At 55.5% G+C, this 49,240-nt stretch carries 44 protein-coding genes (1 of these 44 running past the window's edge); 25 read left to right on the plus strand and 19 right to left on the minus strand.

The window, feature by feature from the left end:
* Both GOV85_RS17765 and GOV85_RS17770 read right to left on the minus strand, forming a co-directional pair.
* Nucleotides 1-156, minus strand: the beginning of a protein-coding gene (locus tag GOV85_RS17765) for a LysR family transcriptional regulator (RefSeq protein WP_171180603.1). 819 nt of this gene lie to the left of the window's left edge; 156 of the gene's 975 nt are visible here — the first part of the coding sequence; its start codon is at nucleotides 154-156; its stop codon lies beyond the left edge, outside the window.
* Nucleotides 157-437: 281 nt separating this feature from the next.
* Nucleotides 438-1,346: a LysR family transcriptional regulator gene (locus GOV85_RS17770; protein ID WP_171180605.1), complete on the minus strand. Its 909-nt coding sequence runs from the start codon at nucleotides 1,344-1,346 to the stop codon at nucleotides 438-440.
* A gap of 230 nt (nucleotides 1,347-1,576) precedes the next feature.
* On the opposite strand from GOV85_RS17770, the gene GOV85_RS17775 reads away from it, so the two are divergent.
* The 4 genes from GOV85_RS17775 to GOV85_RS17790 are packed head-to-tail and all read left to right on the plus strand — an operon-like array spanning nucleotide 1,577 to nucleotide 7,889.
* Entirely contained in the window at nucleotides 1,577-4,030 is a 2,454-nt protein-coding gene (locus GOV85_RS17775) for an FAD-dependent oxidoreductase (protein WP_171180607.1), read from the plus strand.
* Nucleotides 4,031-4,044: 14 nt separating this feature from the next.
* Nucleotides 4,045-5,565 carry a trimethylamine methyltransferase family protein gene (locus tag GOV85_RS17780; RefSeq protein ID WP_171180609.1) on the plus strand — a complete coding sequence of 507 codons (1,521 nt, stop codon included), beginning with the start codon at nucleotides 4,045-4,047 and terminating at the stop codon, nucleotides 5,563-5,565.
* A gap of 56 nt (nucleotides 5,566-5,621) precedes the next feature.
* Nucleotides 5,622-6,647 carry an Ldh family oxidoreductase gene (locus GOV85_RS17785; protein ID WP_171180612.1) on the plus strand — a complete coding sequence of 342 codons (1,026 nt, stop codon included), beginning with the start codon at nucleotides 5,622-5,624 and terminating at the stop codon, nucleotides 6,645-6,647.
* Nucleotides 6,648-7,889: an FAD-binding oxidoreductase gene (locus GOV85_RS17790; protein ID WP_171180614.1), complete on the plus strand. Its 1,242-nt coding sequence runs from the start codon at nucleotides 6,648-6,650 to the stop codon at nucleotides 7,887-7,889. It abuts the gene before it with no gap.
* A 52-nt stretch (nucleotides 7,890-7,941) separates the two neighbouring features.
* Here the strand turns inward: GOV85_RS17790 and GOV85_RS17795 are convergent, their stop codons facing one another.
* From GOV85_RS17795 to GOV85_RS17820, 6 genes are all read right to left on the minus strand, one after another.
* Nucleotides 7,942-8,937, minus strand: a complete 996-nt coding sequence (locus GOV85_RS17795) for an ABC transporter ATP-binding protein (RefSeq protein ID WP_171180617.1) — start codon at nucleotides 8,935-8,937, stop codon at nucleotides 7,942-7,944.
* On the minus strand, nucleotides 8,934-9,968 hold the full coding sequence (locus GOV85_RS17800) for a Gfo/Idh/MocA family protein (RefSeq protein ID WP_171180619.1): 1,035 nt from the start codon (nucleotides 9,966-9,968) through the stop codon (nucleotides 8,934-8,936). Before GOV85_RS17800 ends, GOV85_RS17795 begins: the two co-directional genes overlap by 4 nt.
* The gene (locus tag GOV85_RS17805) at nucleotides 9,965-10,804 is read right to left on the minus strand and encodes a carbohydrate ABC transporter permease (protein WP_171180621.1); all 840 of its coding nucleotides are present in this window, start codon (nucleotides 10,802-10,804) and stop codon (nucleotides 9,965-9,967) included. The genes GOV85_RS17800 and GOV85_RS17805 overlap by 4 nt, the downstream gene beginning before the upstream one ends.
* 10 nt (nucleotides 10,805-10,814) lie before the next feature.
* Nucleotides 10,815-11,729 (minus strand): carbohydrate ABC transporter permease, encoded by a 915-nt coding sequence (locus tag GOV85_RS17810; protein WP_171180623.1) that lies wholly within the window; start codon nucleotides 11,727-11,729, stop codon nucleotides 10,815-10,817.
* A gap of 64 nt (nucleotides 11,730-11,793) precedes the next feature.
* A complete protein-coding gene (locus GOV85_RS17815) occupies nucleotides 11,794-13,044 on the minus strand; it encodes an ABC transporter substrate-binding protein (RefSeq protein ID WP_171180625.1) in 1,251 nt (416 codons plus the stop codon).
* On the minus strand, nucleotides 13,041-13,964 hold the full coding sequence (locus GOV85_RS17820) for an N-acetylmuramic acid 6-phosphate etherase (protein ID WP_245223248.1): 924 nt from the start codon (nucleotides 13,962-13,964) through the stop codon (nucleotides 13,041-13,043). The genes GOV85_RS17815 and GOV85_RS17820 overlap by 4 nt, the downstream gene beginning before the upstream one ends.
* Nucleotides 13,965-14,111: 147 nt before the next feature.
* Between GOV85_RS17820 and GOV85_RS17825 the strand changes: the two genes are divergently transcribed.
* Genes GOV85_RS17825 through nagA form a run of 4 tightly spaced genes read left to right on the plus strand, consistent with a single transcriptional unit; the run spans nucleotide 14,112 to nucleotide 17,940 of the window.
* Nucleotides 14,112-14,999, plus strand: coding sequence for a BadF/BadG/BcrA/BcrD ATPase family protein (locus GOV85_RS17825; RefSeq protein WP_171180629.1), 888 nt, complete (start codon nucleotides 14,112-14,114; stop codon nucleotides 14,997-14,999).
* Nucleotides 14,986-15,741, plus strand: a complete 756-nt coding sequence (locus GOV85_RS17830; RefSeq protein WP_171180631.1) for a GntR family transcriptional regulator — start codon at nucleotides 14,986-14,988, stop codon at nucleotides 15,739-15,741. The genes GOV85_RS17825 and GOV85_RS17830 overlap by 14 nt, the downstream gene beginning before the upstream one ends.
* A 13-nt stretch (nucleotides 15,742-15,754) precedes the next feature.
* On the plus strand, nucleotides 15,755-16,783 hold the full coding sequence (locus GOV85_RS17835; protein WP_171180633.1) for an SIS domain-containing protein: 1,029 nt from the start codon (nucleotides 15,755-15,757) through the stop codon (nucleotides 16,781-16,783).
* Nucleotides 16,780-17,940, plus strand: coding sequence for an N-acetylglucosamine-6-phosphate deacetylase (gene nagA / locus GOV85_RS17840; RefSeq protein ID WP_171180635.1), 1,161 nt, complete (start codon nucleotides 16,780-16,782; stop codon nucleotides 17,938-17,940). Before GOV85_RS17835 ends, nagA begins: the two co-directional genes overlap by 4 nt.
* Before the next feature lie 101 nt (nucleotides 17,941-18,041).
* Here the strand turns inward: nagA and GOV85_RS17845 are convergent, their stop codons facing one another.
* Nucleotides 18,042-18,938 carry a LysR family transcriptional regulator gene (locus tag GOV85_RS17845; protein WP_171180637.1) on the minus strand — a complete coding sequence of 299 codons (897 nt, stop codon included), beginning with the start codon at nucleotides 18,936-18,938 and terminating at the stop codon, nucleotides 18,042-18,044.
* A gap of 161 nt (nucleotides 18,939-19,099) precedes the next feature.
* On the opposite strand from GOV85_RS17845, the gene GOV85_RS17850 reads away from it, so the two are divergent.
* From GOV85_RS17850 to GOV85_RS21805, 4 genes are all read left to right on the plus strand, one after another.
* Nucleotides 19,100-19,594: a nuclear transport factor 2 family protein gene (locus GOV85_RS17850; protein WP_209940242.1), complete on the plus strand. Its 495-nt coding sequence runs from the start codon at nucleotides 19,100-19,102 to the stop codon at nucleotides 19,592-19,594.
* A 20-nt stretch (nucleotides 19,595-19,614) separates the two neighbouring features.
* Nucleotides 19,615-20,007, plus strand: coding sequence for a nuclear transport factor 2 family protein (locus GOV85_RS17855; RefSeq protein ID WP_171180639.1), 393 nt, complete (start codon nucleotides 19,615-19,617; stop codon nucleotides 20,005-20,007).
* Nucleotides 20,004-20,606: an NAD(P)H-dependent oxidoreductase gene (locus tag GOV85_RS17860; RefSeq protein ID WP_171180641.1), complete on the plus strand. Its 603-nt coding sequence runs from the start codon at nucleotides 20,004-20,006 to the stop codon at nucleotides 20,604-20,606. Before GOV85_RS17855 ends, GOV85_RS17860 begins: the two co-directional genes overlap by 4 nt.
* Before the next feature lie 137 nt (nucleotides 20,607-20,743).
* Nucleotides 20,744-21,910 carry an adenylate/guanylate cyclase domain-containing protein gene (locus tag GOV85_RS21805; RefSeq protein ID WP_171180643.1) on the plus strand — a complete coding sequence of 389 codons (1,167 nt, stop codon included), beginning with the start codon at nucleotides 20,744-20,746 and terminating at the stop codon, nucleotides 21,908-21,910.
* A gap of 34 nt (nucleotides 21,911-21,944) precedes the next feature.
* On the opposite strand, the gene GOV85_RS17870 is transcribed toward GOV85_RS21805, so the two are convergent.
* The 3 genes from GOV85_RS17870 to GOV85_RS17880 are packed head-to-tail and all read right to left on the minus strand — an operon-like array spanning nucleotide 21,945 to nucleotide 26,764.
* The gene (locus GOV85_RS17870; RefSeq protein ID WP_171180645.1) at nucleotides 21,945-23,273 is read right to left on the minus strand and encodes an HlyD family type I secretion periplasmic adaptor subunit; all 1,329 of its coding nucleotides are present in this window, start codon (nucleotides 23,271-23,273) and stop codon (nucleotides 21,945-21,947) included.
* A gap of 3 nt (nucleotides 23,274-23,276) precedes the next feature.
* Nucleotides 23,277-25,364, minus strand: a complete 2,088-nt coding sequence (locus GOV85_RS17875) for a peptidase domain-containing ABC transporter (RefSeq protein ID WP_171180654.1) — start codon at nucleotides 25,362-25,364, stop codon at nucleotides 23,277-23,279.
* Entirely contained in the window at nucleotides 25,361-26,764 is a 1,404-nt protein-coding gene (locus GOV85_RS17880) for an ABC transporter transmembrane domain-containing protein (protein ID WP_171180657.1), read from the minus strand. The genes GOV85_RS17875 and GOV85_RS17880 overlap by 4 nt, the downstream gene beginning before the upstream one ends.
* Before the next feature lie 826 nt (nucleotides 26,765-27,590).
* Between GOV85_RS17880 and GOV85_RS17885 the strand changes: the two genes are divergently transcribed.
* The 3 genes from GOV85_RS17885 to GOV85_RS17895 all read left to right on the plus strand — a co-directional run bounded on the left by GOV85_RS17885 (nucleotide 27,591) and on the right by GOV85_RS17895 (nucleotide 30,550).
* Nucleotides 27,591-28,481, plus strand: a complete 891-nt coding sequence (locus GOV85_RS17885) for a dihydrodipicolinate synthase family protein (RefSeq protein WP_171180659.1) — start codon at nucleotides 27,591-27,593, stop codon at nucleotides 28,479-28,481.
* A gap of 33 nt (nucleotides 28,482-28,514) precedes the next feature.
* Nucleotides 28,515-29,477 carry an isopenicillin N synthase family oxygenase gene (locus tag GOV85_RS17890; RefSeq protein WP_171180661.1) on the plus strand — a complete coding sequence of 321 codons (963 nt, stop codon included), beginning with the start codon at nucleotides 28,515-28,517 and terminating at the stop codon, nucleotides 29,475-29,477.
* 62 nt (nucleotides 29,478-29,539) lie between these two features.
* Nucleotides 29,540-30,550, plus strand: coding sequence for an Hsp70 family protein (locus GOV85_RS17895; RefSeq protein ID WP_171180663.1), 1,011 nt, complete (start codon nucleotides 29,540-29,542; stop codon nucleotides 30,548-30,550).
* On the opposite strand, the gene GOV85_RS17900 is transcribed toward GOV85_RS17895, so the two are convergent.
* The gene (locus GOV85_RS17900; protein ID WP_171180665.1) at nucleotides 30,512-31,390 is read right to left on the minus strand and encodes a LysR family transcriptional regulator; all 879 of its coding nucleotides are present in this window, start codon (nucleotides 31,388-31,390) and stop codon (nucleotides 30,512-30,514) included. The two genes, GOV85_RS17895 and GOV85_RS17900, sit on opposite strands and share 39 nt — an antisense overlap.
* Nucleotides 31,391-31,553: 163 nt before the next feature.
* Here GOV85_RS17900 and GOV85_RS17905 point away from each other — a divergent pair, with 163 nt between their 5' ends.
* On the plus strand, nucleotides 31,554-31,817 hold the full coding sequence (locus GOV85_RS17905; protein ID WP_171180667.1) for a DUF4242 domain-containing protein: 264 nt from the start codon (nucleotides 31,554-31,556) through the stop codon (nucleotides 31,815-31,817).
* 346 nt (nucleotides 31,818-32,163) lie between these two features.
* On the opposite strand, the gene GOV85_RS17910 is transcribed toward GOV85_RS17905, so the two are convergent.
* Nucleotides 32,164-33,507 carry a lipopolysaccharide assembly protein LapB gene (locus GOV85_RS17910; protein WP_171180670.1) on the minus strand — a complete coding sequence of 448 codons (1,344 nt, stop codon included), beginning with the start codon at nucleotides 33,505-33,507 and terminating at the stop codon, nucleotides 32,164-32,166.
* Between the two features lie 440 nt (nucleotides 33,508-33,947).
* Here GOV85_RS17910 and GOV85_RS17915 point away from each other — a divergent pair, with 440 nt between their 5' ends.
* The 3 genes from GOV85_RS17915 to GOV85_RS17925 all read left to right on the plus strand — a co-directional run bounded on the left by GOV85_RS17915 (nucleotide 33,948) and on the right by GOV85_RS17925 (nucleotide 37,777).
* Nucleotides 33,948-35,201, plus strand: coding sequence for a DUF3179 domain-containing (seleno)protein (locus GOV85_RS17915; RefSeq protein WP_171180672.1), 1,254 nt, complete (start codon nucleotides 33,948-33,950; stop codon nucleotides 35,199-35,201).
* A gap of 20 nt (nucleotides 35,202-35,221) precedes the next feature.
* Complete coding sequence (locus GOV85_RS17920; protein ID WP_171180674.1) at nucleotides 35,222-36,889, plus strand: sulfatase-like hydrolase/transferase; 1,668 nt, start codon at nucleotides 35,222-35,224, stop codon at nucleotides 36,887-36,889.
* Between the two features lie 69 nt (nucleotides 36,890-36,958).
* The gene (locus GOV85_RS17925) at nucleotides 36,959-37,777 is read left to right on the plus strand and encodes a hypothetical protein (protein ID WP_171180676.1); all 819 of its coding nucleotides are present in this window, start codon (nucleotides 36,959-36,961) and stop codon (nucleotides 37,775-37,777) included.
* A gap of 87 nt (nucleotides 37,778-37,864) precedes the next feature.
* Here GOV85_RS17925 and GOV85_RS17930 read toward each other — a convergent pair whose 3' ends face one another.
* From GOV85_RS17930 to comD, 3 genes are read right to left on the minus strand one after another with little or no spacing between them, the layout of a single operon-like run.
* Nucleotides 37,865-39,010 carry an alpha-hydroxy acid oxidase gene (locus tag GOV85_RS17930; RefSeq protein WP_371809128.1) on the minus strand — a complete coding sequence of 382 codons (1,146 nt, stop codon included), beginning with the start codon at nucleotides 39,008-39,010 and terminating at the stop codon, nucleotides 37,865-37,867.
* A gap of 10 nt (nucleotides 39,011-39,020) precedes the next feature.
* The gene (gene comE / locus GOV85_RS17935) at nucleotides 39,021-39,575 is read right to left on the minus strand and encodes a sulfopyruvate decarboxylase subunit beta (RefSeq protein WP_171180678.1); all 555 of its coding nucleotides are present in this window, start codon (nucleotides 39,573-39,575) and stop codon (nucleotides 39,021-39,023) included.
* Nucleotides 39,572-40,078, minus strand: a complete 507-nt coding sequence (gene comD, locus GOV85_RS17940) for a sulfopyruvate decarboxylase subunit alpha (RefSeq protein WP_171095649.1) — start codon at nucleotides 40,076-40,078, stop codon at nucleotides 39,572-39,574. Before comD ends, comE begins: the two co-directional genes overlap by 4 nt.
* A 124-nt stretch (nucleotides 40,079-40,202) precedes the next feature.
* On the opposite strand from comD, the gene GOV85_RS17945 reads away from it, so the two are divergent.
* Nucleotides 40,203-41,096 carry a LysR family transcriptional regulator gene (locus tag GOV85_RS17945; RefSeq protein WP_171180680.1) on the plus strand — a complete coding sequence of 298 codons (894 nt, stop codon included), beginning with the start codon at nucleotides 40,203-40,205 and terminating at the stop codon, nucleotides 41,094-41,096.
* 18 nt (nucleotides 41,097-41,114) lie between these two features.
* On the opposite strand, the gene GOV85_RS17950 is transcribed toward GOV85_RS17945, so the two are convergent.
* Nucleotides 41,115-42,383 (minus strand): MFS transporter, encoded by a 1,269-nt coding sequence (locus tag GOV85_RS17950; protein WP_171180682.1) that lies wholly within the window; start codon nucleotides 42,381-42,383, stop codon nucleotides 41,115-41,117.
* A gap of 475 nt (nucleotides 42,384-42,858) precedes the next feature.
* The gene (locus tag GOV85_RS17955; RefSeq protein ID WP_171180684.1) at nucleotides 42,859-43,461 is read right to left on the minus strand and encodes a helix-turn-helix domain-containing protein; all 603 of its coding nucleotides are present in this window, start codon (nucleotides 43,459-43,461) and stop codon (nucleotides 42,859-42,861) included.
* A gap of 147 nt (nucleotides 43,462-43,608) precedes the next feature.
* On the opposite strand from GOV85_RS17955, the gene glyA reads away from it, so the two are divergent.
* The 5 genes from glyA to GOV85_RS17980 all read left to right on the plus strand — a co-directional run bounded on the left by glyA (nucleotide 43,609) and on the right by GOV85_RS17980 (nucleotide 49,157).
* Nucleotides 43,609-44,862: a serine hydroxymethyltransferase gene (gene glyA / locus GOV85_RS17960; RefSeq protein ID WP_171180686.1), complete on the plus strand. Its 1,254-nt coding sequence runs from the start codon at nucleotides 43,609-43,611 to the stop codon at nucleotides 44,860-44,862.
* A gap of 11 nt (nucleotides 44,863-44,873) precedes the next feature.
* Nucleotides 44,874-46,253 (plus strand): dihydrolipoyl dehydrogenase, encoded by a 1,380-nt coding sequence (gene lpdA, locus GOV85_RS17965; protein WP_171180688.1) that lies wholly within the window; start codon nucleotides 44,874-44,876, stop codon nucleotides 46,251-46,253.
* Nucleotides 46,254-46,267: 14 nt separating this feature from the next.
* The gene (gene lipA / locus GOV85_RS17970; protein ID WP_171180691.1) at nucleotides 46,268-47,212 is read left to right on the plus strand and encodes a lipoyl synthase; all 945 of its coding nucleotides are present in this window, start codon (nucleotides 46,268-46,270) and stop codon (nucleotides 47,210-47,212) included.
* Between the two features lie 24 nt (nucleotides 47,213-47,236).
* Nucleotides 47,237-48,655, plus strand: a complete 1,419-nt coding sequence (locus GOV85_RS17975) for a sodium:alanine symporter family protein (RefSeq protein ID WP_171180693.1) — start codon at nucleotides 47,237-47,239, stop codon at nucleotides 48,653-48,655.
* Between the two features lie 79 nt (nucleotides 48,656-48,734).
* Nucleotides 48,735-49,157: a universal stress protein gene (locus GOV85_RS17980; protein ID WP_171180695.1), complete on the plus strand. Its 423-nt coding sequence runs from the start codon at nucleotides 48,735-48,737 to the stop codon at nucleotides 49,155-49,157.
* The last annotated feature ends 83 nt before the right edge of the window (nucleotides 49,158-49,240 follow it).

Consider the following 49,240-nt stretch of genomic DNA (forward strand, 5'->3'; position numbering starts at 1 on the left):
CAGATGATCTTCGAGATTGCGCAGGTGATGCGAGACCGTGCTGATGGTCAATCCCGTTTGTTTTGCGGTTGCCTGAAGCGATCCCTGGTGTGCGCAAATCTGGAAAAGTTCCAACCATTTGAGACTGAGATCTTTGGCGGCTGATTGGCGGGGCATATCGGTCTTTCCGGCATGTTTGAAAAAAGTGGCCTATTGTTTCGAAAGTATACAAGTTTTGTTACCATTTTTCGCAGCAATTCGATGATCTTTGGCCAACGGAAAACTCAGCAACCCATTTCACGACAGCCGACTTGGTTTTTCTCATGGCCGTGTGCAAAAACAAGAAGTTGGATCGCCTTGCGGTTTCGCCTCTGGTGCCCCTGACTTGGTCTATTGCTGATTGCGGTTCGCAGATCCGGCGGTAACCGCCCTCTGGCGGGCCTGGTGGGGCCAAAGCATCAACATTCGTTGAAATTTGATCTACTAACGGAGTCCTCGACCAACCAGTTGAAAACCAAGGCGGCGCGATCCGATGAGGTGTTGTGTAGCACCACGTAGAAATCAAGCGGGGCTGACAGTGTCTGCGGTAAAAGCTTGGTCAACTTGCCGGATGTGATCAAGCCTGCGGTCAGGCCTTCCCACCCCAGCACGGCACCCATGTCATCCTGTGCAGCTTGCAGGGCAATGGTGTAGTTGTTCACCCTGTGCCCCGATTTAAGCGACCCTGAATACCCAAGGCCGGCAGCCCATTCCTGCCAACCTGTCCAATCGGTGCCAGGTGCGTCCAGATGTATAAGCGGGACTTTGGACAGGTCCTGCAACTGGTCGATTTTGTGCTGCCGGACGAACTGAGGGCTCGCCAAAGCCATGATCCGGTCCCGAAACAGCACCTGACTTGTACCGCGTTCCCGAGAGGCATCGCCGTAACGGATACTGATGTCGCACTTTTGTGTGTCATACCCCAGATCGGTGACAACCTGAGTAACCGAGATATGCCCGTAGCTTTTCCAGAATTGCGCCAGTCGCGGTGTCAGCCATAGCGAACTGACGGCCGTGCTGGATCGGATCGTGACACCGGAGCGATCGTATTGTGAGCGCAGCTGCTTGAGCGCCTCGCTGATGCCTTCGAAACCGCGTTGCAGCGCTACCAGCAGATAGGCTCCGCTTTCGGTCAACTCGACCCCTCGATGGTGGCGGTGAAACAAAGCGCAATTGAGTTCGACCTCCAGCGCTTTGACCTGATGGCTGATGGCGGCGGGCGTTACGTTCAACTCAGTCGCGGCCTGTTTAAAGCTGACATGGCGTGCCGCGGCCTCAAAACTGATCAGTGAGCTGAGCGGCGGCAGTTCGTATGGGCCAATGGGCAAGGTGATCTGACCTGTATCTTGCAGTTTTAAGTTATTTTCCTCGTCATAGGATTATTCGCATTAGCTGAATTTGCCCAGAGTGAAAATTTTTACAATTGCCATCCTCGCCCATGAACGCGATGATTTGGCCAAAGAAGCACGTGTTGCACAGTGTCCCGGTCAAACCGAGTACCCGCCCGGCGGGACAACGTTGGCCGGGATTTGGCGCGTAACGGAAGAGGAGAATTCAAATGCAGTCACATGCAGAAGTGGTTGTTGTCGGGGGCGGGTGTGTCGGAGCCTCGATCCTGTACGGCCTGACCGAACATGGGTGCACCGATGCCGTAATGCTGGAACGGACGACATTGACCTCGGGCTCGACCTGGCACGCGGCCGGTCTGCTAGTGACTTTCGTGCGCTCGCACAATGTGTCGAAGATGACGATGGAAACCATCCGCATCTATACCGAGGTCGAGGAAAAGATGGGCAGCTCGGTCGGGTTGCGGAAAGTCGGTCAGCTGCGCGTTGCAAACACCGAAAAGCGCTGGGACGAGTTCCAGTCTTATATCTCGATCGCCGAGGCCGCTGGTGTGCCGTGTAAGCTGTTGACTCCGGAAGAGGTGGCCGAGGTTCATCCGTTGCTGAATCAGTCTGAACACATCCGGGGCGGTATCCTGCATACCGAAGACGGCTATGTGAACCCCGCTGACATCACCATGGCGATGGCAAAACTGGCGCGTGATGCAGGGGCGAAAGTTTATCAGAACACCGAAGCGCAGTCTTACGAAAAGTTGGAGAACGGGCTTTGGAAAGTGACCACCGACAAGGGTGAGATCACCTGTAAGCATCTGATCTTTGCCACTGGCAACTACGCGCGCGAAAACGCGCGGCGGGTGGGGCTGGATCTGCCATGTATTCCAATCGTACACCAATACTGGACCACCGAGACCGTGCCGCTGCTGAAGGAGCGTCGTGCACAGGGGCTGCCGGAATTCCCGATCCTGCGCGACGAGGATTATGGTGCATATCTGCGCGAGGATGTGGGGGGCATTCAGTTTGGACCCTACGAATTCACCAAAGACCTCAAGCTGTTTGCCGAAGACCGTGTGCCGCCCGACTTCGGCGCCGATCTGCTGCCTGAGGATTTCGACGCGGTGGAAACCCAATGGGAGCGTGCCATCGAGCGTGTGCCGACTTTGGGCGAGGTTGGTATCAAGGCCAACACACGCGGCCCGTTCCAGATGACACCGGACGAATTGCCTTTGGCGGGCCCTGCCCCCGGGCATGAAAACCTGTGGCTGGCCGAAGGGATGCCGGGAGGTATTTTGTGGGGCGGGACAGTCGGCAGTCGCCTGGCGCAATGGATTGTAAATGGCGATCCGGGTATGGACATGTCCGAACTCGACCCACGCCGTTTTTCCGACTACGCTTCGAAACGCTGGACCATGGACAAGGTGCGCGAGACCTGGGGCACCCATATGGACGCGCATGTTCCAGGAGAGGACTTCCCGGACGCGCGCCCGATGAAAACCATGGGGTCTTATGATCTGCTAACCGCGCACGGCGCGGTGTGGACCAGCTTCAACGGATACGAGTTCCCCCGGTGGTTTGCCAAATCCCCCGAGGAGGCGATCCCCGAGCACTCTTTCCGGCGCACCAACCATATGGAACTGGTACAGGCCGAGGTGCGTACGACCCGCGAAGAGGCCGGGTTCATCGAAATGTCGCCGATGACCAAGTTCACCGTGCGCGGCCCCGGTGCCGCAAAATGGCTGGACAGTCTGATGGCCAACAAATTGCCGAAGATTGGCCGCATGACCCTGTCGCTGATGTTGAACGACAAGGGCGGTATGGATGCGGAATACACCATCGTTCGATATGCCGAGGATGATTTCTATCTGATCTCGACCCCTAACTGGCGAGCGTACAACTGGGATCAGTTGCAGCGCCTGCTGCCCAAGGATGGCTCGGTCATGATGGAGGATATCTCGGAACAGCTGGGCGTTATTGCTTTGGCCGGTCCGAAAGCTCGTGAGATCCTGCAACCGCTGACGGACAACGACCTGTCGAACGAAGCTTTCCCGTGGCTGTCTGCGCAGATGGGTGAGGTGGGCTATGCCAAAGGTGTTAATCTGCTGCGCGTCTCGTATACCGGCGAGCTGGGATGGGAGCTGCACCACCCGGTCGGATATAACCGCCATTTGGTCGATCTGCTTCTCAAGGCTGGGGTGAAGCCCTTTGGCCTGGAAGCCTTGGAGTCGATGCGGCTTGAGAAATCCTATCGGGCGATCAACCGCGAGATTTGCAAGGATATGACACCCTACGAAGCTGATCTGGGCCGCTTTGTCGCCATGACCGAGAAAGTCAATGGCGAGGTGGTCGAGCGGGAATTCATCGGCAAGGCTGCGTTGCAAAAGCAAAAGGCAGAGGGTGGTTACAACACGCTGGTGACTCTGAAACTGCCGTTCTGCGATACCTCAGTCATGTTTGACGAAGGCGTCTATGCCGATGGCAAGCTGATCGGGCGCGTCAAGTCGGGTGGATTTTCCTACTACTGCAACCACGACATCGCGATGGCCCTGGTGCCACAGGGCATGACCGCACCGGGTACGACAATGCAGGTGCTGATCCACAATGAAATGCGTGATGCCGAGGTGATCGACATCTGCGCTGTTGACCCGACCAGCGCACGCGCCCGGGCCTGAGAAGGAGAGCTGAAATGGCACAAGCAAGAGGACGGTCCAGCCGTGGCGGTGGGCGCGCGGCACGCGTTCAGGCCCGCACCAACCCACCCCCGGTCTATTTACCGACCCTGAACCGCAAGATTGGGCCGATCGATCTGCTTGGCCCCGAGGGGGTCGAGCGTATTCACAATGCCGCAATGACCATTCTGGAAACCACCGGCATTGAATTTCGCGATCCGGTGGCTTTGGCGGACTGGAAAAAATACGGCGCAGATGTGCAGGGCGAGCGCGTCCGGATCGGGCGCGACATGCTGATGGACCTGATCTCGTCAGTACCTTCAGAATGGGCTTATGCGGCACGCAACCCAGAGCGGTCTTTGCGTGTGGGTAACGAACACTCGGTCTTCGCGAACGCCTATGGCGCACCTTTTGTCTATGATCTTGACGGCGTGCGCCGCCCCTCGCAGTTGGAGGATGCGCAAAACTTCTTCAAGTTGAGCCAGATGAGCCAGTCGATGATGGTTCCGGGTATTCTGCCGGTGGAACCGCAGGATGTTCCGGTTCCGCAGCGCCATCTTGAGCTTGTGCATGCGGCGTTGACGCTGACGGACAAGCCGATCAAAGGTTCGGTATTGTCAGAGCAGGCAGCACGTGACTCGGTGGACATGACCCGGATCGTGTTTGGCGCAGAGTTTGTAGACAATAACGTAGTGATGGCTGCGCTGCTGAACTGCAACACGCCGCTGGTCTGGGATGAGACCATGCTGGAAAGCTTGCGCGTTTATGCTGCGGCCAACCAGCCTTGCCTGCTGTCGCCTTTCGTTTTGGCGGGGGCTTCAACGCCGGCCAGCCCGCAGGGTGGTGTGGCATTGCTGATTGCGGAATCCTTGGCGGGCATGGCCTATAGCCAGATCATCCGACGCGGCGCGCCGATGGTTCTGGGCGTGGCAATCATGGGTGTGTCGATGAAAACCGGCGCGCCGATGATGGGGTCGCCGGAGCCGGGTCTGATGAACCTGTTGGTGGGTCAGATGGCGCGGTTCTATCAGGTGCCCTGGCGGACTTGCACCATGTGGACCGGGTCAAAGTCACCCGACATGCAGGCCGGCTTTGACACGGCCAACACGATGTGGCCCGTGCTGCTTGGCGGGGCGAATTACATTGTGCACTCTGCCGGTTTTCTGGAAGGGGCGTTGGGGGTCAGCTACTCGAAATGGGTGCAGGACACCATGCAGCTTGAGAATTTCCATCGCTTTTTCAGTGGGCTTCAAGAGGAAAACCTGGATCTGTTGCTAGACGACATCGCCCGGATCGGCCCCGGAGGGCATTTCCTGGGTACGGACCACACGCGTGAAAACCCGATGCATATGAATCACTTGCAAAACAACGACAGTTTTGAACAGTGGGAAGCCGAAGGTTCGAAGACGGCAGAGGTTGTTGGCAATGAAGCCGCGCGGCGTATGCTGGACAACTATGTGCAGCCTCCGATGCCTGACGATCAACGCGGTGCGCTGGACGAGTTTGTTGCCAAAAAGCGCCGGGAATACAGCAGTTAACCCTGACGTGGGCGCTGACGCGCCCCGTTGAACCACACAAGGACAGGATCACCCCAATGACGGAAATCTCGACGAAGACGCTCTCACTCGAAGAGGTCAGGGAATTGGCAAGATCGATCCTTGTGGCAGCGGGTATGGATGCGCAAGGCAGCACCGTTCTGGCGGATATCGTCACCCGATCCGAACGGGACGGTCCCCGCAGTCATGGGTTGCGCATGCTACCGGTTTATGTTCAAAGTTTTACTTCTGGCTATGCCAATCCGGCGGCGTCGCCCAAGGTTGAGCGTATTGCGCCCGGTGTTTTGCGCGGGGATGGCGACAACGGGTACTATCAACTCGCAGCGGGGATGGCGCGGGACGAGTTGATTGCCATGGCCCGAGAAAACGGCATTGCCGCTTTCACTTGTGCCAATTGCCATCACCTGGCTGCGCTGCGTTTTGACACCGAACCTCTGGCCGAAGCGGGTCTGGTGGCGCTGGGCGTTGTGAACTCATTGTCAACGGTGGTGCCACAAGGCGGAGTGCGCCCGGTTTTCGGGACCAATCCGATGTCATTTGCGTGCCCGCGTGAAGGGGCTGAGCCGATTGTTTGGGATCAGGCGTCTTCGATGGTTGCGCTTATGGATATTCGCATGGCGGCGGCCGAAGGGCACGATCTGCCCCGCCCGGCGGGTTTGGCGCCGGATGGCCAACCTACGGCCGATCCGAATGCCATTCTCGAGACCCGCAGCCTGTTGCCCTTTGGCGAGCATAAAGGGGCCGCGATTGCCTTTCTGATCGAAGTTTTAGGCGCGGCGCTGGCCGGTGGCACCCTGTCAGTAGACAATGCCAAACGTGTGGAGCACGGCGCTTTGAACATCAAAGGCGGCTCCACTCTGATCGCGATTGATCCCACGCGCTTTGGGAACCCGGGTTTTGACGACTACGTCAAACGCATATGTGCCGAAATCGACGGCAACGGCACGGCTCGCGTTCCAGGTGACGGACGGTTGAAAAATCGCGCCGCTGCGCAGGAAAAAGGCGTGGTTGTCAGCGTAGAGTTGCTGTCACAGCTGCATGAAATTCAGCAGGAAAGCCTTTAAATGTCAGAAGTTGCGGTTGTCGGCGGCGGTATCGTCGGCATTTCCTGTGCTCTGGCGCTTCAGTCAGAGGGGCACCAGGTCACGGTTATGGAACCCAACACCGTTGGTGAGGGGGCCAGTTGGGCGTCGTGCGGCTGTATTGCGGTGGGGGAAATTGTTCCTCTATCGCAACCCGGAATGATGCTGAAAGTACCTGGGTGGTTGCTGGACAGCGAAGCGCCCTTGTCGTTGCGTCCAAGTTCAGCGTTGAAGTTATTGCCGTGGTTCTCACGGTTCACCGCCAACGCCCGCCCATCAAAAATGCGTGCCATTGCCTCTGATCTCGCGCGGCTGACATTCTCGGCCACCGCGGATTTCAAGGCGCAATTGCAGGACATCGGCGAACCTGAAATGCTGATAGAGCGACCCGTCATCAAGCTGTTCGACGATGATGCCGACAAGGCGACCATGGGGGCGGCTTTTGATCTGGCGCGCGAACTTGGCTGCACCATTGATGAAATCTCGGGCCATGATGCACACGAGCTTGACCCAGCGATAGCGCCCGATTTCAAATATGCGGCGGTGTTGCGGGACTGGAGTTATGTGACGGACCCTAAACGCCTGGTCGAAGCCTTGCACCAGACATTTTTGAAACGAGGCGGAACTGTAAAACGGGTAGGGGCCGTAGGGTTCGACCGCGAAGGCCGAAAGGTGCAATCGGTTAAACTGACCGACGGAACTGAGTTTTTTGCAGATCAATTTGTCTTGGCTGCGGGTGCACGATCCAAAGGCTTGGCGAAAGATCTTGGCGTACCAATTCGACTGGAGGGTGTGGCAGGGTATTCAACGGCATTGTCAGATCCGGGTGTGGAGCTGAAACACACGATTTTCTACCCTAAAGGCGGGTTCGGCGTTACGCCGTATGACGGAGCTCTGGCTGTCGCGGGTACAATCGAGTTCGCCAGTTTGGACGCAGCACCAAACTGGAACCGGGCGGATGTGCTTGTGCGACGGGCGCATCGGGTCTTGCCCGGCCTGAAGACGGACGTTGCCGAGCGTCGCGTCGGCTATCGCCCCTTCACTCCGGACACGCGACCGATCATCGGGCGCAGTCATCGTCTGGACAACGTCCAATTCGCCACCGGGCATGGTCAGCTTGGGCTGACTTTGGCTGCCACCACCGCCCGGTTGGTGGCAGATAACACGGCTGGGCGGAGACTTCATGTCGATGTAAAGGCTTTTTCACCTGATCGTTTTTCCTGAACCAGGCGCGAAGCTTGATAAGCTGTTGCGGTGAGCGGAATTCAGTAGCGGCTCAGGCCAGCCGCGCGCCATGTGTGTCGAAGCGATAGCTGCGATCTGGCGTATAGCCAATCTGTATCTCTTGGCCCGTGTCCACGTGATGCTGGCCAAAAAGGCGGGCTGTGACCTGATGGCCTTGCATCATCGCGATCACATTCGTGTCTCCGCCCAGATGCTCGACATGGGTCACTTTTGCGGCAAGCGGACCGTCATCGGCCAGAAAGAGATCCTCGGGGCGGACGCCCATTGTGATGTCCGCGCTGTCGCCAACCACGCTGGCGGGGAAGAAATTCATTGACGGTGCGCCAAGGAAACCGGCGACAAACTGATTGGCAGGATTGTTGTACAGCTCCATCGGGCTGCCGACCTGCTCAACGCGCCCATCGCGTAGCACGACGATCTTGTCTGCCAAAGTCATCGCTTCGGTCTGGTCATGGGTTACATAAATCATCGAAGCGTCCAGCTGCTGGTGCAAATTCGCGATCTCAAGCCGCGTGTTCATACGCAAAGCCGCGTCCAGATTTGATAGAGGTTCGTCAAACAGGAACAGTTTGGGTTCGCGAACAATCGCGCGACCGATGGCAACACGCTGACGCTGACCGCCGGACAGCTCGGACGGGTAGCGGTCGATGTAAGGTTCAAGGTTCAACATCTTGCTCGCCTTGGCGACACGTTCATCAATGACCTGCTTAGTTTGGCCTTCCTGTTTCAGCGCCAGTGACATGTTCTTTCGCACATTCAGATGCGGGTAGAGCGCATAGCTCTGGAACACCATCGCGATACCGCGCTTGGAGGGCGGTGTGAGGTTCATCAGCTCGCCGCCAATGCGCACTTCGCCCGATGTAACATCTTCCAGACCTGCGATCACGCGCAATAGGGTGGACTTGCCGCAGCCCGAGGGGCCGACGAAGACGACGAACTCGCCGTCTTCCACTTCGATATTGATGTCCTTGAGAACCTCGACATTGCCAAAGGACTTGTTCACGTTCGTAAGCGTCAGGGCGGTCATTGGTGTGCCTCTTTCAGCGAAATGGGTTGGCCAGTACGGATGCTTTCGTCTGCTGCCAGACAGATGGCCAGCGATTGCACGGCGTCGTTCATGTGGCGGGTCAGATCGATATCCTCGACAATGGCGCGCAGCATATAGGCCTGCTCTGCGTCGCAAAGCTCCTGATGGCCGGGTTCATCGGGCATGTCGATCTGACTGTCCCCCTCGGGGCGGTGGACCAGAATGCCGCCGACCTTGGTGTGGCCGTCGATATCTGAGGATGCGCCCTCGTTGCCATCGGTGATCGAAACCGACCCGTTGGGCGAGACGATGTCTTTCACGAAAAACGCGGTCTCAGACATCATCGGGCCCCAACCGGCCTCGTACCAACCGACCGAGCCGTCCTCAAAGACCACCTGAAACTGTCCGTAATTGTACATGTCTTTAGCGATCTCATCGCTCAGGCGCAGCCCCATGCCATGTACGCGCACCGGGTCTGAGTCCGTGATCTGGCACATCACGTCGACGTAGTGCACGCCGCAATCGACGATAGGAGAGGTGGTCTGCATCAGCGCCTTATGCGTTTCCCACTCGGCCCCGCTGCTTTGCTGGTTGAGGTTCAGGCGAAACACATATGGCCCGCCAAGGTCACGCGCCTCGGAAATCAGGCGCATCCACGACGGGTGATGGCGCAGAATGTAGCCGATCACCAGTTTGCGGTTGGTTTGGGTGGCCTTTTCGACAACGCGTTTGGCATCGGCCACTGTGGTGGCCAGTGGTTTTTCAACGAAGACATGCGCGCCGGCTTCCATTGCGGCGCAGGCATAATAGGCATGGCTGTCGGAATAGGTGGCGACAACCACCAAATCCGGATTTGTTTCGGTCAACGCAGAGTGGAAATCCGAATAGGCGGGATAATGACCCAACTCGGGATGCTCCACATGACCGGACCTGTTCACCAGCCCCACGATTTGCGCGTCCGGATGCTGGTGATGGGCCAGCGCGTGGCTTAGGCCCATATTGCCAAGGCCTGCAATCAGAACTCGGGTCATTTGACAGCTCCTGAAGTGATGCCGCGGATCAGTTGGCGTGAGAAGATGACGTAGAGCACCAGCACCGGCAGGATCGCCATCGACAGGGCAGAAAGAACCGCATTCCAATCGGTGACGAATTGACCGATGAAGACCTGACTGCCCAGCGTCAGGGTCTTGGTCTCTTCAGCGGGGGCGAGGATCAGCGGGAACCACAGATCATTCCAGATCGGTATCATGTTGAACACAGCCACTGTCGCCATTGCCGGGCGCACTAGCGGAAGGACAAGACGGAAAAAGATTGTGTATTCAGACAATCCGTCGACACGGCCCGCATCTTTCAGGTCGTCCGAGACCTGTCGCATGAACTCGGACAGGATAAACACCGCCAACGGCAATCCTTGTGCCGTGTAGACAAGGATCAAGGCCCAAAGCGTGTTGACAAGCCCGGTGGCCACCATCATCTCGAGGATCGCGACGGTACCGATACGGATCGGAATCATGATCCCAAGCGCCAGATAGAGACCCATTAGCAGGTTGCCCTTGAACCGGTATTCACTGAGGGCAAAGGCCGCCATGGCACCAAAAAGCAGGATGAATGTCAGCGATACCACCGTAACGATCATCGAATTCTGGAAATAGAGGAAGAAATCCCCTTGTTTCATCACCGTCTGGTACCCGATCAGCGAAAAGCTTTCGGAATCGGGTAGGGCAAGCGGTTCACGGAAGATGGCGCGGCGGGTTTTAAAGCTGTTGATGATGATGACGAAGACCGGGAACAGGGCGATCAGCGTGTAAAGGATCAGCGCCCCATGCATGGCGGCTGTGTTCAGCGGGTTTTGGCGTGCTTTGTTCATGGCCATGCCCTCACAACTGGTACCTGCGCATCCGGGTCTGGATGCCGAATAGGTAGATGCAGACCCCCACGAGGATGATCGCGAACATGGCCCCTGCGATAGCGGATCCCATATGCGGATCACCCAGTTGCAATTGGAAGCCAAAGAAAGTGCGGTACATGAATGTACCAAGGATGTCGGTTGAGAAATCCGGCCCTGCCAGTGCCCCCTGAGAGACATAAATCAGGTCGAACGCGTTGAAGTTACCTACAAATGTCAGGATTGAAATGATTCCGATAGACGGCAGGATCAGCGGCAGTTTGATTTTCCAGAACGCGGAAGCTCCGGTAATCCCGTCAATCTCTCCGGCCTCTAGGATTTCTTCCGGGATCGACAGCAAGGCGGCATAGATCAACATCATCGGGATGCCGACGAACTGCCAGACCGACACCAGCGCCAGCGTTGTCAGTGCGTATTCTTCTTTACCCAGCCACGGTGCAAACAGTGATTTCAAACCAATGGCGTCCAGCATCGACGGAGCAATGCCCCAGAGTGGTGACAAGATCAGTTTCCAGGCAAACCCAACGATCACAAAGCTTAGGATCGTGGGGATGAAAATGGCCGAACGGTAAAGCGCGGCGAACCTCAGACGCGGATGTGACAAGATTGCTGCCAAGGCGATGCCGATGGGGTTCTGCACGAGCATGTGGATCAGGAAAAACCAGAAGTTATTTCCCAACGCGTTCCAAAACTGTTCGGACCAGATAGGGTCGAAAAACAGCGTGCGGAAATTCTGTATGCCCACATAAACGCGCGTCTGATCGACCTCGGTGAACAGTGCGAGGCGGAGCGTGTTGAACAAAGGGAAGATCATCACCCCCGTGTAGACCAGAACCGCAGGGGCAAGGAAAACGACGATATGCCAGCGTATGCGGCGGGTCTGCATGTTGGTCTCCGGGAAAAGGACCGGACGCGAAATCCCGCGTCCGGTGATGGTTAGCTGTCAGGTTTTACTGATGCGGCGCGTACCAACTGGCCAGACCGTCCTGCAGTTGCTGGCCCAGAGCCTCGGGGGTTTCGGTGCCTTTTATAGCAGCAACAGATGCGCCCCAGGTTTCATTTTCTAGATTCGGTGTGCCGCGCGACAGGATCTGGTAGGTCGAACGGATCGTGCTTTCGCACTCATCTCGCCAGCCCACGATTTCTTTTGCCAACGGGTCTTCCAGTTCGACCGCAGTGTTGGATAAGGGGAAGAACCCAGGAACCGCGTTGCCAAAGATGCTGGCGAATTCCGGGCTGGCGACCCAGGACAGGAATGTCCGCGCGGCCTCTTGGTTTTCACTGGCGGCATTCAGGCCGATGCCAATATCGGTGTGGTCCGAGATATAGCAGGTGTCACCTGCATTCTGGACCGGAGGCTTGAAGGCACCCATTTCGAAATCGGCCTGCGTGTTAAAGCCAGCGATTTCCCAACTGCCTGCCGGATAAATCGCGGCGCGACCGAGGGTGAACAGGTTCTGACTGTCAGGATAGGTCTGTGCCTCATAACCGTCCCCCAGATAGTCCGCCCATTTAGCAAGTGTTGCATAGGGTGCAACCCATTGCGGGTCGGTCAGTTTCTGCTCGCCTTTGATCAGCGCCTGACGGCCTTCCTCACCTTTCCAATAGTTCGGGCCGATGTTGTTGTAGCCCATCGTCGCGGCTTCCCACTGGTCGTTGGTGCCCATCGCCATCGGGATATAGGTGCCGTCTTCCTTGATCTTGTCCAAAGCAGCAAAGAACTCGGCCTCTGTGGTGGGGACTTCAAGGCCCAACTCGTTGAAGGCGTCTTTGTTGTAAATGAAGCCGTGGATCACCGACGCCATCGGCACGCAGAAGCTGGCGGATGCGTCATCGGTCTGCCATGCGGATTTCGCAACATCTGAGAAATTGCCCATGGCCTCGAGGTCGGACAGGTCGGTGAGATGCCCGCTTTCGTACAGCGCCAGCGAAGCATCAAACGGGCGGCAGGTGATCAGGTCGCCGGCCGATCCGGCCTCAAGTTTCGAGTTCAGAACCGCGTTGTACTCGGCAGGCGCGGAGGGTGAGAAGATAACCTTGATCCCCGGGTGCTCTGCTTCGAACGCTGGAATGATCTTTTCCTGCCAAAGGGCCAGGTCGTCGTTGCGCCAGCTTTCGATTGTCAGCGTAGCCTCTTGCGCATAGGCGCTTGTGACCAGCGCTGTGGTCATTAGTGCCAAGCTTAAAACTTTGCGTTTCATTTGGTTTCTCCCAGGTTGATGTTATCGTTTTTGTGTTTCAGTCGATTCATTGCGCGACGCAGATGGCCGTTTTCTTCATTCAGCAACGCGTGTGCAGCCTCGGCAGACCTGGCTCCAGCTGCAACAAGCGCGCCGATTTTGAGGTTGCCGTCAGCGGCGGTCAGCGCCGATGCGGCTTGTTCCGAGGTAACACCTGTCAGCTGACGCACGATTCCATTGGCGCGGGCGCGCAGTTTGTCATTGTCGGCACGCAGGTTGATCATCATGCCGTCCTGAATATGCCCCAACTCCATGGCCATCAGAGTCGATAACATGTTCAACGCTATTTTTTGCGCCGTTCCCGCGCCCATTCGGGTTGAGCCGGAAACCAGTTCGGGTGGTGTAGGCAGAAGGATCGCGTGATGTGCCAATTGCAACAGCTCGGTGCCTGCGTTGTTGGCGATACCTATAACTTTGGCGCCCTTATCGCGTGCGATACGCGCTGCCGCGACCGTGTATGGTGTTGTTCCGCTTGCCGATACAGCGATCAGAGTATCCCGGACGGTCAGGTCGGCAAGTTCATCTGTGAGAGTGGTCGAGATATCTTCGACGTCGCCAGGCATTTCCGCGTTGGAAGGTAAGCCACCCGCCATGTGGATGCGAACCTGATGTGCCGGGATTGAAAAAGTGCCCCCAAGTTCAAGCGCGTCTGCCGCAGCCATCAACCCGGAAGAGCCAGCAGCTAGATAACGCAGAACGCCTTCTGCCCGGATCGTTGCGGCCATGGTCACAGCCCCTTCGCAGATCGGGTCAACTGTGTCCAGCGGCGCCGATGCAGCCTTTGCTTGCGACTGTGCAAGAAGGGCGGCGACATCCGACAGCGGTCGCGCGTCCAGCCCGATCGCGTTTGGGTGCAACTGCTCTGTCACAGGCGTGTTCAAGTGATTCTCCCCCGGTCTATCGGCATCATACCTTTTAGATACCATTAGTCTACCACTTTGTTTACGGCATTAGAAAATACCAATTTTTCGATATCAGGTCACGTTTTGGCCTTCTAAATTTAAAAAAGGTATTATAAAGGTCTCTTCATGACTAGCGGCTCTGACAATCTGATTCTGGCAATAGATGGTGGTGGCACGCGGTGCCGCCTGGCCCTGTTCGATGGCGTTCAAACTTGGCGGGTTGAGGTTGGATCGGCAAACGTATCGACCGATTTCGAAACGTCCTGTGCGGAGCTTGTGAGTGGACTGGCTGTCCTTTGCAAACAGGCTGGTATTGAACTTGCAGAGATTGCACGAGCGCCAGCATACGTGGGCTTGGCGGGCGTCACCGGACAAGCCATTGCTGACCGTTTGGCCGCAGCCCTGCCATTTGCGCGCGTGCGCATAGAAGATGATCGCCCATCTGCTCTGCGTGGCGCGCTGGGGCCGCGTGACGGGTTTGTCGCGCATTGTGGCACCGGATCTTTTATAGCTGCGCAGCGAAGTGGAGCGACCGCCTTTGTCGGAGGATGGGGGCCGGTCTTGGGTGACCAAGCCTCGGCCCAGTGGGTCGGCAAGCGCGTTTTGTCGGAGGTGTTGGAGTGCGCTGATGGCATGCGTGCGGCGTCTGAAATGTCCGAACACTTGCTGCGCCAATTCAATGGGACCTCTGGTGTCGTAAAAGCCGCATCTATGATGACACCCACTGAGTTTGGCGCTTTGGCACCTGTCGTCACGCAGTTTGCAGGGCAGGGGGATACAGGTGCACAATCGATTATGCAGGCGGGCGCCGACTATCTGGCGGATAGGCTTGTGAAGATGGGTTGGAGCCCTGGTGCTGCAATTTGCCTGACGGGCGGAATTGGCCCGTACTATTCCACGTTTCTGCCTGAGGACATGCAGCAAGCCTTGGTGCAGCCATCAGGTGATCCACTGTCAGGCGCGATCGCTTTGGCGCAGGCTTTCAAAGAGGAGATCGAACATGAGCGTTGTTGATTTCCTAAGGCCCGAGGGATGGCTGGGGCAGACCGCCGGGCCACGTTATGTGCAGCTGCGCCAGCGGCTTGAGCAAGGCATCGAAGAAGGTATCCTGCCGCCCAACAGCTCTCTGCCGCCCGAACGTGAGATTGCAGAGTTGACCGACCTGTCGCGTGTCACTGTGCGCAAGGCCATTCAGGAACTGGTGCGCAAAGGGACGATAGAACAGCGGCAGGGTTCAGGCTCATTCGTGCGTGAACCAGTCGCCCGGGTCGAGCAGTCTTTGTCACACCTGACTTCATTTACCGAGGACATGGAGCGGCGTGGTTTTGAGACGACCTCAACCTGGCTGGAACGCGGAATTTTCCTGCCAGCACCGGACGAGATGCTGGCACTGGGTCTATCGGCCAATGATCAAGTTGCGCGAATTCACCGTCTTCGAGCCGCCGGAGGACGCCCGATGGCTCTGGAGCGCGCGGCGCTTCCTTTGGATATCCTGCCCAATCCGACCGAGGTGACCGGGTCGCTTTATGCCGTTCTGGAACGATCGGGCCATCGCCCGGTGCGTGCGATCCAAAAGATCTCGGCCATCAATCTTGAAGCAGCCGAAGCGCGTTTGCTGGACGTTGCCGAAGGAACCGCCGGGCTACGCATCCAGCGCACGTCATATCTGGAAAGCGGGCGTGTCGCAGAACTTACCCGATCCATTTATCGCGGCGATGCCTACGACTTCGTGGCCGAACTGCGCTTGTCAAACTGAAAGGCCGGACCTGATGTCCAACCAACTCACACTCATGCGACAGGAAATCAACGAAATTCCCACCGCCGTTGACCGTCTGCTGACTGACGGTTCCGAGGCGATCAAAGCAGCCGCACTTGAAGTGCGGTCGCGCGATCCGCGCTTTTTGATTTCCGTCGCGCGCGGTTCGTCCGATCATGCCTGCAGTTTTCTGAAATACACTTCTGAACTGCTGCTGGGCCTACCTATGGCCTCGGTGGGTCCAAGCGTCAAATCGATCTACGGTGTGGATATGCGCTGTCCCGATGCGCTGTGTGTCTCGGTTTCCCAATCCGGTCAGAGCCCCGACATCGTACGCCTTACACAATCACTGACCCAGGGCGGTGCCTATTCGGTTGCAATCACCAACGACACCGGCTCGGCCTTGGCGAATGTTGCTTCAGCCGCGTTGCACATTCATGCAGGGCCGGAACTGAGCGTTGCCGCGACCAAAACATTTGTGACTTCAATGGTTGCCGGGCTTTGGTTGCTGGCTGAGATTAAGGACGACGCCGCATTGTTGTCCGCGATCCGAAATCTGCCAAAAGACCTGGAACGAGCCATAACCTGTGATTGGGGAACGGTGATCGACGCGATCAATGGTCAATCGCTGTTCACTTTGGGGCGCGGAACGACTTGGGCGATCTCGAACGAAGCTGCGTTGAAATTCAAGGAAACCTGCCAGATCCATGCCGAAAGCTACTCCTCTGCAGAGGTGCTTCACGGCCCGGTTTCCATTGTGGATCAAGGCTTTCCGGTGCTTGCCTTTTCATCCGGCGACGCAGCTGAGGACAATTTAGCCGAAGTTGCCGATGCTTTGGCAGCCAAGGGCGCAAAGGTATTTGCAACAACGGATCGCGTGAAGGATGCGGTGTCGCTGCCACATGTTCGGACCGCGCATTGGATGACCGATCCTGTCGCCTCTATCGCATCTTTTTATAGTATGGTTGAAATCGTTGCCACCCGCCGTGGTATCAATCCCGACACACCTCGCCATCTTCGGAAAGTGACTGAAACGGTATGAGTGGCTCGATCATCACCTTTGTGGGCGGACCGATCTTTGACGGAAGGACGCTGTTTTCAAACCACGCCGCCCGGTTTGTAGATGGAACGCTTGACGCGATCGTACCTACAGATGATCTGCCATCGGAAACCCGGACCGAGGATCTGGCCGGTGACATTCTTAGCCCCGGTTATGTGGATCTACAGGTGAATGGCGGCGGCGGCGTGATGTTCAACGACGACCCATCGGTCGAGACGTTGCGGCGGATCGCTCGGGCGCATCGCGGGTTGGGTACGGTTTCTATTCTGCCGACCCTGATCACAGGCACGCCGGAAAAAACCACAGCTGCCATTCGAGCCGCGATACAAGCTGTACGCAGCCGGGTTCCGGGCATCGCTGGGCTGCACTTGGAAGGCCCGCATTTGTCAATACGCCGCAAGGGTGCCCATGATGGCGCACTAATCCGCCCGATGGAGAGTGCCGATCTGGACCAATTGTTGACAGCTGCCCGCGACTTACCTGCGCTGATGGTCACATTGGCTCCTGAAAATGTCGCGATTGATCAGGTCGAAGCTTTGACCAAGGCAGGGGTTATCGTCTCGCTGGGTCACACCGACGCCCCGTACGACACATGTGTGGCTTACGCGAAAGCCGGCGCAAGTTGCGCAACGCATCTGTTCAACGCAATGAGCCAGTTTGGCAGCCGCGAACCCGGTTTGGTGGGCGCAGTGCTTTCGACTGGGAACCTGTCTGCCGGGTTGATTGCGGATGCTGTACATGTGCATCCGGAAACGATGCGAGCCGCTTTTAAGGCCAAACGCGGGCCAGGAGAGATTTTTCTGGTGAGCGATGCGATGGCAGTGGCCGGAACGGATCTGAAAGAGTTTTACCTGGAAGGGCGGCTTATCCGGCGCGAAAAGGGCAAGCTGACATTGCAAGACGGCACTTTGGCTGGAGCCGATCTGGACCTGACCACGGCCATTCGAAACCTTACAACAAAGCTGGGTATGCCTTTGTCACAAGCGTTGACGGCAGCAACCCGTGTGCCGTCCAAATTGATTCATAAGGGATCATATGGGCAAAAGCCCTCGCTTTCCGAATTGATACGGATCGCGCCGGACCTCTCGAAAGCTATGCCGGTTCAGCCCCACTCTGCTGTTGCTCCAGCGGGTTCTTAGTTGTTGGCCGAGGCTTTAAGCCGAAGCATCGACGGACAACTGCTTCGTGGACAACAGCCTTGGTCATAAAGGCCGTGCTGAAACTAAGCCTCAACCGAAGTCTAAAGCGTTTCTTGCTGTTTTATATGTTCGATGAACAGTTTCAAAGGCATCATTGATCTGTACTCCCGAGGAAAATACAAGAAAATCCCGGGTGTTAGGCCAAGATGGTCTTCCAGAACAGGTTTCAAGAGGCCAGCATCGATTTCGGCCGCCACATAGGCCCTGAATGTGTACACCAGCCCCAACCCTAGCTTTGCCATATCGACCGAGGCAGGTAAGGTGTTTGTAATCAGATTTCCTTGTACTTGGACGGAATACGAGCCGTCTTTCGAGTTAAAACTCCAAGGCGCAATCTGGCCGGAGGAGTGAAACCTGTATCGGACACAGTTGTGTTCAAGAAGATCGCGCGGTTCTTTGGGCGTGCCGTGGGCGGTGAGGTACGCAGGGCTGGCTGTAACGGCAACGGGCAATGGTCGAGTAAGCCGAACCGCAACCATGTCTGGTGCAACACGGTCCCCTAGACGGAAACCGGCATGCAGTTCTTCGCCCAGAATGTCCGAAAGCGCATCCGTCAAAGACAGTTCCAACTCGATCTCGGGGAACTTGGCGCAAAAGCTGTTCAAGATCGGGCTCACGTACAGATGGTAGGCAAATTCTGGCATTGCCAGCTTAAGGGTGCCACGCGCGGCATGACCCGTGCTGCGCGCGCTTTCAACGGCCTCGGACAATTGGTCAAAGGCCGGGCCTGCGCCGCGTATAAGCGCACGTCCGGCTTCGGTCAGGCTGATCGAGCGTGTCGTTCGGATGAATAGTGCGGTGCCGAGCTGATCCTCCAGTGACTTCAACTGATGGCTCACTGTCGACGGTTTGACGCCAAGCGCTTCGGCTGCAGCTCGCAGCGACCCCTGTTGGGCTATGGCAGTGAAGACTTCGAGCGTCGCGAGCGGTAAGCGCATGGGATCTCCGTTCCAGAATATTATTCGAAATAATACATGAAAGAAGTGAAAGTTGAGGGAATTATCTTTCAAGAACGGAATAGTTAAATTCTCGTCATCACGGCATGGACCCGTAGAAAGCAGTGCTGTCGCCAAACGCCCGAGCGCCAGAGAGGACGAAAATGAAAACCCTGACCAAAACAGTAGCACTCACCATCGCAATCATAGCTGGAGGTAACGCCATGGCCGCCTCGCCGGAAGAGAACATCAAAGTGGTGCAAGATTTCTTTGCCGCCTATGGGGCAAATGATCTGGATGGCATCGCCGCCGTAATGGATGAAGAGGTCAAATGGCACATTCCCGGCCGTCATCCGTTGTCCGGCACTAAATCTGGGCGTGATGAGGTGCTTGCTTTCTTCGCGCAGTTGGGCGCAGCCGGGTTTCAGGCCGAGCCCATTTATTTCGGAGCGGATGAAACACATGTGGTCGATATTCACCGGGGTTGGTCAAATGCAGACGGCAAGCCAAATGTCGATACGACCTGGGCGCTGGTCTACCGTATCGAGGATGGCAAGATCGTCGAAGCGACCAACCTTTCCGCCGATCAGGATTCAGCCAACACGTTCTTCTGGTCGCAGTATAATCTAGCACCGTTGCCGGATCGGTTGGCTAAGTAACCCATGAAATGGCGACGCTCATGAACGACTATCCTGAAATTCGATCGTTTATAACAGATTGGTTCGCGGGGTTTGACCGGCTTGATCCGATTGATGCGTTTTTGCAAGACCTGCATCCTGACGTGGATTGGGACATGCCGGATATTGACGCTGCCCTTATAGGCCATGAACGGGTTCGCGCTTGGTACGCAAAAGTGCTTGCAACCCTGCAAAGCCCGACCGAACACCACGTGAGCAATATTGAGATCACGCCAGACGCGGCACAGTTCGAAGTTTTGTTTCGTGCCCAAACCATTGCAGGTGAGGCCATCGAAGCACGCGTTCAGGAAAACTGGCGGTTTGATGTGCGGCCAAACGGTCGCCCGTTTATCACATCTTATTCAGCGAAACTTCTGCAAGAGACAATCACATGAAAATCCTTGTCCTCACAGCACATCCGGACCTGAACACATCCCGCATAAACCGCGCCTGGTTCGACGCACTTTCGGACGCGAGCGACGTAACCGCACGTGATTTGACAGCCATCGGTGGTGCAGAGATGCGTTTTGACATTGAAACGGAACAAGCTTTGCTACTTTCGCATGACCGGATCGTGTTTCAGTTCCCGTTCTACTGGTATTCTGCACCTCCTGTCTTGAAAGCATGGATGGATCAGGTTCTGAGCTATGGCTTCGCCTACGGACCCGGCGGTAATCGATTGAAAGGGCGTGAGATTCTGATCCTGGTTTCTACGGGTGGCCCCGAGCACAGCTATCACGCAGGCGGTTACAACAACTATTCGATGGCCGAGTTTCTTAAACCTTACCAGCAGACTGCGAACCTTGCGGGTATGACGTATCTGCGCCCGTTTGTTGCCCATGGAATGGCTTTGGCCACCCAGGACCAGATTGAAGCGACCGTACCGGATATGTTGGCCCATCTGACTGACTCGGACCTGGACCCAAAAGTCAAACAGGCACACCTGTTGGAACAGCTTGAGGATGATCCGATCAAAGCTGCGGCCGTCAGTTGATCATGTACCCAGCAATCCCATTCGGGTCCTGCAACCCGCGTTGAATTTGCTGATCGTCTTTATGAGCGTCAGTGCGGGTTCTTTCCCGACGAAAGACATGTAAACTGCCTGCACGTCCATACTTGCCAGAGGGGACCGTGTCCGAGATTGACCCACTGAATCATTGGCTGATTTCCGAAGGGCGGCTGTTGGGGGATGAAACCGCAATCGTCAAAGGATATTGCGAAGGGCTTGTCCGGCTTGGTGTGCCGCTGGCAAGGGCGCGTATTGCGCAGAACTACTCGAACCCATTGCTCAGCGCTTGGGGTATAATCTGGACACCGGACAAAACCCGCCGTTACACGGTACCCACCACCGTGCTGTCGACAAGCGCATGGCATGGCAGCCCTTTTGAATACATCGTCACCCATCGTTGTCCGTTGCGTAAACGGTTATCGGATCTCAACCTTGCGACTGAGCACCCGATCTACTCCGAGCTTGCCGAGGCGGGTGCCACCGATTTTTTGGCCATTCCACTGGAACACGGAAATGGTTCGGTTCAAGGCACTAGTTTTACCTCGAATGCAGAAACAGGGTTTTCTGATGCGCATATCCGATACATTGAAGACTCTCGGTATGCCTTGGCGGCGGCCTTGGAACCCATCGCAATGCGTCAGTCACAAAAAAGCCTGCTGCAAACCTATCTGGGCCATGGTCCCGCTGAAGAGATCGGACAAGGGCACATAAAGCGCGGGGAACACAGAACCGTTTTTGCAGCGATCCTGTTTGCGGATCTCAGAGGGTTTACAGAAAAAGCCCAAGCCTGGCCCGAAGATCAATTGCTGGACATGATGGGCAACTATTTTGAAATGGTGGTTGCACCAATTCAGGATGAAGGGGGCGATGTGCTTAAGTTCATGGGCGACGGTATTCTTGCAGTTTTTGAGGCTGATAACGGCGACGAGGCGGCATGCCAATCCGTCGTCGCAGCCGCAAGTCAGGCATTGGTCAATCTTGATGCCTTTAACAAAACCGCAGGTGGCAGCGGCCGTAAGGAAATTGAATTTGTCATAGGTATCGATTTCGGGCAGGTCACATTTGGCAATATCGGCAGCCCTGACCGGTTGGATTTCACGGTCGTGGGGCAGACCGTCAACGTGGCCAGTCGCGTTCAGGACTTATGCAAGCAACTGGGCGAAAGGACGTTGCTGACCACACGTGTCACAAAGCACCTGAAAAACAGGGGTCAATCCGTCGGTTACCACGCTATCCGGGGATTGAGCGAAGACATTGAAGTTTTCAGAGTTCCCGCTCAGGTGTCCTGATGTCAAAGGCTTTAGACGTGAGTAGGCTATTCTATTAACGCTCGGAAAAGGCGTTGCGCATCGTCTGATGAATGGGTTTCAACATGTATGCGAGCAGAGTGTTTTCACCAGTATTCATTTCCGCCACCACCGTCATTCCAGCCAAAATTGGGCGCTTGTAAGCACCGGTTCCAACAAATTGATCGTTGAGTTGGATTGAAGCGCGAAAATAGGTGTCGCCGGTTTGATCATCTATCAGCGGAACCGGAGACACGGCGGTCACGCGACCCTTAGCTTTCCCGAAACGCCGCGCATCATAGGTATCCACCGTTACGCTCACCGGTTGGTCCAAGGTAACATGTCCAATCTCTCTGTTTGGGATACGTGCTTCAACCATCAGGTCCAGTTGGGACGGCAGCAGTTCGAAAACAGTTTCCCCAGGCGCTATGACTTCGCCTGCATTGGGGAAAGCGACCGATTGCACAATCCCCGCTTTGGGGGCGACAATGCGCAAGCCGTCGAGCTTTTGGTTCACAATCCGCAGTGAAACGTCCAATTCACTGCGCAAGTCGCGGAACTCTTCGACTTTGTTGAGGGTTTCCTCACGCAAGGTCAGGGTCTGTTCTGCAAGATCAGCCTTAGCTATCGTGAGAGCATTGCGCGCCTGTGCCAGGCGGACTTCGCCCTCAGAGGCCGCAGTCCGCAGCGCGTCCAACTGATCAGCGTCCCGAGCCAGGTCGCGGGCCGTCGTCAGCCCTTGATTGTGCAAACGGTGTGCACGGTCCAGTTCGGCTTTTTTTCGCGCGACTCGTTCCAAGGTAAACCTGTGCGACGCTTTGAGGATTTCTAGAGTCTCCTGCTGCTGCAAAATCGATACGCGTTTCATGCGCTGGCTTTCAGCGTAGATTTCCAAGGTCGCAGCCGCGCGGTGATGGTTCTGACGTCGCAGCGCGGCCAATTCTGCTACAGTGAGCGCATCATCATTCCCGAGCGTTTCTAGAATTGTGCGCCCATACGTCAGTTTGCGGTCCAGGGTCGCGATCTGTTCCTTTAGTCTTTGTTGCTCTTTGCTTAGATCCGGGTGCCTCAATTCAACCAGCACATGGCCGGCATGGACTTGGTCCCCGTCCTGTACGTGAACACGATCAACGATGCCGCCGTCCATAACTTCGATCTGGGTGTAGTCGCCCGTTGGGACGATGGCACCGGGTGCGCGCGTGACCTGGGGAACAGTTGCCCACCCAGCCAGTCCAATCAACGCGGCGACCATACCAGAGAAAACCACTGCAGTCAGCGCAGCAAACCGCGCAGGCCGCTGCTGAGACTTCTGCTTTGATTTGGCGAGCGGTCCTTCTGCCCGGTTCTTGTTCAACGTTATACGCATTGTTCAGCTTTCCATTGCTTTCATGACCGCCTGTACCTTTTTACGAGCCGCTTGACCGGTGTCGTTCACAACAACGCGGTCCCCATTTAGATAAATCAGCCGGTCAGCCATCTGCATCAAAGAGCGATCGGCGGTGGCGACCCAAACGGTTTTGTCAGCTTTTTGATCCTTGAGCCAAGTTTTGAACCTGTCACGACACGGTTGCGACAGTCCGTTGGTAGGTTCAGAGAATAGATAAACAGAGGATGACCGCGCCATGCTGCGGGCTAAAGCCAGAGATTTGAGCAACTCGCCGGACATGCCAGACATTTGCTGAACATTCAGTCGCGTGCGGTACCCGTCCGGCAAAGCCTTGATCTCATCACGAATACCCAAGGTGTCGAGCGCTTGCGCAATGTCACTTTCGCTGAGGGTCGGGGCAGCAAGGCAAAAATTTTGTGTTACGGTGCCGTGAAACAGGCATGTGTCATAGGTCGCATAGGTTACGGACTTGCGGAGCTCGTCGCGCGCGATTTGACGGATATCGATGCCATCATGCTCGATTACGCCTGCCACAGGCGTTGCCAAACCGCAGATTAGGTCAAGTACAGCGGTCCGGTTTGCTACACCCCGGCTCATGACGACAACAAGTTCACCTGGTTCGCAGTGGAAGCCAGCCGCCGTCAACAGCGCCGGGTTCAAAGGGTCGGGGCGATGGCTTACGCCCTGAAAACTGATTGCTCCGGTCATTGTTTTCTGATGAGACCGGCCCAGACCAAGTTCGAGTTCTTCTGGTAAGGCCAAAACCTGGTCCGCCTGTTTTTGGCTTTTCAAATGTCCGCTCAATTGTCCAAGCGAGGATTGAAACGCTTGCACTGGAGCCAGCACTTTCGACACCAGCGCAATCGAAGCGATCAAGGCGCCGAAACTCATGCTGCCCTCAACAGCGCCGTGGGCGCTGAGGATCGCACCGGCAGAACCAAGCGTGACAGTTGATTGTGAAAGGGCCTGTATAAAATTGCGCAATTGACGCGCACGAGCTGTCGCGTCTTCGGCTTTTTCGGCCAGCGGCATGCACCTCTCCAACCATTGGTCCTGCATCCCAAGATTGACCAGTGCACTTTGATGTGCGACGGCGTCCTCAATGCAGGACGTGCTGGCCCGAACTGCGTCGGCGGCTGTTTTGTCCAACTTCTGCTGAACAGGAAGTGACACAAAGCCAATCATCAGAAGAGCAACAGCAAGCCCCAATGTAAGTACCCCTACGGGTGGGGCAAGATATGCAAGCACGGCAAAGAAAAGCAGCGCAAACGGCAAGTCGATCAGAACGATCATGAGTTGACCGGTGAAAAGTTCGCGCAGGGATTCGAGCTGGCGAAAGCGGGCGATCTGTTGGTTTACGCCGGACTTTCGCAGCTGTGACAGTGGAAGGCGCATCAGTTTGGTAAATAGCCCAACAGCGAGTGCGCGTTCTCCGTTTTGGCCGACATGAGCCAGAGCTCTTGTTCGAATGTGCCGGAACATGAAATCCGAGATTGCAAGGATACCAACGCCAACGGCCAACGCGAACAAAAGATCCACCGAGCCTGAGGGGATCACCCGATCGTAAACTGCCATGATCAGAAGCGGTGCAAACAAGCCCAGCAGGTTGGTTAGAAATGCTGCGAGCAACAGACCAGGCAGCATTTCGCGCAATGCGCCGAATGCGGCCGCAACAGTTCTGAAAGCGGGTTGCGTGTCCTGGTACTTGTACTTCTCGATATGGATCAGCGTACAGGGTACGCGTCGTCGGAGGTGCTGGCGCATAGAGCCGGTGTTCAGGTCGGCAGTTTGCAGCTTGTCGCCGTTAAGGCCGAGAGCCACATAACAATCTCCGTGCGCGGGGATCACGAGTGCGGGGCATTCTGCCTTTGTAATATCGCTCTCACGGCAGGTTGCCTGAACATACGGAACGTTCAGGTTTTCAAGTGTCTGGACTAAATCCGCTGGGTCCAGTTCCTCGGACAGATGCGGGAAAGCCTCGGCGATTGCATCTGAATTGTTCTGCCAGCCGCCAACCAACAACAGTTGCTCCAGTAAAGCTGACGCGTCGCGCGTGTGGACCATGTTCATGCCACATCCTTTCTGTGCTGGGTGGCGATTTGGTCGGCCTGTGCGTCTGAAACCCAATCTGCAACGTTATCTCCTGCCTGAGGGGCAAGCTGAATCCTCAAATCTGCCAGTCGCTGCATGCGCGGATCTGGGCTGTCCATAAGGATGGTTGGCCTGTCAGGCAGTTTGGCAAGGCAGGCGGCAAAAGCATCACGTTCTGTAGTGTCGAGAACAGATGTCGGTTCGCTCATGATCAGGATTTTCGGGCGGAGTGCCAAAACGCGCACCAATGCTATGAGTTGGCGGTTTATGGGGTCATCCTCGAAGCTACTGCCTGACCCCAAGACGGTGTTGTAGCCCGTTGGCAGGCGATTGATCCGAAGGTCCAGACCCAACTGACAGACGAGGTCCTTGGCGCGCGCGATTTGTTTTTCGTCGCCAAAGGCGCTTAGGTTTTGCAACAATGTACCCGAAAGAATGGCTGGGTTCTCTTCCAGAACGACAATGGCATCATGCCCACGCCAGGAGATCAGGGATCTGCTGTGGATCTCGTCAACATAGGCTTCTTCGGAATGTAGTGTGGTTCGACCAGTCACTGAGTCATAGAACGCGCTGATCTGTCGGCGCGTTGGGCCGGTCACCAATGCAACTTGACCAGGCAATATCGTCAGAGTGTCCAACGCCATAGTTTTAGCCCCCTCTTGATCCGGTTTAAGGCCTTTAATCGTGATCCTGCCTTCGGTCGGGGTCGGCGTTTTGGTCACTGCCGGAACTGTCTCAAGTGCATCAATTTCGCGCAATTTCCGCCAGGAAAAGGCAACGTTTTCTGACTGGACCCACAGTGTCAAAAGTTTGGTCAGCGGCTGTACGATCCGTCCGTTAAGCAACATGCAAGCAGCCATCTCGGCTATCCCGATCTGTTGTTTGATCACCAGATAGGCACCCAGCAACCCCATGGCAGCCACTGAAACTTGACCAAAAACTGCCCCAAAGCTCTGCGCGAGCCCAGAGAAACGGATCAATTGGTGACTTACGTCCACTGTTTGGTCTTCGAGCATTTCGAACCGGCGGGTCATCTGCCGTTCCATCCGGTTGGCCTTGACCGTCTGGCCTCCGGAAAGCACTTCGGACAAAAATGCATACCTGCGATTGTCCAGCGTTTTGCGTCTGTCAAACAGCGCCCACTGCGCACGTTTGATCATCAAGGAGAACACGGTGACAGCTATCAGCCCAATGATCGGAACCAAAACCAGCCAGCCACCGATCAATGCGACCATCACTGCGAAAACTAAGGTAAATGGTAGATCGATCAGCAGCGCGTAGTTTTGCCCTGCGTTGTGATCTCGCAATTGTGCGATCGCGGAAAAGCGGTCGAGATAGTTCGAATTTGCCTGACGTGAAAACACAACCGGATTGGTCATGGCGGAACCGGTGCTGGTTCAAGAGAGTTCCGACGTTCTGCAAATCAGTACAGACACGTATGAACGCGTGGAGTGGTAGGAACAGAGCCGCCGAACAAGATCGAACCTTTAACCGCTTAGCAAAACAGGTTGTCTCTTTGAGTCGGTCGCTGACCCATTTGAGTTTGACAGTTATCCCTCAAACGGATGTGCAGGCGTTTGTTGCCTGTCTTGCGAGCAATGTCAAAAACGTACCTGCCTCTTCAAATAAGGGTCGGTCAAATTGCGTTCAATCGACAGCTACAAATGGATCGGCAATGGCAACATTCGATGGTTTGATCCCGCAGATTGAAACGGCTCTCGCACTCAAAACAGACGCAACTACGTTCAACTGCTGTGCCGGGTCTGGTCAGCAGGGCCAAATCGATTTATCTCGCGCTATAAGCATCGCAAGTTCGATGCGGGTGGATGCAACTCATCCAGCGATTTTCTTTAGTTGGTTACGATCAGCATGCCGAGCTTTAACGTCAATGCGGATGCCCCCGTATTCGAGTAGCGAGAGCGACCATGACCATTCCGATTTCAGCGCTTTCAATCGGTTCTACAGGTGGGCGAGTGCTGCGCTAACGTTCTATTGCTTCTTCCTCTTTAACTCTGGCCGAATTGCTTCCGTATTGTTTGCGGGGTCCTGACTGGTCGTTTCAGTGTCAGCCAGTTGGCTTGTTCCAGCTACATCTGTGGCTTGAGCCCTGATCCGCTTGAGCTTACCAATCAAACTGTGAGCGGTAGGAAAATGCGCAAATCCCAGGTTGGATGATCTGAAATACAAGGAATGAAGGAGGCGTACATGAGCTTTAACGTCAAACTGTCTGGCGTTATGCCAGCGTTGGTCACCCCCTTTGGGGCAGATGGCGGGATCGATTTTGTTGCTTTCGAAAACCTGCTGTCTCATTTTCGCGATGCGGGTGTCGCGGGTTGGGTTCCGAACGGCTCGACCGGCGAGTATTTCAGCCAATCGACACAAGAACGTCGTCAGGTGCTGCAATTTGTGAAGGATTTCGCGAACGCAGATGAGATTTTGATCGCGGGCACCAACGCCCCGGCCACCCGCGAAGTGATTGAGCAGACGGCGATTGCCAAGGATATTGGCTATGACATCGTTTTGCTGGCGCCACCGTTCTACACAAGACCTACTCAGGACGAACTGATCGATCATTATGAAACAGTCTTGGCCGAGGTAGATGTCAACATTGTGCTTTATAGCTATCCGTTGAAGGATGGGGCGGATATTTCTTTCGATCTGATGGACCATTTCGCTGACAACCCGCGTGTCATCGGCATCAAGGAAAGCTCTGGTGTTTTGCAGCGGGCTATTGACATCGTGTCGCGGTATGAAGGCAAGATCCAATTGATCTCGGGCTCAGACGACATTGCGCTGGATTTCATGTTCTGGGGTGCCGACAGTTGGATTTGCGGCCCATCTAATTGCATGGCCAAGGCTTGCTGCGAGTTAGACCGTCTGTACAAAGCAGGCGAGCTTGTGGCGGCCAGAGACCTGATGAAAAAGCTATACCGGGCCATGAACATTCTTGAAAGCGGCAAGTTCGTACAGAAAATCAAGTTTGGGGCCGAATTGCAGGGGTTGGATGTGGGGCAATGCCGTGCGCCGCTGGGGCCGCTGACCGAAGCGGAAAAGGCCGAGTTCACCGAGGCCATGCAGCCCATTCTGGCGATGTGAATCTTGTACGGGTCGAAGGACCAAAAACCTGAGATGACCGAATTTACAGAAATACCGGTGCTTGATCTGGCAACGCTGATCCGTGGCAAAGACACAACCCAACTGGCGCAGGCATTCCTTGAGGCCTATGGTCAGACCGGGTTTGGCTATGTGATTAATCACGGCGTGGATCCCAGTTTGCGCGCCGCCATCTTTGATGCGTCAAAGCGTTTTCATGCTTTACCTGTGGATGCGAAACAGTCGATCGCACTGGACAAAAACCATCGCGGTTATATTGCGATCAACACGTCAACAGATGTGAATTCCGATCTGGCCGAGGTCACAAAGCCTAACCAGTCGGCATCATTCATGATGATGCGCGAGGATGCAGAGGTTGACCCCGATGTCTACCTATCGGGGCCAAACCAGTGGCCCGATCTGGAAGGGTTTCGCGAAACCTGTGAAGCCTACGCGCGGGCTATGACTGAGTTGGGTCACAAGCTGCTGGGATTGGCGCTGGCTTCAATTGGGTCCGCAGATCGTTCGATCATGGCCGCGTTTGAAGAGCCAACGATTTGGTTGCGGCTTTTGCACTATCCGCCGCAGTCTGCGCACGCTCCGGAGGATCTTTTCGGATCGGCGCCTCATAAGGACTTTGGGGTGCTGACGTTGCTGGCGCAGGATGATGTTGGTGGCTTGCAGGTTCAGACTCCGGCGGGCCATTGGGTCGACGCGCCGCCGATGGAAGACGCGTTTGTGGTCAATGTCGGAGACATGTTGCACCGGTTATCCAATGGCAAGCTCTTGTCTACGCCGCACCGAGTAATCAATTCCAGCGGGCAAGAGCGCTATTCGATTCCATTCTTTTTTGACCCGCATGTCTCCGCTAATATCGCACCACTCGCCGGGACCGGTGCGCCCAACTTCTCGGCTTTGAACTTTGGCGATTTTCTGAAGAACGAACTGGAAGCCAGTTATGAGGCGCATCAAGAGGGCGCCCCTGGCACATCGGGTTGACCATGGCTTAAGAACACTTTACGCCCGGCGTCCTTTGCTCAGACAATTCGGAGATAAGCGCCATGGCACCTTTCCGCCCGTGGATTGGCATTGACTTTGGTACGTCAAATTCAGCCGTTGCTTACGTTGTCTCAGATGTGCCCCGTCTGGTGCATTTCGATGCCAAGGCGCAAACACTTCCAACCACTTTCTTTTTTGATTTCGAAACGCGCGAAAGCCTGATTGGCGAACCCGCCAACAGGGCGCTTCTGGATGGTCTCGAGGGGCGTTTCATGCGGGCGCTCAAACGGGTATTGGGCACCACGCTGATGCATGAAAAGCGACAAATTCTGAATGAGCGCCTGACATTTGTTGAAATTATTGGGTCATTTCTGCGCAAGCTTAAGGAACGGGCCGAGGCCGAGCTTGGCGTGCCATGTACCCGCGTCGTCTCTGGGCGTCCCGTGGTCTTTCACGGGCAGAACGATCCGCGCGAGGAGCAAGCCGAAGCCGACCTGCGAGCCTGCTACGATGCCGCTGGGTTCACAGAGGTTCGTTTCTGCCCGGAACCCGCTGCGGCGGCCATCGCAACTGGTGTGGCAGGGCATGGGGCTTTCACTGGCTTGGTTGTTGATATTGGTGGCGGAACATCCGACTTTTCGGTGTTTCACAGCAGCACTGCGGGGATTGAGATTCTCGCCAATCATGGCGTGCGAATTGGAGGCACCGATTTTGACCGTGCGATCAGCATAGACCACGTGATGCCCCTATTGGGCAAAGGCTCGATGATCCGGGATGTTTTTGGAAGTGGGAGTTCACAAGCCCCCAATGCTATTTTCAACGACCGTGCAACTTGGGAGGTGATGCCGTTTCTGTACACGGCGCAAAACCGACGCATGGTCGAAGATATGCTAAAACTGGCCGAGTCCCCTGAACGGTTGGCCCGGCTCGCCACAGTGCTTCAGCACGAGCTGGGGCATGAACTGGCTTTTGCGGTCGAGCGTGGCAAAATCGCGGTGAACGCAGGGGCGCAGGATCCTGCAATCAAACTTGATTTACCCCGGCCAAGCGAAAGTTTGCGACGACCTCATTAGGGCTTCAAGTGCGGGCGAGTGTTTTCGACCTGGAACTGTGAAAGCTGCAATCGTTCTTGAAACTTCCGGCTCTACAAGCGGGCGCTGTAACAAGCCCGGTAAACTAACCGAGTACTCAGGCATAAAGGCAAAACCAATGCCTGCAGCGACCATCGCTTGCACCCAATCTTCTCGCTCAGAGCGGAAGCGAGCGTACAGTTCCACGCCCTTCGACTGGCAGACCGACATCACCATCTCACGCAGCTCACAGGCCAGGCGATCCACGTAGTTTTCTTGCGATAAGTCTTGCAGCGAAACCGAATTGAGTTGTCCAAGACGGTGCTCGGGAGGGAATACAACCACATATCTTTCGACGTATAGTGGTCTCGCCCTGAACTCTTCTTCCAACTCTTCAGTCAGCGTCATCAAAGCGACATCGATATCGCCATCTGAGAGTTTTTTCTTTAAGTCAGGCGCGCTTGCTTCATTGACTGACAACTCCAAGCCGCTGTGGTTTTTCTCGAATTGAGCCAGAAACCGAGCCAGGCGAACATGCCCAATTGTGGATAGGACACCCAAGCGCAATGGCACCTTTTCGAGTAAGCGAAAATTCTGAGCCAGTGCTTGTGTAGCTGCTGCTTCGTCAACGATGTGCTGTAGATGCGGCAGCATTGACTTCCCAAAGTCGCTGACCAAAATTTTTCGACCTTCCCGATGAAAAACCTGTGCACCTAGTTCTGCTTCCAGAGACTTGACGCCCTTGGTCAACGCTGGTTGGCTCACGTTGCACTCTGCGGCAGCTTTGGTGAAATTCAGGTGTTTTGCCGCGGATAAAACGTATCTAATCTGAGACATCTCCATTTTGAGGCACCTCGTCACTTATGGCGATAGTCAACTATACCGCAGAATACACCGATTTATCCAAACCTGGAGTTATTAAGTCATAAGGTATCGATAGTTCCCTGCGTTACAGACCCGTGATGCAATAGACGCACTGGTTTTGACAGTTTGGAAAGGGAGCGAGATGTCTGTTTTTATGGTCGAAAGAAACCTCAAGGGTATAAGCATGGATGACTTGGGTGCTGCCCAGAAGGCAGCGATAGCGACAGCACAAAAAATGACCGCAGAAGGGGATAAGATAAGCTATGTCCGCTCAACTTTTGCCCCGGAAGACGGTCGTTGCATGTGCTTGTTTGATGGCGAAAGTGCTGAACAAGTTCGTCGACTGAACGATACCGCAGGTCTGCCATACGAGAGTGTTGTTGCAGCCATGGACTTGTCTGCATAACGACCATCTGGGTGTAAAATTCTTTTTTGATTGGGCCCAGAGCAAATGCTCTGAGGCCCTTAGAAAAGTTTAAACGGCTCGACATAGTACGGCAGGTTCGTCCGCTGAGCTGCTCGCCCCTGAACTGTCCAATGAAGCCGTCGTGTCATCCATTCTCATAAGGGTTGCCAGTTTCGACGTAAGTCGTCTTGGCGCTGACGGCGGCAATCCAGTCGCGGACAGCCTGGATAACAAATTCCGACCGGTGACACTTTGGGAATGAAGTTGTGTCAGAGACCATGGCTGCCTGCGAATGCATTGGAACCTTACGGGGCGGGGAACTGTTCTGAGAAAATATTCAGTTCCTTTATTTACCTGCTTGTTGCGCCGCAATCTGGGCAAGCGCACTGATAATGTCTTCGGCGTGGCGCTGATCTGCAAACAGCGCACGAAGCAAAGACGGCAAAGGGTAGTCAGGCCAAGCCTCCTCCAACAGAAGGACTGTTGCCCTTGCGCGGTCGTGTTCTCCCATCTTTTGATAGGCGGCGGCGAGGTACCCGATTGATATGGCGCTGACAGGATCACCCAGCCTGATGGACGTGTTGAACTGGTCAACGCAGCCCTGATAGTCCCCTAGATGAAAACTCGCTGACGCCAAAACGCTTCGGTAAGGGAACCTCCGATTGGTCGTATCGTCGTTTTGCGCGCGTCTGGCTGACGCGATGGCGCGTTCGAAGTCGCCGCCAAACAAGGCAAACAACGCGTCAAAATTTGTGACATGGATGTCTTCAGGTGCAAGGCTGACCGCGCGGTTTGATTGGGCGAGGGTCGTGTCGAAATCCCGCTGGGCAAAGGAGATAAGTGCAAGGGCAGAGTGGCTCCACCCTTCATCCGGTGCCAGTTCGACGGCTTTGTCGGCATGCGTTTTGGCCAGATCCAGCAAAGTGCGCCTTTCTTCGCTGGGCGGAGTGGTAATCGCAAGAATACCCAATGCTTGTGCTGACCCCGCGTAGCCACCAAAATACGACCCGTCCAGCGCAATGGCGCGCTTGAACATACCGCTGACGGCCTGCAACCGTGCGCGATCCAGAACCGGAAACATCAAGGGGCGCGCTTCTTCAGCAAGGTTAACCGCCTGTAGTTTGATGGGATTGGTGGAAAACAGCGCTTCTCGGACTGCTTGCTGTTTCCTTTCGGTTTCAGATTGGGAAGTGGTCACCGTTGATGCCTGAGGTTTGAGCTGAAGGTAAAGGCCGGTTGCGCACAAAGCGAATACGGTTGCTACAGCGGCACCGTGCCACCAATAGCGTCGTAAAGGACGTGGCGATCCGTTTTCCTGATCAGGTGAAAGTACCTCAAATCGGGGTACATACCCTCCGGGATCAACATGAATGCGCAAACACTCATCCTTGCCGGAGTTCGAATAATAGTTGGCTAATCGTCTGCGCATACGACCGGCATCGACACGTACAACGGCCATTGGATCGCCGCGCCCACCCAATGTTCTGCCGTATACGTCCTCGGCCACAGACTTGGCCCGGATGTCGTCGGCGTGGCCAGCTAACATAGTTTCAACAACATAGCGCAGAAAGGACTGAAGACGTTCAGCGCCGTCAAACTCCGGGCTGTTCAAAATCGAATCCAACGCCTGTTGGATCTGGATTTCAGTCAGGTTTTTCGGGATGGGATTGGGCCCCGATTCTGAACGCAAGCCTCTTGAAGTCATCGCATCTGTCGCTGTTGATTGTTTCGTAAGCACCTGAAAATAAACATGTTACGTCGTAACATACGTTAAGATACCTGAATATGTAAATGAATTTTGTGTATACTCGTTTTTAAAGGAGGGGGACTTGCCTTTTCGCTGAGGCCTGACCGAGATCAGACAGCTTGGGGATGGATATGAACTCATTGACATTAGTATTTCCAAACCAAGCGAATGAAATCGGTCGATTGCGCAGTTCGGACACGGTGTTTGCTCAAATCTGTGCAGATTATGAGAGTTTGATAGCACTGCTGCCCTGTGATGCTAGCGATCCAACTTATGCAGACTTAACCGATAGCCTTCGGGGGCTTGAGGACGAAATTCGGCTTTACCTCGCGTCCAAGTCCAAATCTCCCGAGGGCTAACCACACGTAAGAAAGGCGATCTGAATGCTGGCCAACATTTTGTTTTATTTGGGTCTTGTCGTTTCGCTGACCATTGGGTTCATGTATTTTCGCGACCTTGGAGACATCAGCCAGATGGTTTTGAAGGTAAAGCGGAACAACATGATCCGTTTCATTCGAAACGAAAACGCCTATATCGCTGCGGGCGTAAGTGGGTTGGCTTTGATGCTGGTTGGCCATTTTATGGGCGGCGGACCAGGCTGGTTGTTCTTTCTGGGTGTGCCTGCAGTAACTTTATTAATTTTATTCCTGTTCGTCTTCCCATGGGTCTGGGTTCACGTCGGTTTGCGTAACCAGCAAGACAGCGCCCGGTATTATCCGATCTCGGAAGCTAAGGACTTCATTAATCCGTCGGCCAGCGTTTTGGTGATCGAAAACAACGGCCATGCCCGCGCGCATTCCGACGGGCAGTTGATGCGCCCCCACCTGGCTGGCAATGCCGATGGACTTGGAGGCGATGACATCGTCATGACGTATTGCGCCATGGCGAACCTGGGTCTGGCCTACAAACCGCAGATCAATGGTAAGCGGCTTGATCTGGAAGTCATGGCCCAGCACGGCAACAACCTGATCCTGCGCGACAACCTCACTGGCGAACCCATTCAGCAGATCTATGGTCACTTTGATAGCGATACGTCCAAACAATCCGCCATGCAGCCCTGGCCCACTTTCCGGATGAGCTTTCGGGGATTTCAAAAGGCTTATCCGGACGGCGAGGTGTTTTTGAACAAGCCTTCTTCGAACCCTTTTCTAAAACTCTTCGATCTATTCACAGAAACTGTGTTCGCCTCGGGCATCGCGAAACAGCATCAAGAGGCAGCACCGGTCATGGATAACATGAGCCACAGCGACGACCGGTTGCCCAATAAGACCTATGTCTGGGGCGTAACAGTGGGTGACGATGCTGTGTGCTGGACCGATGAGTTCATTGCCGAGCATAAGGGTTTGATCAACGCCACTGTGGGCGGTCGTGATCTCGTCGTTGCCTATGATCCAGCCTATGAAAGCGTAGGGGTCTGGTACAATGACAGCGGTGAAGCGGTGACCGAAATCGACTTCTTCGGCAATTCGGATCGAGGAAAGCTCAGTCGCGTCGAGACCTTAAGGTCCGGAATGTTTTGGCATGTCTGGGTCGAGTTCTTCCCGGACACCGACATCAATTGCATCGGACCTCAGACCTTGGATGCAGAGGAGATGCAGAAACCCCCAAAACCCGAAACGCACACAGAATCGGAATAGAGCCAATGAGCAGGAGCGACATGAGACAAGTTGTTTACCTTTCGGCAAGCCTTTGTATTGCAGCCCAAATGGTGACGGCGCAGGAAGCGCCCATCATTCACGACGCTGAGTTTTACATACTGCAAGCCCAGCACGCCGAAAAATGGGCCGAGGATGATGCTGCGGTTGACGCGCTACTTTCCGAGTTTCGGGAGCGCAATAATGGCAATCCGCCAAATATCGTTTCCATCCTGATTGATGATCTCGGTTTCGGAGATATGGGCATACCGGAACTCAACGCAGTACGCGGCATCGAAACTCCGAACATCAACCAATTCTCGGACGAAGGTATGCGGATGGTGCGAATGTACACCGAACCATCCTGTACTCCGACACGGGTTGCTCAAATGACTGGGCGTCTTCCAGTACGCATGGGAATGGGGAACACGACTGTGGATATAGCTGGCTTCGGTCTTCCAGGAAAGGAAGTCACTCTTGCTGAGGTTCTTAAAGAAGCTGGCTATGCTACCAGCCATGTAGGTAAATGGCACATGGGTGACATCGCTGAGAGCTGGGCGATGAACCAGGGTTTCGATTACGCACAACATGCGATCCACCAACAAGGTCAGCTTACGATTTTCAACGACGATGCCATTCGCGAGCAAGTCTCAGTTGGTATCGGAGATTTTGTCCCTGAGTACGTACTCGACGAATGGTTCCGCCCAGACGCTTCAGCAATGATGACCGTCATCGAAGGCGAGGCAGGTGGACCAATCCGGGAGATTAGAATGCAACCTGGTGAACGTTGGGGCGCATTGAAATACGATGAGATGAACCAAGCGTATCAAGACAAGACGATAGAAGAGCTAAGACGTCTTGCGACCGGTGAGCAACCGTTCTTCCTTCAATACTGGCCGATGATCCCACTACATAACACGCGCACCGGAAGAACTGGGCCAGAGTCACCCAATGGTGGCCTCTACGCCGATAAGCTCCAGTTGCTCGATGAATACCTCGGGGAAATCTTCGCCGAAATGGAAAATCTGGACGTCGCGAAAAACACTGTCGTTGTTGTCATGGGTGACAACGGACATTTCACCAAATACTCACCTCAATCCGGCTTTACACCAATGATCTACAAAGGTGGCAAAGGCGACACCACCGAAGGCGGGGTTCGAGTTGACGCCTTTATTCGCTGGCCTGGTGTTATCGGCCCAGATTCAATGGTTAATAACATTTTACACGTCTCCGATCTCTATACGACACTGTCACGTATCGCTGGCGCAGATGGGTTCATCCCGCGCGATCGGCTGGTAGATGGCGTCGATCAGTCAGCTTCGATTCTGTTCGCTGATGAATCCAAAGGTCGCCGAGACTCGTTGATTGTGTATAACATTGATAAACCCGGAGCCATCATTAAGGATAAATTCCGAATGAACCTGCCGAAGGACCTCACAAACGGTATTTTGGCAGACTTCATAGACATTTATCGCGACACTCATGAAAAGTACCCTGTCTCGACTGAAGTCGGTGCTTGGGGAGGTCAGGAATTCGTTCGAATTCTCGCTCGTCACCAAGCCCGGAAGGAAAAATTCCCTGACGAGAAACCCGCATTCGGCATACCTTACGAGGGGATTGAAAACATTCGCCCTGAAACCGCCGCGGCAGTTGAGGCATTCAAAATCAAGCAATCCTCGGTCAGCAAATGAGGTGCGATTTGTCGAAGCATCACCAGCGTGGCCTGTTCCTGTGGAAGTGAAAAGCTAGGAGATTGGCACATGAACTTCAAAAAATCTGCTTGCGGCGCAAGCACAATTACTCTGACCTGTCTGCTGGCTTCTGCAGCGTCCGCTCAATCCTTGCCCCCGCCAGGGCAGGATGACGAGGGTTGGCGGCACACGCTTGGCTTTTACCTATTCACACCACTCAGGACCACCGGAACGTCCACCGTTGCGGGTGTCTCGGCTGATCTTGATCTTGATCTGGGTGATGTTTTGGAGGTTCTCGATTTCGCCGCCGCCGGGCGTTACGAGTCATGGAATGGCGATTTTGGTATCATTGTTGACGCCAATTATGTGGGCATAGAAGAAGACGCGACACTGCCCGGACCGATTGGGGCCTCGGTGAACGTAGATGTACGTCAAAAATGGTTCGGAATCTTGGGGGCTTATCGTATTGCGGATGGCACCTATGGCGCGGCCAATCAACGCTATACCATCGATCTTCAGGGGGGCATTCGGTACAACTCGATCCGGCAGGAGATTGACATCACAACACCGGGCCCAACAACACCACCGGTATTGGGCGGTGATCCGGGATGGGTCGAGCCCGTTATCGGTGCCCGCGGCATGTGGAGACTGAACGACCGTTGGACGGCTATCACGTCCCTTGATCTTGGTGGCTTCGGTGCGGGTGGTAACGATCTGCAGATCGGGGCGAATATCGGTTTTGACTACCAGCCGTGGGAAAGAACAGCGATCACATTTGGCTATCGGTACTTCAGTGTTGACTTCAGCGACACGCTGAGCACCGGTGCTTTCGCCTATGATGTTACCCAACATGGACCGTATTTTGGATTGAAAGTCTTCTTCAATTAAACGCCAAATGGCGAGGCCGACACGGCATCTTGCCTATTCATTTCACAAACCGCGCGGGGCAGGTGTATGGACTGGCGCCGCGTGCAGTTACGTTTTGCTCTCTTGAAGCAAAAATTGCGAACGATCCAGGCTCTGGCCAAGCTGAGCCGGTCTGGGTGTTGTTGCGCCAATCTGGGCAAGGGTCAGGCTCGTCTCCTGCGACAGCACATCCCAAAGGGTTCGCAACCCAGTCTCTCCTCCAGCAGCGATTGCATATAACAGAATGCGCCCCAGAAAGGCAAAATCAGCACCTGACGCCAGCACCTTCACAACGTCTTCACCGCTGCGCAGCCCACTGTCGTAGAACAATGGAAAATCCGAGCCAACCGCCTGACGAATGGCGGGCAGCGCGAGAGCGGGAGGGATTGCAGCATCTAGCTGCCGACCACCGTGGCTGGACACCTGTATGGCATCCACTCCCGCTTGTTTGAGGCGCTGTGCATCTTCGGCATCCAGAACGCCTTTGACGACCAGCTTGCCTGGCCATCGGTCACGCAACCGACTGAGATAGTTCCAATCGGCACGCGCGCGGGATTCGGTGCGATCAAAGGTGCCGTCTGGAAAATTTGCCATCTGTGGCTTGCCGCGGAACAAAGTGTTCAGCGACCAGCGTGGATGCAGCGCGAAATCGAAAAACTGCCTGGGCCCGATCCGAAACGGCATCTTGAAACCGTGGCGCAGTTCGCGCGGACGTCTGCCAACTTCTGGTACATCCAGTGTCAGAACTAGTGTGCGATAGCCTGCCGCTTCGGCCCGGTCCACAAGACCCATAGCGCTGCTGCCGTCGCCGCTGAAGTACAGTTGGAACCAGGCGTGCCCTTCAGCCACTTCGATGATCTTTTCCAACGGCGTCGAGGCTACGGTCGAAACCCCGTGCGGGATTTCGTAGTCAGCTGCCAGGCGCGCCAGCATAAGGTCCGCGTCGGGCGCAGCCAGATTGCACATCCCCATTGGAGAGATACCAAAAGGCCGTTTGGCAGCATGGTCAAAGACAGCCAAATCCAGGCTGCGCTGGCTGACATCCACCAGAACCCGCGTGCGCAGGCGAATGTCCTGCAAGGCGCGCCGGTTTAACTCCGCGCCGTGTTCTTCACCCGCGTTGCCATCCATGTAATCAAACACCATCCAAGGCAGACGCCTGCGGGCTATCCGCCGGGCATCTGCGCTAGAATGGATCTGGCCGGACGGCAACATGTTCGGGACCTCAGGCCTGAACAGCTTTCATGAACCGATCACGGATTACCACCGGGTCCATGGTGATGACGGGCATCTTGGCATTGCCGCTTTCGCATTTGGCCACGATGATGGTCATCTTGTTCCCGGCCAGAGCGTCTTCGATCGCCTGTTTTGTATCCTCGGCCCGGCATTCGACAACGTTTTCGCAGCCACAGGCCGAAGCGACTGCCGCTAACGAGGTTTTCTGCCCCGCATAGGTCGGCTGATCACCGGTCGAACCATATGATCCGTTATCAACGATCAGCAGGATGAAATTGTCGGCCACGTTGTTCGCGATCGTGGGTAGAGTGCCGAAATTAGTCAGAACCGAGCCGTCACCGTCGATGGCAATCACCTTTTTGTCCTGAGCCAGCGCCAAACCCAATCCGATGCTTGAGGCTAGTCCCATTGTGCCCAGCATGTAGAAATTGGTGGGCTGGTCGTCGATGGCGTGCAGTTCCTGACTGGGGATGCCGATATTGCAGACCACCAACTGGTCGCGGATAACAGGGGCGATTTCTTTCAGAATCTCAGAGCGGATCATTGGTCTCCGTAGCCTCCCCAGAAGGACGCGTCGGTCAGGATGGCGACCGGCTTGTTGCACATGAAGGTGTATTTCAGGATTGTATCCAGCTCATCCGCGTCACTTTCCTTGTGGAAGTGATAGGTCGGGATGTTGAGTTGGGCCAGCAGAGCCTTGGTGTGCACCGCCATTTCAACCTGGCAGGCTACCGGTTCGCGCAGTTCACCCCGGTATGAGATCAGCATCGGCAGCGGCATCCGGTAGTACTGGATCAACGTGGCCAGCGTATTGATTGTCACGCCGATCGCGGTGTTCTGCATGATGATGGCGGGTCGCTTGCCCCCCATCCAGGCCCCGGCGCACAGACCCATGCCTTCGTCTTCTTTGTTTGAGGGGATGTGAAAGATCTCGGGGCGCGCTTCGACCTCGTCGATGACACCGGCCAACTGCTTGCAGGGCACGGTCGTCACGAAACTGATGTCATTGGCCACCAGATCATCAACGATTTTGCTGTGGATGGACATTCTCGATTCCTCTGTTCACTGACACTCATATCGCCCAAAACCTATGCTTTACTCAATGTAATAATACTTTATTATGAATAAAGTTTTGGTTTAGTTTAGTCATGCGCCGCGAAGAAATGGTTTCATGAGCATCACGCTGTACAAAACCCTGATTGCAATTGCTGACACAGGCAGTTTTGCTGCCGCCGCCGACAAGGTCTATGTCTCTCAGGCGGCGGTTGGTCAGCAGATGAAGCGGCTTGAAGATCACTTGCAAATTGCCTTGTTCGACCGAGGCGAGCGCACTCCCAAGCTCAATCAAACCGGCTGGGCGCTGGTACCCAAGGCCAGAGATCTGGTGCGCGCCTATGACACAATCCTGGAAGGTGTGGTTGGTGACACGGCTTTCGGCGGTGAGTTTAATCTGGGCGCTGTGTCATCGACCATTCGCAGCTTGATCCCGGTCACCGTCCGGCGATTGCTGGAGGCCTATCCGGAGCTACGAGTCCATGTGACGTCGGCTCTATCCGGAGATCTTCAGACGCAGGTAGAGCGTGGCGTGATCGATGCGGCGGTGCTGAGCGCGCCAGAAACTATGACCCCGGATCTGGAATGGCATCCTTTTGCGACCGAAGAACTGGTTCTGGTGACATCGCCCGAGGTGACCGAAACTGATCCGATCCAAATCCTTGCAACACAACCTTTCGTCCGACACGCCCGGGATGGGATGGTCGGTGTTCTGGCCGACACGTGGCTTGCCCAGAGCGGAATCCGGGTGAGCTATGCCATGGAAATGAAATCGCTCGAAGACCTCACGAGTATGGTGGCGCATAACTTGGGTGTCTCAATCGTGCCCAACCTGTGTATGCCCGATCCGGAATTCGGCCGATTGCGAAAAATCCCGCTAGGTGGCAAACCCGTTTCCCGCGCGCTGGGCGTTTTGCTGCGCGCCGACAGTCCCAGAAAGCGGTTGATTGATCTGTTCGTTGACGAAATCCGGACCTCTGTCGCGTACCATCCGGCTGTGTCCAAGGATTAGCCAAACTTTCTAATTGTATTAAGCACGGCCCTCTATGCCAGCTTCCTCATTAAAACTTGCTTCCTCTTCCTGTACCAAGGTTTCCGCTTGCAAGACGCCGGGTTGTGTCGCGCCGATGATGCCCACAACCTGCACTTCTCCGGTCTCGGCAGGCGCGGCAACCTTGACGCGCCGGATCAATGCGATCACGGCAACAGAAAGCCCGATGCCGGCTAAAAGAAACTGTAATCCCCTGCCTCCGAACAGGGAAATGGCGTTTGGACCCAATATGGTTCCGATGAGAAGTCCGATGTTCAGCAGCAAAACCATGGTGCCACTGGCGGGTACGATCTGAGACAGGCGGAGCTGATCATTCGCATGAGCGGTCAGGATTGAGTAGGTCGGGTACAAACCGATTGCAATCACGACAAAGCCGAAGACAATGTATTCGGGTGATGTGTTGGCTGCCATCCAAAGACCCGACACCAAGACGATAACGCCCAGACCAATAACAACATAACGCCTGTCGGTGTGGTCTGAAATCCAACCCACCGGATATTGCACGACGGCACCGGCAATCAGGGCAGCCACCAAAGCGCCTGATGCCTGCGCAGCCGAGAACCCCTGTTGCAGGGCATACAAGGGCAGGGTGATATAGTGTGCGGAAACACCGATACTGACCAACACAATCCCAATAACCGCGATGGGAGAGACCTTGTACAACCGTGTGACTGGCATGCGCTCAGGGACGGTATAGTCCGGTGCTTTGTTGCCTGACAAAAGCAATGGCACGATCGACAGCGAAATCAGGATCGAGACGGTTCCGAACAAGAGATTGCCAGTAGGATCAGGAAAGCCAACAAGAGCCGTACCCAACGCTGGTCCCGCAAGTTGGATGATGAAATAGAGCGACAGCACCTGCGCCCGCGTATTGTTTTCGGATTTGGCGTTCAGCCAGCTTTCGGTGATGACGTAAAGACCCGGGTAACAAAACCCTCCCAAAAAGCGCATCACGCTCCAACTGATGGCATCGCTGGTCAGCAGGTGTACGATCGCCGCGATAGAAACCAGTGACGCAAGTGCGGAAAATGCCCGGATGTGCCCGACGTTTTCCACCAGACGCGGCGCCATGGCCGTTCCGGCCAGCGCGCCCAGCGGATAGCTTGCTTGCATGACCGAGATGGTAAAATCACTGAACCCAAGACTTGCGCCGCGAATTGTAAGCAAGGTCGCCAACAGGCCATTGGCAACCATCAGCATGAGCATCCCCAAAAACAGGGCCCAGTTTTCATTTAATGCGCGTATCATGCCCCATGCCTATTGCGGGCCGGATCAGCAGTATATCAATCCCGCGACAAGCTGATGTCGCGACAAGCCACAGCAAGGCACCTGAAACGGGCCTTGCGAGATTGCCGATACTTTCAAAGAAAGTTCAGGCTGGCAGACAGCAGAGATCTAGGTGTCTCTTGAAACCAGCACTGCCCAAACCGTTGAATCGAGGCGGGGACCTCGCGCGCTGGCGAGAAATTCGGTGTCTCACATTGTGTCGGGAAAGGATTGGCGCGACGCCCAAAGCGCCACTACGGGCAGATTTTCGCATCGCAATTCCATGGCGAACGCGTCAAAGCGCTGGCGCAAGCGTTGGTGCCCTCGAACATACAAGCCATGGCAGAGCGACCGTTACTGCGCGCAGACCGGTAGACAAGATTTCTTTTGTCAAAAAGAGCGGCAACCGGCACTGATCTGAATTGCGCGTCCTGCACCTTGGCGGGCCAAGGTGGGTTCACTCCAGCGAGACCCAAAGCACCTTTGCGTCTTCTTTGCTGGTCGAAATGCAACCATGCCCCATTCCGCTGTCATAATAGAGCGAATCCCCGGCCTTCATTGGAAGTGGACGGTAATGCTCGGACAGGAAAATTAGCTCGCCGCTGAGGACATACATGAATTCTTCGCCCGAATGGTGAACCAGCGGATCGAATTCTGATATGTCTCGCGCCCGGATTGTTGCGATATAGGGCAACATGCGTTTGCTGGTCAGATCCGAGCACAAAAGTTCGTGCAGGTAAGTGGCGGTTTCTCGCGTGTCGCCCTGACCTTTGGCGGTGAAATCGCGCCGCCCTGCTATGCCTGACTGACCCGACTCCAAAAACAATTGTGGGGGGTTCATGTCCAGCGCCTGGGTCAGACGGCGCACGATCTCGAAACTTGGTTTGGTCTGGTTGTTTTCAATCTTCGACAGAGTCGAGCGACCGATTCCCGCAGCGCGCCCGGCCTCTTCCAAAGTCCAGCCTTTTTCCCGCCGTGCATCGCGAATGGACCGGCCCAACGCCGCGCCTTCGTCCTCTTCGTCTTGGACAGAACCTTCATTCCAATGGTCGTCGCCCATCATTTTCCTCCCAATTTACCACAGGTTACAGGTTCTCCTATACGCACGCAATATCGCGAATATGAGAAATATGTTGCCATTAAGAGCGTAGTTCCACTATGGGAAATAAAGTTTCGAATACAGGATTCGAAAGTGGAGGAAGAAACCATGTTCAAAACGTCGCTGAAAGATGCTGATCCTGTCATCGCTGCGTCGATTGACCGTGAGGGCGTGCGCCAGGCCGAGCAGATTGAGCTTATCGCATCCGAGAACATCGTCTCTCAGGCCGTGATCGAGGCGCAGGGCTCGGTCCTGACCAACAAATACGCCGAAGGATATTCGGGTCGCCGCTATTATGGCGGGTGTGAATATGTAGACGAGGTCGAATCCGAGGCCATCGACCGTTTGAAGAAACTGTTCGGGTGCGAATACGCCAACGTGCAACCGCATTCCGGTGCGCAGGCAAATGGCGCAGTCAAACTGGCACTGTTAAGCCCGGGCGATACAATTCTGGGCATGTCTCTGGATGCTGGCGGTCATTTGACCCACGGGGCGAAGCCGGCGCAATCAGGCAAATGGTTCCGGCCTATCCAATATGGCCTGACCGAGGCTGGCCTGATCGACTATGACCAAGTCGAAGCCTTGGCCAAGGCTGAAAAACCGCAGTTGATCATCGCAGGTGCGTCGGCTTATTCGCAAAAGATCGACTTTGCCCGTTTCCGTTCCATCGCGGACGAGGTCGGCGCATGGCTACTGGCCGACATGGCCCATATCGCGGGTCTGGTTGCAACCGGTTTGCACCCTTCACCTATTGGTCATGCGCATGTTGTCACGTCGACCACGCATAAAACCCTGCGCGGCCCGCGCGGAGGCATCATCCTGACCAATGACGAAGCGCTGGCGAAAAAGATCAACTCGGCCGTGTTCCCCGGTCTTCAGGGCGGCCCGTTGATGCATGTGATCGCGGGTAAGGCGGTTGCGTTTGGCGAGGCGCTGAAGCCTGAATTCAAAGAATACATGCAGCGCGTGGTCGATAGTGCTTCGACGTTGGCCAATGTGATGATCGCACGGGGATGTGACATCGTTTCTGGTGGTACCGAGAACCACCTGATGCTGGTCGATCTGCGCCCAATCGGCGTAACCGGCAAAGATGCCGAAGCCGCGTTGGAGCGTGCCGGGTTTACCTGCAACAAAAACAGCGTTCCGGGTGATCCTCAGAAGCCAACCGTTACCAGCGGTATTCGACTGGGTACCGCTGCCGGATGCAGCCGTGGCTTTGGGGCGGAAGAATTCAAACAGATTGGCAACCTGATTGGCGATGTTCTGGACGCATTGGCTAAGTCGCCCGACGGTGATGCCGCTGTCGAACAGGCGACCCATGCAAAAGTCCGCGCGCTCTGCGCCAGCTATCCGATTTACTGAAAGACGACGAAATGACTTACGACCTGATTGTCATCGGCGGAGGGCCAGGCGGCTATGTCGCCGCGATCCGTGCGGCCCAGCTGGGTATGAAAGTGGCTTGCGTCGAGGGGCGCGGGGCTCTGGGTGGCACTTGTCTGAACGTCGGGTGCATACCCTCCAAAGCGTTGCTGAACTCCTCGGCGAAATTTGCCGAACTCTCCCATCTCTCCTCCCATGGCATTGCGGTCGGGGAGGCCAGCATTGATGTACCCGCGATGATGGGGCGCAAGGACAAGATCGTTGGCGATCTGACTAAGGGCATTGCGTTCTTGTTTCAGAAAAACGGAGTTGATCTGATCGAAGGCTGGGCCACCATTCCCGCAGCCGGTCAAGTCAAGGTGGGCGACGAGGTTCATGAGACTAAGAACATCCTGATTGCTACGGGGTCCGAGCCTACCCCATTGCCCGGCATCGAGATTGACGAACAGAACGTCCTGAGTTCGACCGGTGCGATTGCGTTGGACAGCGTGCCGGATCATCTGGTGGTGATCGGAGCTGGCGTTATTGGTCTGGAACTGGGTCAGGTCTGGGCACGTCTGGGAGCCAAGGTCACAGTTATTGAGTATCTGGACCGCATCCTGCCCGGCATTGACGGTGAAATAGCCAAATTGGCGCAGCGCGCGCTCAGCAAGCGCGGCTTGAAGTTCCAGTTGGGGCGTGCGCTGAAATTCATTGAAGAAACCACGACTGGTCTGAAATTGACCGTGGATCGTGTGGGCAAGGACAAAAAAGAGGTGATCGAGGCCGACAAGGTTCTGATCGCCGTCGGTCGCCGCCCCGTTACACGCGGGCTGGGTCTTGAAGACCTTGGCATCGCTGTGAGCCCGCGCGGCTTTATTGAAGTTGACGGCACGTTCCAGACCTCGGTTCCTGGCGTCTATGCGATCGGTGACTGTGTTCCCGGCCCGATGCTGGCGCACAAAGCCGAAGAGGACGGCGTTGCCTGTGTCGAAATGCTGGCCGGTGAAACGGCTCACGTCGATTACAACACTGTTCCGGGTATGGTTTATACCGACCCCGAGGTCGCCTCGGTGGGCTTGACCGAAGAAGCGCTGAAAGACGCGGGTACCGAATACTCGGTTGGCAAATTTGCCTTCATGGCCAACTCGCGGGCGCGTTCGACCGGCGAAACCGATGGTGCGGTCAAGGTTCTGGCAGGTCCCAACGGCAAAATTCTGGGTGCACATATCTGCGGTGCACATGGTGGTGATCTGATCGCCGAACTGGTTCTTGCGATGACCAAAGGCGCCACCGTGTCCGAGGTCGCCTCAACCTGTCATGCACACCCGGCTATGGGGGAGGCGGTCAAAGAAGCCTGCCTGGACGCCCTGGGCCGCGCAATCCACGCGTAAGAAAGAGCAGACAGATGACTATCCAGCTTCGCCCTCGCCACCCTGAAAAGGCCAAAAAGGCTGACAGTGTCATCCCGCGCAAACCCAAGTGGATCCGCAAGAAAAAGGGCGATAGCGCCGAGTATTACGAAACCCGCCGCCTGATGCGCGAACATAACCTGGCGACCGTTTGCGAAGAGGCTGCCTGCCCCAACATCGGCGAGTGCTGGTCCAAGCGTCACGCCACCATGATGATCATGGGAGAGGTCTGCACACGCGGTTGTTCCTTCTGCAACGTCTCCACGGGCCGTCCCGATGCGCTGGATGCGTTTGAACCGGGTAGGGTTGCCGCGGCGGTGAAAAAATTGGGCCTGCGCCACGTGGTCATCACCTCGGTCGACCGCGATGATCTGGACGACGGCGGGGCCGAACATATCGCGCAGACCATTCGCGCCGTACGTCATAAGAATCCGGGCACCACGGTCGAGGTTTTGACCCCTGATTTTCTGGGAAAAGGTACTGCCTCAAATATCGTATTTGACGCGGCACCGGATGTTTTCAACCATAATCTGGAAACTGTGCCGCATCTTTACCCAACGGTACGTCCCGGTGCGCGGTATTATGCTTCGCTGCGTCTTCTGGATGATGCGAAACGCGCCAATCCCGAGATTTTCACCAAATCCGGCCTAATGGTGGGCTTGGGTGAAAGCCTGAATGACGTGCGGCAGGTCATGGATGACCTGCGCGCCGCTCAAGTCGATTTTCTGACAGTCGGCCAATACCTGCAACCGACCCCGAAACATCATCCAATTGACCGGTTCTGGTCACCGGAGGAGTTCGCCCAACTGGAACAGATCGCACGTTCCAAGGGCTTCCTGCACGTGTCGGCAACCCCGCTGACCCGTTCATCGTTCCACGCGGACGAAGACTTCGCTGCTCTTAAGCAAGCCCGCCAGCGGGCCATCGCAAACAGGGCATAACCAAACGCAAATGGGAGGGAAACCATGGAAGCGTTAACTTCAATCACAGGGGCCATTAATGGCGTCGTATGGGGGCCGTGGATGCTGGCGCTCATCCTTGGCGTCGGCTTCTTCCTACAGGTTGGTCTGAAATTCATGCCGATCCTGCGCATTGGCACGGGCTTCAGCCTGCTGTTCAAAGGGCGGGAAGGTCAGGGCGAAGGGCAGATCAGCCCGTTCAACGCGCTGATGACCTCGCTGTCGGCGACCATCGGTACAGGTAACATTGCCGGTGTGGCCACTGCTGTCTTCCTGGGCGGTCCAGGCGCCTTGTTCTGGATGTGGATGACCGCCCTGGTGGGCATGGCCACCAAATATGCCGAAGCTGTCTGCGCGGTGAAATATCGCGAAAAAGACGAGCTGGGCAACTATGTCGGCGGCCCGATGTACTACATCAAAAATGGTCTGGGCGCGAAATGGGCCTGGTTGGGCGTTGCCTTCGCTCTGTTCGGCGGCATTGCGGCCTTCGGCATCGGCAATGGCGTTCAAGCCAACGGTGTGGCGCAAGTTCTGGAAACAAACTTTGGCATCAATGAATCGATCACAGGCATTGTGCTGATGATCCTGACCGCCGCCGTTATTTTGGGTGGTATCACTCGCATCGGTGCTGTTGCAGGTAAACTGGTTCCGTTTATGGCCATTGCCTACATCGTTGCGGGCCTGCTGGTTCTGCTGATCAACATCGGTTCAATCGGCTCAGCGCTGAGCGATGTGTTCACTTATGCGTTCACGCCTTGGGCTGCCAAGGGCGGCGCAGCTGGTGCAGCGGTGTGGCTTGCCATCCGCTTTGGTGTGGCGCGCGGTGTCTTCTCGAACGAAGCTGGTCTGGGTTCTGCCCCGATCGCCCATGCCGCAGCCGAGACCAAGGGACCTGTAAATCAGGGCCTGATCGCGATGCTGGGGACGTTCATCGACACAATCATCGTGTGTTCGATCACGGGTCTGGCGATCATCGCTTCGGGCGCATTGGATGCGTCGGTTGCGGATTTCGTGGCCAATGGTGAAACCGAAGGATACAAAGCGATTTCCGGCGCAGCTCTGACGTCGCTGGCCTTTGAAACCACTCTGCCGGGTATCGGTGGGTACCTGATTGCAATCGCTCTGTCGATCTTTGCGTTCACCACTATCCTGGGCTGGTCCTTCTATGGCGAGAAATGCGTTGAGTTTCTGCTGGGTGTTAAATCCCTGCTGCCTTACCGCATCCTGTGGATCGTCGCGATCTACTTCGGCGCAACAGCAGATCTGGGCTTTGTCTGGCTGCTGGCAGATACGCTGAACGCCATGATGGCTATCCCGAACCTGATCGCTCTGGCCTTGCTGAGCCCGATCGTCTTCAAGCTGACGAAAGAGTTCTTCGCGTCGAACGGTCAATCGGAAGAGCCCGGCGGTCAAGCTGCCGAATAAGCTCGGCCCTGACGAATGCGGGGGGCCAAACTGGCCCCCCGGTTTTGAAACAGAAATCCATATCTCGAGGAGAGACGTGATGGCCACGAAAATCCTGCTGCCAATTGATCACACCGACGACCGCTCGTGGAAGAATGCCCTGCCGCTCGCACTTGAACAGGCCAAGTTCTATGGTGCCGAGCTGCACGCAGTTGCCGTCATCCCCGAGATCATCCAGCTGCCGAACCTGCCCGCCAACTATGGCGCGGGTGCCCGGGATCATGTGCGCAATGCAGTTCAGGCTATCCTAGATCATGGCAATGCCTCGGACGTGAACGTTCACATCGAAGAAGGCAGCGTATACCGCGAAATCCTGAAACTCGCTTACAAGGATGGCTTTGACCTGATCATCATGGCCTCGACCAAAGGCGATTTCCCGAATTACGAGATCGGCCCGAACCTGGCCCGTGTGGTGCGCAATGCGCATTGCACAGTCACAGTCGTTCGCGACCAATCCCGCTGATCGAAAGGTGAGAACTATGTCCGACATTAAACGCACTCCCTTGTATTCGTTGCATGTTGAGTTGGGAGGTAAGTTGGTTGATT

This window comes from Ruegeria sp. HKCCA4633, from assembly GCF_013034605.1.
GTDB lineage: Bacteria > Pseudomonadota > Alphaproteobacteria > Rhodobacterales > Rhodobacteraceae > Ruegeria.

Coding starts and splice junctions, on each gene's coding strand:
- GOV85_RS17860 (WP_171180641.1), top strand. CDS start 20,004: ATGAAAATCCTTGTCCTCACAGCACATCCGGACCTGAACACATCCCGC.
- GOV85_RS17980 (WP_171180695.1), top strand. CDS start 48,735: ATGGCCACGAAAATCCTGCTGCCAATTGATCACACCGACGACCGCTCG.
- GOV85_RS17880 (WP_171180657.1), bottom strand. CDS start 26,764: ATGACCAATCCGGTTGTGTTTTCACGTCAGGCAAATTCGAACTATCTC.
- GOV85_RS17835 (WP_171180633.1), top strand. CDS start 15,755: ATGTCCAACCAACTCACACTCATGCGACAGGAAATCAACGAAATTCCC.
- nagA (WP_171180635.1), top strand. CDS start 16,780: ATGAGTGGCTCGATCATCACCTTTGTGGGCGGACCGATCTTTGACGGA.
- lipA (WP_171180691.1), top strand. CDS start 46,268: ATGACTATCCAGCTTCGCCCTCGCCACCCTGAAAAGGCCAAAAAGGCT.
- lpdA (WP_171180688.1), top strand. CDS start 44,874: ATGACTTACGACCTGATTGTCATCGGCGGAGGGCCAGGCGGCTATGTC.
- GOV85_RS17875 (WP_171180654.1), bottom strand. CDS start 25,364: ATGAACATGGTCCACACGCGCGACGCGTCAGCTTTACTGGAGCAACTG.
- GOV85_RS17925 (WP_171180676.1), top strand. CDS start 36,959: ATGAACTTCAAAAAATCTGCTTGCGGCGCAAGCACAATTACTCTGACC.
- comD (WP_171095649.1), bottom strand. CDS start 40,078: ATGTCCATCCACAGCAAAATCGTTGATGATCTGGTGGCCAATGACATC.
- GOV85_RS17825 (WP_171180629.1), top strand. CDS start 14,112: ATGACTAGCGGCTCTGACAATCTGATTCTGGCAATAGATGGTGGTGGC.
- GOV85_RS17775 (WP_171180607.1), top strand. CDS start 1,577: ATGCAGTCACATGCAGAAGTGGTTGTTGTCGGGGGCGGGTGTGTCGGA.
- GOV85_RS17785 (WP_171180612.1), top strand. CDS start 5,622: ATGACGGAAATCTCGACGAAGACGCTCTCACTCGAAGAGGTCAGGGAA.
- GOV85_RS17790 (WP_171180614.1), top strand. CDS start 6,648: ATGTCAGAAGTTGCGGTTGTCGGCGGCGGTATCGTCGGCATTTCCTGT.
- GOV85_RS17895 (WP_171180663.1), top strand. CDS start 29,540: ATGGCACCTTTCCGCCCGTGGATTGGCATTGACTTTGGTACGTCAAAT.
- GOV85_RS17800 (WP_171180619.1), bottom strand. CDS start 9,968: ATGACCCGAGTTCTGATTGCAGGCCTTGGCAATATGGGCCTAAGCCAC.
- GOV85_RS17830 (WP_171180631.1), top strand. CDS start 14,986: ATGAGCGTTGTTGATTTCCTAAGGCCCGAGGGATGGCTGGGGCAGACC.
- GOV85_RS17795 (WP_171180617.1), bottom strand. CDS start 8,937: ATGACCGCCCTGACGCTTACGAACGTGAACAAGTCCTTTGGCAATGTC.
- GOV85_RS17780 (WP_171180609.1), top strand. CDS start 4,045: ATGGCACAAGCAAGAGGACGGTCCAGCCGTGGCGGTGGGCGCGCGGCA.
- GOV85_RS17905 (WP_171180667.1), top strand. CDS start 31,554: ATGTCTGTTTTTATGGTCGAAAGAAACCTCAAGGGTATAAGCATGGAT.
- GOV85_RS17930 (WP_371809128.1), bottom strand. CDS start 39,010: ATGTTGCCGTCCGGCCAGATCCATTCTAGCGCAGATGCCCGGCGGATA.
- GOV85_RS17870 (WP_171180645.1), bottom strand. CDS start 23,273: ATGCGTATAACGTTGAACAAGAACCGGGCAGAAGGACCGCTCGCCAAA.
- GOV85_RS17850 (WP_209940242.1), top strand. CDS start 19,100: ATGAAAACCCTGACCAAAACAGTAGCACTCACCATCGCAATCATAGCT.
- GOV85_RS17975 (WP_171180693.1), top strand. CDS start 47,237: ATGGAAGCGTTAACTTCAATCACAGGGGCCATTAATGGCGTCGTATGG.
- GOV85_RS17805 (WP_171180621.1), bottom strand. CDS start 10,804: ATGAACAAAGCACGCCAAAACCCGCTGAACACAGCCGCCATGCATGGG.
- GOV85_RS17915 (WP_171180672.1), top strand. CDS start 33,948: ATGCTGGCCAACATTTTGTTTTATTTGGGTCTTGTCGTTTCGCTGACC.
- GOV85_RS17885 (WP_171180659.1), top strand. CDS start 27,591: ATGAGCTTTAACGTCAAACTGTCTGGCGTTATGCCAGCGTTGGTCACC.
- GOV85_RS17920 (WP_171180674.1), top strand. CDS start 35,222: ATGAGACAAGTTGTTTACCTTTCGGCAAGCCTTTGTATTGCAGCCCAA.
- GOV85_RS17855 (WP_171180639.1), top strand. CDS start 19,615: ATGAACGACTATCCTGAAATTCGATCGTTTATAACAGATTGGTTCGCG.
- GOV85_RS17900 (WP_171180665.1), bottom strand. CDS start 31,390: ATGGAGATGTCTCAGATTAGATACGTTTTATCCGCGGCAAAACACCTG.
- GOV85_RS17815 (WP_171180625.1), bottom strand. CDS start 13,044: ATGAAACGCAAAGTTTTAAGCTTGGCACTAATGACCACAGCGCTGGTC.
- comE (WP_171180678.1), bottom strand. CDS start 39,575: ATGATCCGCTCTGAGATTCTGAAAGAAATCGCCCCTGTTATCCGCGAC.
- GOV85_RS17845 (WP_171180637.1), bottom strand. CDS start 18,938: ATGCGCTTACCGCTCGCGACGCTCGAAGTCTTCACTGCCATAGCCCAA.
- GOV85_RS17945 (WP_171180680.1), top strand. CDS start 40,203: ATGAGCATCACGCTGTACAAAACCCTGATTGCAATTGCTGACACAGGC.
- GOV85_RS17950 (WP_171180682.1), bottom strand. CDS start 42,383: ATGATACGCGCATTAAATGAAAACTGGGCCCTGTTTTTGGGGATGCTC.
- GOV85_RS17810 (WP_171180623.1), bottom strand. CDS start 11,729: ATGCAGACCCGCCGCATACGCTGGCATATCGTCGTTTTCCTTGCCCCT.
- GOV85_RS17955 (WP_171180684.1), bottom strand. CDS start 43,461: ATGGGCGACGACCATTGGAATGAAGGTTCTGTCCAAGACGAAGAGGAC.
- glyA (WP_171180686.1), top strand. CDS start 43,609: ATGTTCAAAACGTCGCTGAAAGATGCTGATCCTGTCATCGCTGCGTCG.
- GOV85_RS17890 (WP_171180661.1), top strand. CDS start 28,515: ATGACCGAATTTACAGAAATACCGGTGCTTGATCTGGCAACGCTGATC.